The sequence below is a fragment of the Pseudoalteromonas ardens genome (assembly GCF_030125445.1).
In the GTDB taxonomy this organism is placed as follows: domain Bacteria; phylum Pseudomonadota; class Gammaproteobacteria; order Enterobacterales; family Alteromonadaceae; genus Pseudoalteromonas; species Pseudoalteromonas ardens.
On the sequence record NZ_JASJUV010000002.1, the window covers coordinates 645772 to 703442 of the forward strand.

A 57671-nucleotide genomic window follows, 5' to 3' on the forward strand; every position below is an offset into this window, starting at 1 on the left:
CCTTGCGCAAAGGCCGCGCTAAAGCACGACTTTGCACGATAAAGCGTTCGGCGAGCTGCGAAGCGTTGCTTCGGTCTCAAAAAAGTACGAGTGGACACATATCCCTATGGAGGGCTCCCGGCTTTTCATCCATGAAAAGCGTTCGGCGAGCTGCGAAGCGTTGCTTCGGTCTCGCCTCACCCAACCATTTCTTCGCCTTTGGGCGGGGAGTATGGGACCCTAATGGTCACTTCAATGCCCTCGCCCGGGCTTGAGTTCGCTGAGATTTCCCCTTTGAGCAGTTGTGTGACCAGGTTATAAACGATATGCATGCCCAAGCCACAACCACCCTGACTCCTTTTCGTCGTTACAAACGGATCAAACAGGGTTTTCAGGCCTGCTTTTGGCATGCCCACGCCATCATCGCGATAGATTAGTAACCAATGCTCTCCGGCCATGCTTGTTGATACCTCAACCTTGCCCTGCGGATGAGCTTCAAAGCCATGGATCATGGAGTTGTTGAATAAGTTCGTCATGATTTGGTAGATGGCGCCCGGGTAGGTATTCACTAGCATGTCCTCGTCGCCCGTAATGGTCAGGCCAATCTCTTTGCCTTTGCTCAGTGGTAACAAAGAGCTGAAGACATCGGCGATATAATCCTTCACATTGATGTCTCGTTCAACTTCACTGGACTGATCCACAGCAACCTGTTTAAAGTTGCTGATCAGCATTTGTGCCCTGTCCAGGTTACGTAAGATGAGCCGATACCCCTCTTCCTGTTCGGCATTAAAACGCTCTAAATCCGTCTGGCGTAGTTGCTTTTCCTGAAGCTTTTCGTTGATGTTGTGCAGACACTCCTGATTATAGGTCAGCGCCGTAATAGCCACGCCCAGTGGTGTATTAATCTCATGGGCGATGCCTGCGACCACATTACCCAGTGAGGCCATTTTCTCACTTTCTATGAGCTCTTGCTGGGTACGTTTAAGCTCCATCATAGCTTGTTCGAGTTTCTGGTTTTTCTTATATAGCTCATCCGTACGCATAGCAACTTTGATTTCAAGTTGCTCATTGAGCGTTTGTAAGGCATTCTGATGCGCCTTCAGCTCCGCAATGTCCTTTAATGCGCCAACAATACGCTGTGGTCTGCCATGATGGTCACGGCTCACCACCTTGCCACGCTCTAATACCCAGCTCCACTGGTCTTTTAACGTTTTGACACGCATGGCGATTTCATAAGTATCCAGCTCTCCTTCAAGGCATGATTCGATCTTTTCTTCCCAGGCAATGCAATCTTTTGGATGCACAAACTGATCAATGTCTTCAACTGTCATGGCCGTTTGGTTTTTACCATAGTCAATGCGCGGTTTTACGCAGTAGCGATAGACTTTTTTGTCTTCCAGATGCCAGTCCCACAGTTCATCGCCACTGGCCCACAAACTCAGCTCAAGGCGCTGCTGAAGCTCATTCATGACTCTGTTGTCATTCACGACCTGACGATAACGTGCCTGGCGTTGCCTGAACCACAAAGCAAAGCTGAGTGTTAAGGCCACGATATAAAAGGTTTTTGAGTACCAGTCCCACCACCAGGGTGCCTTTATCTGGATTGTAAAACGATGCACAGGTGACTTCTGATTGAAGCGATTCACCGTATAAGTCTGTACCTGATAATTACCAGGCTCCAATTTCAGCAAGTTAATTTGCCTGACACCATCTGCGAGTTTCAACCATTGGTCACTCAACCCAACAATACGATAAAAGAAATTCAGCCGCTCAGAGCCATAATCCAGACTGGAGTAATGTAAAGAGACGATATCCTGATCGTAATTAAGTAGCAGTTTTTCAGTCAGCTCAGGCGCCAGTGCCAGCTCGCTGCTGGCTTCAGGATGTAAAACTTCGCCAAGCAGCTCGATATTGGAGATCAGTAAAGGACGGATCCCAAACGCAATGCGGATCTGCTCAGGGTAAAACTGGTTGAACCCTTTGGCGCCGCCAATAAATACCCGACCATCAGGGGCTAACCAGGCTGCATTGTAGTTAAATTCATTATCCTGTACGCCGTCTACTACCAGAAAATTATCGATATTATGGTCGTGAATATTAATCCGGCTCAGACCACCGCTGGTTCCGAGCCAGATATGTTCCTGTTGATCAAATACCATGGCCCAGACCGCCTCATTCGCCAGCCCATCGGTCACTTTAAGTACTTTTTCCACCTCGAACTGCTTGTTGAGAATGCTTATACCGGATTCACTGGCCACCCAGACTGCACCGAGTGAATCGCGGGACAACATGAACACAATATCGGATGCCAGCCCATTGTTGGTCGTGAGAGATTTGATATTCTGGCCATCGTAATGAAATAAACCATCACCCACACTCCCAAAGTAGAAGCCATCGCCGTCTACCAGGAGTGAAGAAACATGATTAGGTGCCGACACGGATGGCGCAAAGAAGGGCTGCAACTTTTTCTGAGCTTCGTCGTAATAAAGCAACCCCAAAGTTCGCGAGCTAAGTAAAACCAACTGTTTAAATACGGTGATATCATTAAAACTCAGCTCAGGTCCGTTGCCAAAATCAGGCATAAAATAGGTGACTTCACCGCTTATCAGGTTTAACCGTGCGACTCCGGCACCACGTGATGTCAGCCAGGCATGCTCTCCGACAATCTGTATCTTAGTGATAAAAGTATTGGAAAAACGGGCTAGCTGAGGATAAACCTGCTCTACTTTCACAAACCTTTGCTGCTCAAAAATATAGCCACCACTGGAAGTTGCAACCCACAGCCTGTCCGATTCATCCAGCGCGAAGCTGCGAACATCTGAATTAGTTAACGGAGAGTGTGGATAATTGTACTCGCCCACATGGCCAAAGGTTTCACTGAGCTGACTGATAAAATGCAAACCCCGAGTCTCTGTCCCTATCCACAGGTCGCTGTTGCTATCGCGAAATACCGAGAGGATACTGCTATCCTGTAATCCCGATTTATTATTGCCACGTTTATACCAACGCTTTTTAATTTCCCCTTTCATATCGAGCAAATACACACCATGACTGGTTGCAACAAAAAGCTCGCCAGCAGAGGCAAACACAGAATGCAGCACCAACTTAGCGTCGGATGTGATTGCGCTTTGCCATAACGCGCGCTCAAACAGCGTGTCATAGGCGGTAAGCTGGTTATCTTTACTGATCAAAAAAGCGCGTTCACCACTGACCATCAGGGATTTATAATCGCCTGCCAACAATAGAGTTGTTATGCCCGTTTGACGATTGTTGACCATCAACCCCTCGTCAGAGAGGTAATAAACCAAGTTCTTATAAACAGTTACATAGCGTATGAAATCCCCTTCCAGTGCGACTTCCTGCGGCTCTAACGTAGTCTTATCAATTACATAATAAAAACCATCTTCTGTGGTCACGGACACTGCAGCGCCCTGACAACCTATTGATTGCACCCTATCTGATAGGATCAAAGGGCTAAAATCACTCAAAAAGCTCTGAAATCGCCCTGTTACAGTGTGATAAACACTCAATCCGGTACTGGTACCAATCCACAAGGATTCACCACTGTGGCACAGGGCAGTAATAAACGCCCCGGCCAGCGCAAAGGGATCTTGTTGACGACTAGAAAATTGCTTAAAAGAATGGCCATCAAAGCGATTCAGACCAGCCTGAGTGCCTATCCAGATGTAGCCAAGCTGATCTTCTTCAATAGCAGTAATACTGACCTGACTGAGGCCAGATTCATAATCATAATGACGCATCACCTGTGCAGTATCTGAAAACACAGGGACGGCAAACGCGATTGCAGAGTGTAGCCAGATCATGAGCGATATGAGGATACTGGCACCTAACTTTGTTTGTTTTATCTGCTGCTGATACAACCCTATCACCTTTTAAACAGGCTCTTTGTTGTAACTATAGCAAAACTTTACAATCCGGCTGAGATGTCGCTTACTGGGTTAACTGGGTGTATCGTCATGTTCAGACAATGAGAACTCGGTCATTTGACCATCCCCACGTAACAACCGATAGCGACTTAAACGTCCCTGCTCCAATTCAACCAGGCTAATGGCGGAAGCACTCACCAGATAACGCTTGCCGGGGCTATCACTGTGGTGTTTACGCACCGAGAGTTGCCAACGTTTAGTAAATAAATTAAACGGGCTCCATGGTGCGAACAACCAGGTATCCAGCTTTTCCAGAATATGCAGCAGGCGTTTCGGAAACTCATTTTTAATCCCCGAAGAAGTGAGCTGCCAAATACGATTGTCATGGCGGCCAAATCGCGCGGCAACCGAAAAACAAAATGAATAGTGAACATCGCCCGAAAGTATGATCGTCTCAGAGGGTGTATCTTCACGTTTAAAAATATCGATCAGTTTTTTCGCCGCGCCCTCATGGGCCATCCAGTTTTCAACATCAACCACCAAAGGTTGACCACATGCGTTAAATACCGCCTGGATGGTCTCAATGGCCTTAACCCCAAAAACCGGTGCCGGGCTGACCAGTAAGACACTCTCCTGCTCCAGCATTTGCTCCTGCAATTCCATCAGTGTTTCCCAATCCATGAGTCCACTGGGTTCGTTAAAATCCTGTTCGTTGCGCCAGCGGTGCGTGCGCGTATCTAACACCACCACTTTCGGTTGAGTTTCAAGGCAATAATGCCACTGGGTAAAGCGATGCAAAGCTTTATCAAAGCTGGTCAGTGCCCATGTGTTGTGCGCGGTAAGGCTTTGTGTGAAGCCATCAATCAGCTTACCCGAGGCCGACAGGGCATCATTCCCCAGTCCCTGAAACAACCAGTAGGCGATCAGGCCATTGGCAATGATCCGTCGGCTTGCCGGCGAATTGGCTATATTCTGCTCCCAGCGAGCGGTCAGATTCCAGTCATCAGTCACATCGTGATCGTCAAACATCATCAGGGTCGACACATTCGCAAACAGGCGCTGCGCAGCAGGCAACGTCTCAATAAAGCCCTCCAGCGCGCGCTTATCGGCTGCAAACTCCAGCGCTTGTGGATGGCTCAGTGACTGAGCATGTAACTGAGATAAGTCAACCAACTGCCAGGCCTGATAACTGAAATTAAGCAAATAACAGGCAATAAACTCCTCAAGTGTGATGAGATGGTTGCCCGCCTTAACACTGGAGAAATGGGCCTCATCTTTTTTCAACCAATGGCTAATTGACCACTTGCTACGTGCCTGCCAGGGGGTTTTAGGTAACCAGTGATGACGCTGATACAGTTGCTGCTCCAGTGACTCAGGTAAGCTCAGTGTCAGGTTATCCTCAGAATAAATTTCCAGCAGCGAAATCAGCTTGTGAACCGCCAGCAACATCGGGCCTGCCACATCGTCCGCGTAAATTTGGTCGCCAGACATCAGCAATAAGGCGGGTCGTTTGGCGCTATCATCCAGAGTTTGATTCAGGTAGTCGTCGGCACTTGCCAGGCTGTCGCGACTGTGATGATGTGGATTGCGACATGAACCATGCAACACACTACGCAATGTGTTTGGTATCAGTAACTGAGGCGCATCCGAATAACTCAGACTGCTCATATCGAGCCATTGCCCACCAGCTTTAACACGATAGCTTAGGTTGGTATCGCACTCGAAGCGACCCGTTTTAGGTGTCACCAGTACAAAGCACAGGTACAAATAAGTGCCCAGGCGTATTTCACTCAGCTGTGACGACACCTCGACGCCTTCTACAGCGACTTCAAACTCAGGCAAGTCCGTGGTAACAAACTGCAGGCAAATTTGTGTGGGCTCTGCCCGGCGCACCATAGGGCCGAGCAATACATAGGGAAGCGCAGAACGATTAGCTGGCATTACCACGCTGAGCCAGACCAAACAAACGGTAGAAATTCTCCGTTGTCGCGCTAGCTAACTCCTTGTAACTAATACCTTTTAAATTCGCAATAAAATAAGCCACGTCCTGTACATAGGCAGGTTGATTGGTTTTGCCTCGATGTGGCACTGGTGCCAGATATGGTGAATCCGTTTCGATCAGCAGCCGCTCAAGTGGCAGGCGCTTTACAACCTCTTGCAGCTCAACGGCATTCTTAAAAGTCACAATCCCTGAGATGGAAATATAAAACCCCATATCAATGGCTTGTTTGGCCATCTCCCAGTTCTCAGTAAAGCAATGTAAGACGCCACCACACTGCTCTGCCTGATGCGCGCGCATAATATCCAGCGTATCCTGTCTGGCATCGCGGGTATGGATGATCAAAGGCTTATTGAGCTCATTGGCAATATCGATATGCTGTGCAAAACTGTCTCTTTGTACCTGATGCGTGTCTTTTGAATAGTAGTAATCCAGCCCCGTTTCACCAACCGCGACCACTTTTGGGTGCTGCGCCAATTCTTTTAATAGTGCAGGATCCAGTGCGTCTTCCTGATTGAGCGGGTGCACGCCACACGATGCCGAAACATCATCAAAGGGCAGTATTTTTTCCAGCATGGCCGGGAACTGTGCCAGCGTCACGCTCACACACAAAAAGTGTTCAACCTGTTTAGCTCTGGCATCGCTCAGGATCTCGGGTAACGCTTTTCCAATTTTATCAAAATCCAGTCTGTCCAGGTGACAGTGAGAATCTACAATCATAACAACTCTTACATGGTGTAGGTGGGTTTGCCTGAATTCAGCTTAGTACCCAGAATTTTTACTATTTTATCATTCAGCAATTCGTCTTCGGCCTCAAAGCCTACCCCGACTCCTGGCGGGTTGGAGTTCTGTGCTCCCTGTGGCGTGATCCAGACCACCTTGCCCGTGACAACATCTTCTTCCAGCGCATCCGGTAAGGTAATACGCAGCGTCAGCGCCTGACCCATTTCATAGCGGCTATTGGTTTGTACAAATAAACCACCACTTTTTTGATAAGGCATGTAGCTACGATATAGCTCGTCAATGTCTTCAAAATCAACTAGTAACTCTTGCACCTTGACTCCTATCTTAAGGTTTGCTGCAACTGATAGCACAATCGTGACAGACTCAGGGACAAGTTTAAGCCTAACACAGTGTGTTGGTCTACTGAAAACCGCCTGAGCGTGACAATTGCGGCCTGCGCTTTGTCGAATGCCAGCTCACCACGCGCTATTTTAGTGTTGATTGCCGCCAGTGCAAAGCCACAAAATACCTTGACCAGGCTAGTGTCGGCTTGTAAAGCTTTAGCTAATGCTTCAGCGTCAGCGCCTTCACCAAGACGTTGAGCTTCCTGCCACAGGTTATCAATAGCACCCAACTGCTGCGCCTGCGCCCATTTAAGTAATAATAGCGGCTGGGAGATAAAGTGAGCGACCCAAGGGTATTGTCCGCTGTGGATCCCTTGCTGTGCCAGCCAGCCTTCAGCGCTATTAACATCAGCAACCCCCACATTCATCTTGTTACAGCGACTCAAAACGGTCGCCGCTACAAGCGCAGTATCGTTGCATAACAGCAATAAGTAGCGCCCTTTTGCGGGTTCTTCGAGGGTCTTCAATAACGCATTCGCAGCAGATTCGGTGAGCTTTTCTATGCCATCAATCACCACCACTTTATTGCCTCCCTGCTGTGCAGAGTGGAATATAAAATCATTTAAACTGCGGATCGCCTCTACACTGATACTGTGTGATTCAGCCGTGATCAACAGTTTGTCCGGATGATTATCCGCTTCGACCAATAGACAGCTTTTACACTGCCCACAAGCGCGTAATGAAGTACCTGCCTGCTTGCACAGCAATGCTGCGCTAAGCGACTGCGCCAGCTCAAGTTTGCCCACGCCTGTCATACCATGGAACATCTGCGCATGATGAAAGCGCTGTTGCTGAAAACTCATCTGCAACTGCGCAAAAACCGTTTCTAACCACGGGTACATATCAACAGACCTGTCAACGATTTGTGTTATCGCGGCGAGTGGCCGCAATCACAGAATCAACGACCCTCAGGCAGGCAGACAATACAGACTGTTTATCTTCCGACGCATCAATCACACTAAAACGCTCCGGGTCAGCCTTAGCCTGAGCAAGATAGCCCTCTCGTGCGCGATGCAAAAATTCCATTTTCTCATCCTCAAGCCTGTCGAGCCCTTCGCCTCGTTGATTGACGCGTTGCAGCCCCAGCTCAGGGTCTAAATCTAAGATGAGATTCATGTCGGGCTTGAATCCGCCGAGCGCCAGTTCATTAATGGTCTTTATGGTCTCAAGATCAATACCGCGCGCGTAATGTTGAAAACTAAAAGTTGCAGCGTCAAACCGGTCTGAAATAACGACTTTACCGGCTTCCAGAGCTGGGCGGATTTTTTCTTCTACGTGTTGTGCCCGGGCTGCGCCAAACAACATCAATTCGGTCATTGAGCTCATTTCTGGTGTGCTGGGGTCTAATATCACGCTACGGATCTTCTCACCAATCGGCGTGCCACCGGGCTCGCGGGTCAGTACTACTTCAAATCCCTGTTGCCCGAGATAGTCGGCAATGCCCTGAATCACGGTTGTCTTGCCAGCACCGTTACTGCCATCACAAACCAACATAAAACCTTTACTCATACACTCTCTCTGACATACCGCTCGGTACCCTGTACCGTTATCTAAAAAATAACTGACATTATAGCGGTTTCACGTCGCTATCAGTAGGATTAATTCTTTGAATAGTGTACCGTTTAATGCATCAATCGATTTTCGCAGGGATAAAGTAATGCAAATTGATCTCCATCACGCTATGACCTGGGTGGTTGCCAGAGACGCCGGTTTCTCGCCTGCTCAGGCCACCACCATAGCTCACGCGGCACAATATGTAGACGATGCCACCAACTATGGTCATATCAAGTTTCATAACGGTGCAGCTTACGAGCGTATTGCAACTGCCCATAAAATGCTTGAGTATCGTAATCTGGATAGCCTTAAAAACATGAAAGTGTGGGTGCCGTTTCATTTTTTGCCTGGCAATGGGGGGTTACCTGCTGGGGAAAACCCTGCGGGCAGCTTTATTCAGAAACTTGTGTGTCGGCCACATTCGTTTGTAGCAAAAGACATGGTTGCAGAAGTGTTAGCGGATAAAGACCGGCCTCATTCATTGCATCGCCTGGGGATCACCGCACACGTCTTTATCGATACTTGGGGACACCGCGGCTTTGCGGGGGTTGACCACCCAGTCAATCACGTTCGTGACATCAAAGATCATAATGGTCAGAGCCACGAAACACTCATCGCAAAAGTCACCGATTACTTTGCCAATATTCTGCAGGACAATATTCCCAGTCTGGGCCATGGTCAGGCGCTATCACACCCTGACCTGCCACATCAGCACTGGTCTTATCAAAATGGTCTTGGTGAAGCCGTTGAACGCAATAACCCGGTTGACTTTTTGCAAGCAGCAAACGCGCTGTGTAAAGTATTTCAGACTTACCTGGTCAGGCCCATCACTGGTTTGTCACCTGGCGTAGAGCGAGAGATTGCACAGTGCTTTAGTCAGTTTGTCAGTGATAACGGCGCGACACGCCACCAGCAATGGTTGGATGCCATCGCCGCCGATCGCTTTGGCCTGGGGGCACACCAACTGACTTACATCGCCAAAGGACCAGGCTCCTGGAAACATCAGGCGCTGGGTACCACGCTGGCAGATGGTGATGAAGATTGCTATCAGTATCACCCGGACTTTCTGCACAGTGACTGGAAGCACTTCCATGATGCGGCGAAAAAACATCGCCAAAGTATCATAGTCGATATCTTACCCAGATACGGGATCTGTGTCAGTTAAACCCGTTGGTATCGTACTCAGATTCTGATACGGTGCCAACGCGACTAGTCTTGTTTTAGTGTAACAGGCTGATCTTTAACGCCGGCATAGAATACCACTATCTGCGCGGCTTCTTTACCCACACTTTTCCCCCAGTGCCAGGTATCAACAACCTCGACCAGGGTATCACCCGCTTTGATGTGGATCATCTCCCCACTTTGTGTCTCAACCTCAAGCTCTCCCTTTAACAACAACCCGGCATTAATGTAGGGATGTTTGTGAACAGGTAAAGTCTGGCCGGAAGGAATGGTAAAGCGCATGATCTGCACCTCTGGCTGGCCTTTTGGGTAAGCTGGCAACACGGAACCATTCCAGCTATATTGCTGCTTTGTCAGCGTTTCTACCTTGATCTGTTCAGTACTGTGCGCTTGCGCTGTACTGATGCTCGTGATACTCACTAACCATAAAGCCGATAAGGAAAATACAGTGCTGTTCATAGGTGATAATCCATAAGAGTTTTGCGTATCCTAAAACGTCAATGTGTTCTAATTGTGGATCTCTGTCGACGCTGCAATATCGCGCTGTGGTGACAGTTGTAAATTGATATCACACTGAGCGGGTAAAGTTTCCAGCCCCCATTGCGTCAGTCGCTGAAAAAACTGGACGAAGTGCGTAACCTCTTGTTGCGACATGCGGCGAGACTGTGCGCCAGACAAGCTAAGCTTTTGCTCTTGCTCAAAGCGCCAGCGGGCAACATGAGAGAAACACCCTGCGTCGAGGAATATGAGCTTATCCACTTGTCTAAACAGGCTATGATAGTCCGCTTTGAGAAATTGATTGACGGCATGTCGATAACGTCCATCTGGGTCCTGGCTTTGTTCCAACTGATTGACCGGACAGCGCAATTGCTCAGCTGACTGTGCTTCTACCCCAAGACACCAGCCTTCCAGGATCAAGACATCCAAAGTGTGGGTATGCGTCCACAGTTCAGGTGCAAACGGCTCATCCATGGATTTGTCGAATCGGGGTAATATGAGTGGCTGTCGGGCCCGAAATCTTGCCAGAACCTCTTCGGCCAGTGCGGTATTATGTGTACCAGGTACGCCCCGGGTTTGAAACAAGGGATGAATATCAGCGGCACGCTGTGCGCGCTGTGACCGGCTCAGGTAGAAATCATCCAAAGACACGCTGTCAGTGCGCAATCCATGCTGCCTCAGTTCAGTCTTTAAATATTCTGCCAGTGTCGATTTTCCGCTGCCCTGAGACCCACTGATCCCCAGACACAAGGGTGTCTGCTGCGCTACCTGCTTTGCCAACCAGCGTGCCACAGGCACCAGCGACTGAATGTATTGTTCAGTCAGCCCGTGCTCTCTACAAAATTGGCGTTGCCGGGGCGCTATAACAAAAGCGTCATTCATTGAACTATGAATTGTCGGTCAACTCATATTTATAACCCGCGCCATAAATAGAGTGGATGAACTCGCTGTTCGGGGACAATTGGGACAACTTTTTGCGAATTTTTTTGATATGACTGTCTATCGTACGATCACTGACGATGCGGTCATCATCGTAAATATTGTCCATCAAGCGCGAACGGTTATAAATTCGTCCGGGATGTGCCACCAGAGTTTGCAACAACACAAACTCCACCTGAGTCAGTTCAACAGAATTATTTTGGTAGGTTACAAACAGGGTATTTTCATCAAGCAACAACTGCTCTGATTGTGGTGTACTGGCACCCACCCGGCGCAAGATGGCTTTGACCCGTGCCACAACCTCTCTTGGGCTGTAAGGTTTGCACACGTAATCATCAGCTCCCACTTCAAGGCCAAGTAAGCGATCTATCTCTTCCACTTTGGCGGTCGTCATGATAATGGGCACCATGGAGTTGCGCCGCACTTCCCGACAGATAACAATGCCATCGACATTAGGTAACATCAAATCGAGTAATATAATATCGGGATCAAAGCTCTCAACGGCAGCCAACGCCTGGGCGCCATCATGGACCATCTGTAATTCATAGCCCGCCTGAGTGACGTACTTGCCCAAAATAGCCGCAAGCTTTTTCTCGTCTTCTATGATCAGTACTTTTTGCATCTTAGGCGCTCACTTTCACCTTGGGTCTTCTCCTCCCCAAAATTAAGTGAAATCGCTTGAATTTACAACCCTTTTAAGCAAACCGCATCACCACTGCCAAACCGCCAAGGTCACTTTCGCGAGCCTCAATTGTGCCATTATGCGCCTGCACTATACTGGTACAGATTGCCAGCCCCAGGCCTGAGCCGCCTGAGGCGCGATCTCGGGACTGTTTTACTCGATATAATCGATCGAACAACTTGTCTAACAGCTCGGGTTCTACCCCGGGCGAGCTATCCTGCCAGACTATCTCAATTTGCTCCCCATGTTGTTCGATCGTGACCTGTATTCGGCCTGGATTGTCCTGATCAGAATCGGTATAACGCAAGGTGTTTTGCATCAGGTTACCGAATAGTTGTGCCATGCGTCTGTCATCACAGTCCATCAAACTCTGCATGTTTCCTTTCAGCTGATACTCAAAATGACGATTGGCGAGCTGTGCCTGATGATTGCCAAAGGTTTGCTCTACCAGCTCGCCCAGGCAGTGTGGTGCCATTTGATAGCTTAATGAGCCTCTGTCGGACATGGATAACTGGTGCAAATCATCTACTAACTGAGTCAGCCGACCAATCTCCTCGTGCAATGACTGCAACTGAGCAGGATCCGTTTCTATCACACCATCGATCATCCCTTCTAATTCGGCTTTGAATACAGCGATTGGCGTGCGCAGTTCATGGGAGATATCGGCGATCCACTGTTGTCTTGCTTGTTGGTTTTCTCGCAAGGTCTCGGACAGGGTGTTCAGATCCCGGGCGAGCATGCCCAACTCATCGTTACTGTCCGTGTTTAAATTGCTCTGATAATCACCGTTTGCCAGGTTTTGTGCTGCACGACGTAATGCCAGCACAGGGGCAACCAGATAATGACTAAACGGAATGGCCAATAGGCTCGAGGCAATCAGAGCGGTAATGGCGATGTACATAAACCAATTTTTTTGACGCTCGGCAAATAAACTATCGAACCGGTTACTAACCACCAGGCCGTCTTCAAGTCCTACATATCCTAGTAAAGGCGCATCGGTTTTGTCAGATTGATAAACAGGCACCCAAAGAGTGGTTCGGGTTGTTGTAAGCGAGCCAATCACCTGCTCCCCGGCCGCATTTTTATACACCAGACGACCACTGCCATTGTCCCCATGTCCTCTGGGCGGCCTGCGCCGTCTTTCCGGACGCGCACTGCCTTCGCCCTTTGCGGATCGCTCAGCACCGAACTCCGCCTCTTTGCCTGAACGTCGCTTATAGTGGGGCTTCTTGCTATCCTCACCGCGCATTCCTCGTCCTTCACGTCCAGGCCCCCGCCCCTCATGATCAGACGGCCGACGCGGCCGATGCATAGCAGGACTGTCGTAGCTATCATACGATGACGCAGATCTGGCGTTGGTGGCGCTGGTTACATTCCCTCTCAGCTCTTCAACCAGCTGATGCCAGGCCGGGTGGCGATGAAACACCCACTCCTCACCGTAGCGTACGTAATTATCTCGAATAGAAGGCATTAAGGCGACCAACCGGGCACGGCTATTTTGCTGAATATAGTCTTGAAAGCTCTTTTCAAAAGCAGTCTGATTGGCAAAGTAGATCGCCATGATCAATACGGTGTTGACCAACAGCAAAATAGCCAGCAGCTTGTGCCGTATTGTCAGTTTCATGATGTTGCTACCCCTGTGAACGGAACTCAAAACATGGAATACCAATTGTACTTACTACCTGATCAATTTGAAGGAGCAAATATGACGCTAACGGAGTTAAAAATTTCTCATTTAGAACAACCAAATAGAAAATTTTTGCCTGGTTATCGACCCTCATTTCTCGTCTCAAAATAGAATACTTTATTAAGTCAATTGGTGTAAGACCAGATGCTAGTCAGTATGTAAGGTTAATGTGCAAATAGTGTGGAAGTAGTGACAAAATTTACCAAAGCAGGAACACGCTCATGCAACGGCTCAGTGTGAGTGGCCCGCCAAAAGTCAGGCGAGCCGGGCTTCTAACTCAAGTGGGCTGACTAATTAAACTGCACGATTTCCAGGCCAAGCATATAGCCTTCACCTTCGCTGTTGTTACCACACCGAATGACTTTAACATGTGCGTTGAGCGGAGGAACTGATCCACCATGGCTATCAATAAACACATCCAGCATTTCGTTGATCTCGAGGGGTTCCTCAACAATGATTGATAATCCCGTGGCACTTAAGTCGTGACAAGTACCGTGCAGTTTGTGCCCCGAGGACAACACGGTTAACTGTGCCTGTGTATTGACCATCATGCGCATAAAGCGCCTTTTATCCTCATGTATCATGGCGTGCTCCACTCTTTGTTATCATTGCTTGCCTGCAAAAAATTACCTTGGAATTATTTGCACCATATTTTTTATTTTCTCAGATAAGGATTGCATGGAAAAGGGCTTAACCACATAGGCATCACAGCCGGCATCAAAGCCCGCCTGTTTCTCCTGCTCCGACTCCAGGCCAGATACCATGAGTACGGGAATATCACGAGTTTCAGGCGTATTCTTCAACATCCGACAGGTATCATACCCATCCAGCCCAGGCATACATACATCGAGCAGGATCACATCTGGCGGATCGGCAATCGCATTCGACAGGCAGCTCTTACCCGATTCAGCATAGCTAAATTTAAATGCGTCTGACAAAGCCATTGAAAGCATCTCAAAATTGAAATACTCGTCGTCAACCACTAGCACATGCGGCGTTTTCATCCTGCTCCCCTGTGTGGACATAGTCAATGCCGCTTCCTTTTCACAATCCAAAAATAGTTTCCTCTTAATAAGGTAATTGCCCTAATGCAAATTGCAAGTCAAAACACACTATTCGATCTCATTTAACGCATTGGTGATCCGTTTTGCCGAAATCGGATAAGGTGTTCCTAGTGTTTGAGCAAACAATGACACCCGAAGTTCCTGTTGCATCCAGAAAATCTCATCAAGTGTTGTTGGCATCGGAATCCCTTTTGGCTGTTTGTTACACTTATCGGTATAGGCCGACGCCACTTTTTCAAGCTCCAGAACACATAAACGGTCCCGATTAGGGTCAACAGGCAGCTTCTCCAGACGCTTTTCGATGGCTTTCATATAACGCAGCAAATCCGGCAGCTTATGTGCCCCATGCTGACTAACGAACCCTTTAAAAATCAGGCTTTCCAGCTGAGATTTAATATCACCATGGGCCGTGATCATGGTCAAATCAACACGTCCTTTCATACGCTTATTGATACCATGAGCAATGCTCAGCACCTGCTCAACCGCAGAGGCAATTTCCACTACTTTATCGCCAAGTTCAGCCCGGACATGCTCTTTGGCTTGTTCAAAGTCCTGTTCAGAACGAATCGCACTATAGTCACCCAGCAAGGCATCAATCCCCGCTGCGGTACAATCATCAATTAAATCGTTAATTTTACCGAACGGATTGAAGTAAAGTCCCAGTTTGGCTTTATTAGGTAAATGCTGCTGTAGATACTTCACCGGCGAGGGCACATTCAGCATCACCAGTCGGCGTAAACCAAGACGATGTGCCTGATGCGCCTTCAAAGGGTGATCAAACAAACTGATTGATGTACTTTGCTTATTATCTACCAGAGCAGGGAAAGCTTTGATCTCGTACCCCCCCTGCTTCTTGGTGTATTCACTGGGCAAGTCACCAAACGACCACTCTGTAAGCCCTTCCTGCTCTATGCCCTTTTCAGCCACCTTAGACAGCGTTTGTGTTACTTTGCCTTGTAACTTGGCTTTGAGTACATCCAGATCATAGCCATGAGCAATGACCTTGTTATGTTCATCAAGTACCTGGAACTGCATTTTTAAATGAGATTCCAGCGCCCCTAAATCAAATGCTTCAACATCAACTTTAACCCCTGTCATACGCAAAAGACGATTGGCCAGCGCTTCCAGAAAGCCCCCTTGCATCGGCTCAATGGCAGCCAGCACTGCATCAGCATAGTTAGGTGCAGGGACAAAATTACGCCGCAGACTTTTTGGCAGGCTCTTAATCAATGAACAGATCAAGTCATGACGCAGTGCCGGGATATGCCAGTCAAAACCCTCAGAGGCGACCTGGTTGAGCAACGGTAGGGGTATATTTACTGTTACACCATCCACCGGCTGACCCGGCTCAAAGTGGTAGCTCAAGGGCAGCATCAGGTTACCCTGCTGCCACACATCGGGATAATCTAACGCCGTAATATGCGACGCTTCGTGCTGCATCAAGGCATCCCGATCCATGTGTAAGAATCGTTTATCGGCTTTTTTCTTATCTTTCCACCAGTGATTAAAAGCAGCGCGATTATTAACATCAGCCGGGATCCGCGTTTCATAAAAGGCCTGCATCATATGCTCATCAACCAGAATATCACGACGACGGGCTTTGTTTTCCAGATCCTGAATGTCTTCAATCAAGGCCTGATTGTGCTGTAAAAAGGCTTCGTTTTGCCCTAATTGCTGAGCAACCAGTGCTTCTTTGATGAATAATTCACGACACAGAGCGGGTTCAATCTGGCTGTATACTGTGCGCTTTTTACCCACTATGATTAATCCATACAGGGTTTGCTGTTCAAATGCGATGACACAGCCCTGTTTCTTCTCCCAGTGTGGTTCACTGTAGCTGCGCTTAACCAGATGCTCCGCCAGTGGTGCTACCCAGTTCACGTCAATCTTGGCGTTAATACGGGCGTACAGCTTACTGGTTTCCACCAATTCGGCTGCCATCACCCATTTGGGGCTCTTTTTAAACAGGCCTGACCCTGGGAAAATATGAAATTGGCTGTTACGAGCGCCCTTGTAGAATTTCTTCTCGTCTTTTTGACCAATGTGACTCAGCATCCCGCTCAATAACGCTTGGTGAATGGCCTCGAAGCTCGCCTCATTACCAGACGCCTTTAATCCCATCTCAGTGCAGACTGTGGTTAGTTGGTAAACAATGTCCTGCCACTCTCTCACCCGCATATAGGCCAAAAAGTCCTTCTGACACTGCTTTCTGAACTGGCTACGACTCAGCGCCTCTTGCTGCTCTTCCAGATACTGCCACAAGTTAAGAAACGCCATGAAATCCGAATCAGCATCTTCGAACCGACCATGTTTTTCATCCGCTGCGCCGCGTTTTTCCTGCGGTCGCTCTCTGGGGTCCTGGATAGACAAAGCAGCTGCAATGATGATCACTTCACGCAGCGCCCCTAAAGGCGCGGCAGCCAGTACCATGCGCGCGAGGCGAGGATCGATAGGCAAACGGCTCAGTTTACGGCCGGTCTGAGTCAATGAGGTTTGTTCACGTCTGGCTGCAGGCTTGACCGCCCCCAGCTCTTCGAGCAAACTGACACCATCTGTGATGTTGCGGTTGTCTGGTGCCTGAACAAATGGAAAGCGCTTAATGTCACCCAGACCCAGCGCCAGCATTTGCAAAATAACTGATGCCAGGTTAGTACGCAGAATCTCAGGATCTGTGAATTCAGGGCGACCCAGGAAATCTTCCTCGGAATACAGACGGATACACACCCCCGCAGCAACCCGGCCGCATCGACCCATACGCTGATTTGCACTGGCCTGAGAGACGGCCTCGATAGGCAGCCTCTGTACTTTAGTTCGGTAACTATAGCGACTGATCCGCGCGGTACCCGGATCGATAACGTAGCGGATCCCGGGTACCGTCAGAGACGTTTCTGCAACGTTGGTTGAAAGTACAATACGGCGGTGACTATGCGCAGCAAAAATACGATTCTGCTCCGCATTCGACAAGCGAGCATACAAAGGTAATATCTCAACCCCTTTAAGGTTGCGCTTGCTCAATGCGTCCGCGGTATCGCGGATTTCCCGCTCACCATTCATAAAAATAAGAATATCACCGGGACCCTCAGCGCACAGCTCATCAACAGCATCAAAAATGCCCTGTAATTGATCGTTTTCAGCTTCGCTTTCATCCCCACTGGCATCTATCACCGGTCGGTAGCGCACTTCTACCGGATAAGTACGTCCCGAGACTTCTATGATGGGTGCATTATTAAAGTGTTTTGAAAAACGCTCCGGATCTATGGTTGCTGAGGTGATGATCACTTTCAGATCGGGCCGTTTAGGGAGCAGGTTTTTCAGGTAGCCGAGAATAAAGTCAATGTTCAGACTGCGCTCGTGGGCTTCATCGATAATAATTGTATCGTACTGATTCAGGTATCTGTCTTGCTGGATCTCAGCCAGCAAAATACCATCGGTCATCAGCTTGATATAACTTTTGTCAGAAACCTGATCACTAAAACGGATCTTAAAACCCACTTCCTGACCAAGCTCACAATTAAGCTCTTCGGCAATACGGTTGGACACGCTTCGTGCAGCCAGACGACGGGGCTGAGTGTGACCAATATAGCCATCAACGCCACGACCCAGCTCCAGACAAATTTTAGGTAACTGAGTGGTTTTACCTGAGCCAGTCTCACCCGCAACTATAACGACCTGGTTCTCCGCAATGGCTTTTTTAATATCGTCTTTTTTCTGACTGACAGGCAGTGATTCGGGGTATTGCACACTCGGCAGGCCAGCCAGACGCTTTACTCTGAGCGTTTGGCTGTGCGCTATATCACGCGTTATCTGAGTGATTACCTTTTGCTGTTTCGCTTCATCTTTTATTTTTTTAACGCCCTGAAGGCGCTTTTTAAAGAGAAACTGATCCTTTTTGAGGCAATCCGCTATGTTCGAATACAACGACTGCAAATCCACTACACGACACCTTGTTACTGAGAAAATCGTCGCGTAGTCTAGCAAAAAGCATGAGTACAGCCCAGTCCCTTTGACAGGGGCTGCGCACTAAATACCGACAGGCGGGCTTAATCTGGCAAACTGTGTGTGACGCGCTTGCCGGTATACTGAGGCCTAATCAGCGATTAAACAAAGCGGTTGCCTGACTCATAGGTATCATGAAGGTGCTTGTCAATCGCGTACAATACGTTTGTTCGGCTGATCACCCCTACCAAACGGCAGTCATCATCGCATACAGGATATAATTTGGGTTTGTCGGCAGTCATTCTGTCAGCCAGCTTCAAAATGCTGTCGTCCGGGCTCACACACAAAGGTTCGGTATTCATCACATCAGCCACGATACTGTGTGATTCGTTCTGATAAGTAGCTTCGAGCATAGTGCGAATACAGTCCTGTTCAGACAAAAATCCCACGACGTGTTGCATATCATCAATCACGGGGCCTCCAGCCTGACCACTTTGTAGTAACTTTTCCACTGCCGATTCGATGCGCATGTCCGCTTTAAAGGTAACCGGACGATGATTAAGATAGTCTGCTACTTTGACAGATTGCATATTTCATTCCCCTAAAAAAACACCAGCTTCATATTAAATAGTAGCTGGCGTTACAAAAATTGCCCAAGTTTACAGGCCTTAAGCATATTAATTAGGGTTACTTTTTGTCGTCAAAAATACCGACATAGGTAGGCTGCGTGTTAGATTTGCTGGCGCGATACATCCCTTTAGTATTAAAAGGCATGCTGATATTGCCCTCGGCATCTAAAATGATCACTCCGCCGGTACCACCGGCTTCAAGCATTGGGCCAAAAATAACATCCTGTCCCGCTTGCGCCACTGTTTTTCCCTGATACTGTACCCGCGCACAGATATCCGCCGCGATGTTATAGCGAATAAAATACTCACCATGTCCGGTCGCAGAGACAGCACACGAGTCATTATCCGCGAATGTACCTGCGCCAATGATCGGTGAATCACCGATACGACCGAATCGTTTTGCCGTCATCCCGCCAGTTGAGGTGCCTGCCGCGAGGTTGCCTTGTTTGTCCAGTGCCACTGCCCCAACAGTGCCCATTTTGTATTGCTGTGGTAGCTGTTGATGTAAAGCCTGATAATCCTTAATCCCCTGCTCTGCCTGCTCCAGTTTCTTTCGTGCTTTTTGCCAGGCCTCATAGCGGTGAGGCGTATCAAAATAGTCCTTGTTGACGAACGCAACTCCTTCACGTTTTGCAAACTCTTGAGCACCTTCACCACTGAGCATCACGTGCACCGACTTCTCCATAACCGCTCTGGCTAACTCAATGGGGTTTTTAATCAATGTCACTCCGGAAATTGCACCAGCTTGACGATCCCGGCCATCCATAATCGACGCATCCAGCTCATGCGTACCGTCATAGGTATATACTGCACCTTTTCCGGCGTTAAAAAATGGGGAATTTTCCAGTACCTTAATTGCTGTTGTAATGGCATCCAGGCTTTCACCGCCTTTTTCCAAAACGGCATACCCTTGCTCAACAGCTGATTGCAAAGTTTGTCGGTAAGCCAGCTCCTGCTCTGGCGTAAATTTGGCGCGCTCAATTGTGCCTGCACCACCATGGATTGCGATAGCAATGGGTGATTGAGCTGGGGCTGAAAAAACGGGATATGCTGTGCTTAATGCCACAAGCAAAGATGAAGTAAGTAATAAACGGCGCATGTCGAATTCCTGTTGTTCTTTTATTGTCGAACTAAGCTGCCGGATATAAATTCTGGTTGCAAAAAAAAGCGATAAAAAAAGCGCCCTTAAGGCGCTTTCTTGCAATTCATAGTCACTCGTAACTTAGCTTGCCTGACGCTTTGCTTTCAGGCGTGCCAGACGGCCAACCTGATGTGTAGAAGTCAGGAAAGAGAAGATAGGTGCCAGGTAGCCTCGCTTACGCAGCTCAAGGTAAGCTTCGTCGCTCAGTTCGTTCAGCTTACGCTCGTCTACCAGGTAGATACCGTTGATGTCTTTCTTTTCGCCAGCGATTTCAACAGTCAGAGTCTGTTGTACCAGCAGATCTTTCTCTGCCAGATATTGTGTGAACGCTTCAGTAACGCGAGAAAACTCGATGAAGTTAACCAGCGCTTCTTTACGACGCTCAAGGTACTCAGTTTCTTTGCCGTCTTCGAACAAAGCATTGCCTTCTTCTTCACCTACCAGCGGGCTCGCTTCATCAATCACGATGCCGTACTGATCTTGCTCTGGGTGCTTAACCAGACCAAACGGGTAACGAGATGCAGCAAGAGGTGCGATACCCGCAGTCCACTCGCCATCTTGTACAAACAGGTTTTCACCTGGCTCAAGACCAAATAAAGCAACTGCCTGATATTGACCGCTCTCTGTATTCTTAACAAATGCCATCGGGAATTCAGTTGCTACACGTGCAAACTCGTGTGCAACGACCGGGATCAAGTGCTGAGATTTTAAAAATTCTACATTGATGCCATTTTTTACTTTAGTGTTGGCATGTTTCTCGTTGTGTAAAGGCTGCACTTGTTGCTCCGCCATAATACTGCTCCGTTTTATCATAAAGTTGTTATTTATATGCGTCCAAGGCTATAGCTTTTCAAGGTAAAAGAAAAGAAATATTGTGGTTAAATTCTTTGAAAGCCATATCTTGCTGCTTTTGCAACCAAGTTGCTGTGTGTCTCTAACATTGCTCCAGCTTTTTGTTGCTGCTGGGCCACCAGCTTCAGCATAGCTTCCTGTTGTGACAGTTTTTGTGGCGACGGGTAATTGCATTGACTGGGATAATTCATGCCATACAACACATACAGATGATTCTCCAATCTGAACACATCCAGACTACTGACAAAATCATACTCATTAGGAATGTCATTACGCCATAATGCCAGTTTATGTTGCAGCGATTCCGGGATCGTTTCTGGTAAACGGTTCATACGCCAAAACTCACTGTCGTCACGATTAGAGATGCAGTAATGAAGTTTGATAAAGTCAACGATTGACTGCCAGACATGCGTCATGTGCTGATTAAATTGCTGCGCAATGGCGGGGATTTCCTGACGTTCACCAGGGAGGCGCTTTGACAACATTCTCGCTGCTAAATCAAACACTAGTAGCCCTGTCGCTTCCAGCGGTTCAACAAAGCCCTGGGACAGCCCAATACCAATACAGTTTTTCACCCAGGCTTGTGCTCGATAACCCACTTGCATTTTAATCAGTCGGGATTCGACGGTGTCTTCTGGTTTTCCGAGGTAAGCACATAGGTCACGATGCGCCTGTTCATGGCTCGTAAACTGATCGCTATACACATGACCAACCCCCTTGCGGGTTTGCAGACCAATGTCCCAAATCCAACCAGCCTGCTGAGCGGTTGAAACAGTATAAGGCGGCACCTCATGCTCGCTTTCATAAGGGACTTGCGTCACCACAGCATGATTGGCAAAGAGGACATCACTCTTATCAATAAACGGGGTATCTAGCGCTTTGCCAAGCAATAAAGACTGGAAGCCACTGCAATCAACAAACAAGTCGCCTTCAAGCAGGCCCCCTTGTTTCAGCTGTAATCCCGATATGGATCCATCCAGTGCGAGATTGACCGATTCTACCTCGTCCAGCACATGGTTAACTTGGCGGTTTTTAATCGCATGCTCTGACAGCAATGCCGAAAATTTGCCAGCATCCAGGTGAAAAGCATAATTAATCATACGCTCATATTCGGCATTCGTGATCAGCTTAGGCGCCTTGTTTTCGAGTGCGATATGGGCCTGAATGGAAACACTTTGGTCAAAACGAGCCCTGGCCTCTGGCAGCTGATGCAACCAGTAAGGCAGCAGATTAACCCCGTTCACATTTGGATCGTCAAATGGATGAAAATAGCAATGGGGCTGCCCGTTAACAGGCTTATTCCAGCCAACAAAATGAATGCCATTTTTAAACGTAGCGTCGCACAGGCGGAACATATCCGACTCACGGATGCCAAACTTCTTCAGGCTATCGACAATCACAGGGACAGTCCCCTCTCCGACACCAATCGTTGGAATGTCAGGAGACTCTACTAATGTGATACTCACATCCTCGGACGCATCTGCGGCCAAATGGTTGGCTGCCAGCCAACCCGCTGTGCCACCACCGACAATAACGATACGTTTAATTTTGGTTTCTGCATTTTGCACAATTCACCTCACAACCACTGAACAGACCACCACGGACAGACATGCCGCTTTAACTACAAACAAAGTCCGCCTGTCTCGATCTTGCCATAAAACAGGCATAAAAAAGCCCCACTATTTAAGCAGGGCTTTTCCAAACAACAAAATTAGAAACGTAAGTTTGCACCCAGTGCAATCTTGCGCTCACCCACATAGCTCCATGCAGGGAAGTTGTGTTTCGTTTCTTCTTTCAACAGACCGTCAGAGCCAGAGATACCAATCTGGTAGCTGTCTTCTTCAAGAATGTTTACAACTTCAAGCGTCAGGCTGATATTGTCATTCACCTGGTAGTTACCAGTGAAGTCCAAAGTACCGAAGTCCATGTGCTCACGTGAAGAGTAGAAACCCGTTTCACGGATCATGAACTCTGAACGCCAGTTATAAGCAAGACGAGCACCGAAGTCATCATTCTCATAGTAACCAACCAGGTTAACTGTGTGGTCAGAACTGTCTGAGAAACGGCCGATACGGTCATCGAAGTTTGTTTCTTCAGATGAGCTGTCTGCATACGTGTAGTTAACAATCGCACCGAAGCCATTGTCAAACGCGTGTTGCAGCTGAAGCTCAAGACCGATTACGTCACCACCGTCACCATTAACACGATTAACGATGTTCCACACGTCACAGTTACATGCCGGGTCATTAATACCGATAGACTGATTTGGCGTGGTTGATGACGTTACGAATGTCTCAATGTCTTTGTAGAAGAACGTCGCACTTGCGAAGTTGCTGTCACCGTAATAGTACTCGTAAGACACGTCCAACTGAGTTGCTTTGAACGGCTCAAGACCTGGGTTACCAGTTACTTCTTGCTGGTCATTCGGGTTTTCATTGTCGTAACCACTCAAACTAGAACGTGCAAACACATCCTGGTAGTTAGGGCGACTGATAACCTGTGCGATTGAACCTCTCAGGATAGTGTCTTCATCCAGATCGTACGCGATATTGAAGCTTGGCAGGATATCTGAGTAATCCGCTTCTTTGTTAGACAACGTCTTAGATTTCAGCGCATTACCGCCGTAGAAGTTGCCTGATTCTGTGATACCTGTCACAGTGATGTCTGAACCATAGTAGTCACTGTTTACATCTGTAGAGATGTAACGCAGGCCGAAGTTACCACGGTAGTTTTCACCGCTGAAATCAGCCATTACGTAAAACGCAAAGTTCTCTTCTTCAAGCGCTGCATAACCACTGCGGTCACGAACATATTCGCTGAAGTTCTGCGCAGTATGGTTGAACATCGCATCCAGGTGTGGACCCGGGATAGTGATGTATTCAAAACCTGCTTCGTTTACACCGTTACCATATAGTTGAGCTGGTGCGATATCAGCAATGTCCGCAATTACGCTAGTTGGGTTATTTGGATCACTTAGCACCGGCGTACCATCTGCATTACGCTGAATGTTTGCCAGGCCTTTGAAGTTATCTTCTTCAACCTTGTGGTTAGTGAAGCGTGCACCAACGTGAACGGCAGTGATGATGTCATGATCAAGCATGAACTTAGTATCAAGTTGTGCGTACGTCTCTTCATCCGTATTCGGCTGATTACGTACTGCCCATGCTGCTACGCCTGGGTTACCCTCATTCCAGTGACCAACGCGATAATCATTTTCTTTCAGCTGGATCTTGATACGCTTGCCTGTCATGTCGATCATGCCGTAGCGATCTTCATGAGAACCAATCAAACCACCATAGTTTGTTTGCGCTTCTGTACCACCCGTTGCTTCTGAACGACCGATACGGCCAGAAATTTCGAACGTGTCACGCTTGAATTCAAAGCCAAAATCAACCGTTTCAGATTCCATCTTTGCACGACGTGCAAAGGCTTGTAGCCAAGACGGGTTATCTGTTGGCGTTGCCGCTGTTGCTTCAGACAACATACATACGCCATCCGGGTTCTCGCCCAGACAGTTAGCACCAGCCTGGAAGATCCAGAAGCTGCTGTTGTTGTTGTTGGCTTCTAACTCAAGGTTCATGTAAGTCAGATCGAATGACAGTTCATCATTTGGCGCGTACTGGAACGCTACGTTAGTTGCTGTTCTTTCACGCTCTTGCAGGAAGTAGTTAGCAGAAACTGCACCATTCCAGCCAGCAAGTGATTCGTTACCACGACGAACATAGTCAGTTTCCTGCACTGCTAACGCAGCAAGTACACCAAATGTTTCATCATCGTTTTTATAGCTTGCAAGGCCACTGTAAGCAGGGTCCCACTGCTCAGACTGGCTTGAATATACGCTCTTAACAGAAGCGAAAACGGTTCCGGAATCCAGGTCTAATGGTTTACGGGTTTTTACGTTAACCGTACCACCAACACCACCTTCAACAATGTTTGCTTGTGAAGACTTATATACGTCGATACCTGAAATAAGTTCAGGCGGCAACAACGTATAGTTAAAGCTTCGGTCAATCGCTTGCTCGGTGTACCAACCTGTTGAAGCAACGTTCTGACCGTTCAGAGTTGTCAGCGTTAGCTGGCTAGATGCACCACGGATAGATACTTGCTGGCCCTGACCAAACTGACGGCTAACCGCTACGCCCGGGATACGACCCAGTGCTTCACCTACGTCACTGTCTGGAAACTTACCGATATCTTCTGCTGATACCGCGTCTACAACGCTGGTTGCAAATCGTTTAGTATTAACTGCTTCAGCCAATGAACGGCGGATACCGCGCACCTCAATGACTTCAACGTTTTCTTGAACGCCAGTCTGGTTATCTTCAGCAAACGCTACGCCTGTCACACCCGTACTTAGGATGAGGCCAACCTTAGCTGCCAGTAAGCTTTTTTTAAAATTATTAGCTAACACAGGATTCCCCTTGAATCATTTTGTTGGTTTTTAAATCACTTCTGCCCAGTGATGATGACAACGCTGTCATCTAATAACAAACCATACACCCAAAATTACAGATTCGCTACATCTTTTTTTGTGGCTTACATAAGATTTTTTCAACAAAATCCTAACCCACTGAAATAGATAGAATAAATAATTTTGTGGTTATAGTTTGTTACAAACGAGGAGAATATATCACAAGCTATGCACTTTTTAACAGCTGTTGCGATGAGTTATGTAGAAGAATTGGACCTAATTAATAAACTAATCTAATTTAGGTGAGTTGTGCTATCTGATTATTCCATACACGTTCGGGCAGAAGCGGATTCAAGGTGATAATAGATCTCAATGACAACGCTGTCATTTTATCTTTTTCATCATTGCTTTGTCCAGTGTATTTGCATGACAAATTTGCTAAGAAGCCTTTAAACACGCAGCTGTACGGCATTTGTTCGCAGCAAAACAAGTACTTAAACCGAGTTAAGAGAGTGAAAATTTGTCACTACTCTATCTTTTTAATTCAGATATGCATCAAGACTTATTAAATAAAGTACCCCATTGGTAGCTTTTGCAGCTAAATGTGGCTTTGTGGTATGGGCTCTGACGGGATGAAAAAGATAAACAGTACACCTCACTATCCGATTAGCTTTCTGCAATGTACCTTTAACAACAACAAAAAGCCCGGTCGAGTTACTCGCCGGGCTTTCTGACACACAATAAAAACTGCGATGATTTATTTACTCAGATCAAGCATCAGCTTGTTCAGACGAGCAACAAACCCTGCCGGGTCTTTCAGGCTACCACGTTCTGCAAGCAATGCCTGATCCAGCAGTACCTCTGACCATTGTGCAAACTTATCTTCGTCTTGCTCAACATTCAGGTGCTTAACCAGTTGATGCTCTGGGTTAAGCTCAAAGATTGGCTTAGACTCAGGTGCAGACTGACCAATTGATTCCATCAGCTTTTGCATCTGTGAGCTCATGTCGTGGTCATCAACAACCACACAAGCCGGAGAATCTGTCAGACGATGCGTAAAGCGGACTTCTTTTACTTTATCGCCCAGCGCTTCTTTAATGCGCTCAACCAGACCTTCTACCTGCTTTTCGCTTTCTTCCTGCGCCTTTTTACTTTCTTCGTCTTCCATATCACCCAGGTCTAAATCACCACGAGTAATTGACTGGAATTGTTTCTCAGCAAACTCTGTCAGGTGACTCATCATCCATTCGTCTACGCGATCTGAAAGCAATAGTACCTCGATGCCCTTCTTACGGAAGATTTCAAGGTGCGGTGAGCTCTTCGCAGCTTCAAAGCTATCTGCCACGACGTAGTAAATTTTGTCCTGGCCTTCTGTCATACGCTCGATATACTGCTCCAGTGACACATTTTGTACACTCTCGTCAGTATGAGTCGAACTGAAACGCAGTAGTTTAGCAATCGCTTCTTTATTGGCTGCGTCTTCAGCCGGGCCTTCTTTGATAACCTGGCCGAATTCATTCCAGAAAGTCTGGTAGTCTTCTGCCTTGTTCTTACCCATACGGTCAAGCATCTTAAGGATACGTGACGTACAGCCTTTGCGGATTGCCTGAGTAACTTTGTTATCTTGCAGGATTTCACGTGATACGTTCAGTGGTAGATCGTTGGAATCCAACAGACCTTTTACGAAACGCAGATAGCTTGGCATAAACTGTTCAGCGTCATCCATAATGAATACACGTTGTACGTACAACTTCAGGCCTGTCTGACGATCACGGTTCCACATGTCGAAAGGTGCTTTTTTAGGAATGTACAGCAAGCTGGTGTATTCCGTTTTACCTTCTACTTTGTTATGTGCCCAGGTCAGTGGCTCTTCCCAGTCATGGCCAACATGCTTATAAAATTCTTTGTATTCTTCTTCGCTGATCTCTGACTTATCACGCGTCCACAAAGCCGTAGCACGGTTGATCCCTTCCCACTCGCCAGGCTGTGCTTCAATTTTTTCACCGTCCGGGCCTTCAGATTCTGGTACAGGGGCTTTAAACATTTCCACTGGGATAGAGATGTGATCAGAATACTTAGTCACGATTGAACGCAAGCGGAAGTCATCTGCAAACTCCAGCTCTTCTTCACGCAAGTGAAGAATGATCTCTGTACCGCGCTCTGCTTTTTCAATATCAGCCAGGGTGTATTCACCCTCACCTTTTGACTGCCATTCAACAGCCTGCGCCTCACCCGCTTTACGTGTGCGTACAGTCACTTCGTCAGCAACGATGAACGCTGAGTAGAAACCCACACCAAACTGGCCAATCAGCTGAGAGTCTTTTGCCTCATCACCTGTCAGATTCTTAAAGAATTCAGCAGTACCAGACTTTGCAATGGTACCCAAAGAGCTGATCACTTCGTCACGAGTCATACCAATACCATTGTCAGAAATGGTCACTGTTTTCGCGTCTTTGTCGGCACTGATACGTACACGCAGGTCGGCATCACCTTCATACAGGTTACCGTTTTGCAGCGCTAAGAAACGCAGCTTGTCAGCAGCATCCGACGCATTGGATACAAGCTCACGTAAAAAGATCTCTTTGTTTGAGTACAAGCTGTGGATCATCAGCTGAAGTAATTGCTTAGTGTTGGCACTAAATGAATGATTTTCTTTAGTATTTTCGGTAGTCATTTGGTACACCCTAACTTATTTGGTACACAATAATAGTACATAGTTAATCAGTTAACTTGCGTTATGCTGAGGTATATTGTGCTGGGGAGATTTTTTTCAAGAGTGAGCAGGGAAAAAAATTACGGATTGCATATATTCAGAGCAAGGAGAAAGCCCTTTCGGGCGTTCATTATATCGCTTTTCTGCCGCTAAACGCATGCATCAGAGTCATACCATCAACCAATTCCAGCTCACCCCCTACTGGCATACCGTGTGCGATTCGCGAGGCAGTCACATTATGTTGATGACACATCTCACCGATAAAATGTGCAGTGGCCTCCCCTTCAACCGTCGGGTTGGTTGCCAGAATCACTTCATTGATGTTGCCATTACTAAGCGTTTTTTCCAGCACATCCATGCCAATTTCGTTTGGACCAATCCCATCCAGCGGAGACAAATGGCCCATCAAGACAAAATACAGCCCCTGGTACTGGCCTGTTTGTTCGATTGCCAGCACATCGCTTGGAGATTCAACCACACATAACAACCCGGTATCCTGACGTTTAATGTTGCTGCAGATATCGCATACCGGGGTTTCTGAAAACGTTCGACAAGATTCACAGTGACCAATTTTATCCATCGCCTGTAACAGGCTCTGGCCTAACTGTGTGCCACCACTACGGTCTCTTTCAAGCAGGTGAAAGGCGATCCTTTGTGCCGATTTAGGTCCAATGCCGGGTAAACAGCGCAGCGCTTCAACCAAAGCTGAAAGAGAGGGAGATAATTGCATAATAAAGCGTTCTTAATTTGCTGACAGCGTTGCACGATAGCATGCAGACACCTGATGGCCTAACACCAACACGACGGCTATCTATGACACTGTTCGTATTCGTTCAATGGTTGCCATCTTACTATGTCTAATGCAGTAGCGACAAGCCAAAGATAAGTCACAAGCCAGGTATCACAGCACGTTAGGTAAAAAGAAAAAGGCGGGCAATCGGAGAAGATTGGATCTCATGGGTAAGAGTGAATACCCGCCTGAAGGACGCAAATCGTGTCTTTAATTCGTTCCGATTAACTCTTTGCCACCAGTTCTTTACTTACCTGATCGATACCAACTTCGCTGATCCGTGAGGTAATTTCTTTTTGCTTTGCGCTGAGCAATGAGATGCTCTCAGCAACCAGGTCATACACCTGCCACTCTCCAGCTTTGTTCTTACGAAACTTGAATACAATATCAATGGTTGGGGCATTCGGCTCAACTATCTCAGACTTCACAGAGGCAAACTTACTGTCAGCGCTTACAACTGGCTCAATAAAGTTGACCTGCTGACCTTTATAGCTCATTAGCGCATTTGCATAAGTGTTTGCCAGATATTGCTCGACGGCATCAATGAAGGTCACCGCCTGTTCGCGCTTAATCTCACGGACATGTTTACCCAACAACTTAAAAGACACATATTTAATGTCTATATGTGGCATCAGTTGTTCACGTACCAACTTTTTCAGCTCAACCTTCTTGTGCGCTTCTTCCAGGGTATTGAGCTTGCCGATATCCACAAATAATTGGTCACCAACCGATTTTATCAAACCGTAAGGGTTACTTTGTGTATCCGTGGCAGCAATGCTTTGTAAGCTGCTAAACGCCAGCAGTGCCACCAGCATAAGTTGCATTAGTTTTTTCATGATCCGCTCCGTTATATGTTAATGAAGCCAGTTTAGCGCTAACTTTGCAGATGAAAAACACACAAATCAGCATCATATTAGTGCCACTTTGGCATCAATAAGATTTTCTTTAAAAATCAGACATCTAGTTTTTTATTGCCGAAACGGCATCAATTAGTTGCTGTTTAATACCTTTTTAATGGCACTCAACACCCAGACAATGGAGATATTCAATTCTACTGAGTTTGATTTCATAATGATCAGAGTAATCGTATTCCTGCTGTCACTACTTATTGTTGTTACTGCACCTGCACACGCGAAGCAACATGGCTATGCCATCCATTACATTCATGGTGAAGGTAGTGTCGATGGGATTAAATTAGCGTACCAATATCATCCAGAGCTGGACTTACCGCCAGCCTGGCGTCACTTTGATGTGCACTTCGAAAGCAGTATCAACTTCTGGCGCTATGGTGAAGAGAACCATCACGACGGTAACTTTGTCCTGGCAGTCTCTCCTGTGATCCGCTACCCATTTACCACCGTTAATGGGCATCCAGTGGCCTTAGAGTTTGGCATTGGCGTCGCCTTACTGGATGATACTCAGTTTGCAGGTAAAGACGTCAGTACCCATTACCAGTTTGAAGACAGATTAGGACTGGTGTATCAGATGGACGATGCCAATGTTGCGATCCGCTATATGCATTACTCCAATGCCGGCTTTAAAAGCCCCAACCCCGGATTGGATTTCCTTTCCCTGTCCTATTCAGCGTATTTTTAGCAATTTATGCCCGGTCAGTCGCAGTACTCACCGGGCCTTAGGTCAAATAAAGAATATGGCGTGGTTCAATCATCTGACCGCATCCAATCAAAGTCGCAATTACCTAATTTTGTAAAACCAGGTTAGTTCCCACTAACCCTGTGAATCTTCCAGATTACCCCTTACAGAGTCAGCCAACCTTGACAAACAGGCAGTTTATTCTAACCTCCAAAGATTAGAGTAAGTTAGTCACTGACCATGTCATATCTGCGTTTTGATAGAGTAACACGTCATTGGCGCACTACAATGAGTAGGGCCAGGGACAACTTATGACCAGGAAATTACCCAGCCGAACGCCAACGGCGCTCTTGTTATCTTCCGCCTTAATCATCAGTTCACACAGCGCAGCGCAGGATGATGAACTTGATACATTAATGGAGCTAAGCTTAGAAGACTTACTCGATGTCACCGTGTCATCCGCTTCCGGTATTGAAGAAACTCTGCGTGATGCCCCTGCTGCGATTGTGATCATTACCGCAGCAGATATCAGGCAACGCGGTTACACCAGCATTGATGAAGTGATCCTCGATCTTCCCGGGTTTGATAGCACAGTCACCAATGGTAATGGTGGCGTTATCACCTATCAGCGCGGCTACCGTACACCACTCACCCAGCGCACGCTCATGCTGGTCAATGGCATAGTCGATAATCACTTGTGGTATCACGAAGCCACCTTGTCAAAAAATTACCCATTGTCGAATATAGCGCGGATAGAAGTGCTGTATGGACCGGTAGGTGCGGTATATGGCCCCAATGCATTTTTGGGGATCATCAATCTGGTCACGTCCGATGCTCGAGATACGTATCAGGATAATGATTTTTTTAAAGTACAAATTCAGTCTGGCAGCTATGACACACATAGCGTTGATATCGCCGCGGGCGGCAACCACAACAACCTGACCTATAATCTGTCTGCTAAATACTACTCAAGTGACGAAGCCGACATCAATGATCTGGCGCCCTGGGGTTATGTCAGTAACGAACTATTGAGCAACCGCGATATCTGGGGGCCAGTCATCTATGACACTGCCCTGTCCGCCAATTGCGAGGCGGATGGCTGTCCCCACAGCTCTAAATACAATGAGTTTGGTGCCTATCATGACCCACAACGGGAATGGGGTATTCTTGCCGATGTCGGGTTCAAAAACCTGACTTTGGGGATCATAGAATGGGATATGCGCCATGGCTGGGGTCCACAATACCCGCATGATAGAGCGCAGCCTGCGGCTCAGTGGTATCGTAACTCTGAACAATATTATCTGCGACACGCAGGCACAATTAAAAATAACTTACAGGTAAATACGCTGCTGCTGAGCAGAAAAAGTGGCAATGGTGGCTACTGGGTCGAATCTTTTCCCGGTTCCACCGCTTTGACGGGCCCGGATGTAGTTTCAACACTGACCATTTCGCATTGGCGAACAAGCAATAAGAGCTGGCTGTTTAAGCAAGACTATGAATTTGATTACTCTGAGCAATTAAAGCTCAGTGGCGGCATTAAATTTGAAGACAAAGAACTCACCAAAGCATACGATGCCTGCGGCTATTTTCCCGAAACCTTTTGCTCATCAGATACGCCGGAGACCGCAGGGGACGGAGTTGCGGTCAATACAGACAGCACTATCAACATTCAGCCAGATACGCTCAGCCGGATGCCAGACGAAAACCTCGCCAGCCTAACTGACAGAGGCGCATACATTCAGGCCATCTGGAATATCAATGACTGGCGGGTCAATGCCGGTATCAGATATGATAAGAATAGCCTGTACGGCAGTACCACTAACCCCAGAGCCTCCGCCATTTATTTTCTCTCGGATAAATCAACCGTTAAGATGCTCTATGGCACAGCTTTTCAGGAACCGGCCCCGATCCAACTATGGGGCGGCTGGAGCGGCCGCTCTGCCAACCCAAACCTAAAACCCGAAAAAGCTGAGAATTTCGAGCTCATCTATATGTATCAGCAGGACAACTGGCTTCATGACCTGTCCTTATTTACCGCCAGGTACGACGACGTTGTAAAAGAAGAAGCAGAAAACGCCGGAAAGCGCAGCACCTATGGTCTGGAGTATCGTGGCAAATTTGAATTCAGTAACTTTTTTTCAGGCGCTGCCAATATCTCCGGTTACCTGTATTACACCCATACAAAGACCAAAAGCAGCGTCAGCTACGATCACACACTGGATCTGTGGGTTGGTCAAGGGATAGAGAATTGCCAGGACATCGCCCAGAACCATACGTTATCTTACAACCCCTGCCAGGATATGGATGTTGAGCTTGGCGATATCGCACCGCACAAAATCAGTGCTGGCCTCAATGTACCAGTCAATGAGGCACTCAATGTCAACGTCAGGGCCAACTGGGTTTCAGGCAAACCGCTGTACTTGAGAAACACACTGCGCGCGAAAAACAGAGAAAATGATGCCTACTTAACGGTCGATGCCAACATCATTTACCGGTACGAATCAATTGAAGTCGCGTTTAAAGTAAAAAATCTCTTTGATGAGCTCTATTACCACTCCGGCGCAGAAGCCGCTGCGAGTGGCGATGATTTTGAGCAGCGCTCACAGGGTTGGGCCAACTCCCTAATCCCTCAACCCAAGCGCAGTTTTATGCTATCGGTGAGTATGCAGTTTTAGGTAGCTCCTGACATCACGAAACTGTCTGACCAACAGGTCAGTTACATCACGCGAACTGCTGCACGACAACCCCCTTATCTTTACTGAGTAAATACAGCGAAGAATGTGCTATACGTATACACTATTTAAGGAGCATTAAGTACTGAGGCTTAGGTGCGCCCGTGTAGGTAGGGATATTAGCGCAGGTCATAGTTCCGCCCTGGTCGTCATACATTAAGGTGACTTGCAAATCGTCTGTTAAAGAAGTGGTTGCCAATGAAACCCACAATGAACAGGTTACAATACTGATATCTGATGTGTCTTCGGTATTACATATTCTTGTATAATGATTTCTCCAGGTGCCATTAATGATGACGTTATTGCTTGCATCAATATATATTAGTGATCTTGCCATTACACCAGATATTCTTTGCCATCACATTCGCTGAAGCAAATGCAACCAACAACCATGCCTCTCATAACGTCCCCTTAACTCAAGGTCGCACCAATCGGTGTGCCTTATATTGCAAATACACAAACACACCCAGTGTCTGTCTCCTTTTTCAAATATAGTGCTTTTTACAAGTGTAGTGGTCAAGTTAAATTGACTGCACTTCTATCGTTTTGCCAGTACCTTTATTCTGACTGGTTTGGCGGCAAGCCAGTATGTAGGCAGGAGCAATATAGTAATGCAAGGCGATTGACTCCTGCGCTTCTTATTAGCGCTCGTCAGGAAAGTGTATCCCTGTAATTATGCACACAGCGCAGGCGCTATTACACAAAAAAGCGCTCACTGAGCGCCGATTTCGAATGGGTGCCTTTGCACCTTTTTCCGCCAAATTGGCTTGTTGTCTTTAATTTGTAGTGATGTAAGCATGTCTTAAATCTTCTGAGGCAGTTGCAAGAGAACAACTACCGGTGCCGCCCAGTGTTATTTGTTGTTTACTTATTTGAGCTGCTAACAGGATTGATAATATGTTTTGACCTTCAGAGGAAGTAGCGTCAAAGCTGAACTTCCATGATTGTGTACCACATGTTTGATTACTAACGTTCCCGTTTACCTGAACCTGGCATAATGGAGAAATGGATTTTGTGTGGCAAACCACTTGCTTAATGGTGCCCGTAAAACTTGCGCCAGCCTGCGAGTGAAAAGGCAGTAAAGTAAAAAGTAAAAGCAATGGCAATATTTTCATGTGTGCTCCTAAATCATAACAATGTACTAGCGTGTATTCCGATTAACCCTGGCCCAGGGTCATTCAAGATATATTTAAGTGAGGCTACTTTTAAGAGTATCAGAAAATTTTTCAACAACATAGATGGACACTCCAACGGTGTCTTTCGGGATTCAAACTCAAATTACTTTATTGGATAAACTATTGGCCAGAGTTCGGGGAAGGCGCCAGCAACCCGGCAAGCGCTCCTACAGATGCAGAGCCAATAGCGATCAATACATCAGGTATAGGTTCCGGTTGTGCGGTTAGGTAACCGGTAATAGCGCCAATTACAGTAGCGATTAGCGCAAACCCTAAAACGCCAACAACAATACGATATATCCACTTGTCATTTTCTAGAGGGGTACAAGGCTGTGACACTGCACTTAGCAATTTGGCTTTTTCTTCTGCCGACAATTTACTACTATCTACGATGTGCTTTATTGATTCTTCAATTTCATTAATACTCGGCATAATGCATTCCTATGATTTCCTTACTTTAATTGAAGGTCTATATGCTCTATTTTCACCTATCATTGAAACAGCCTTATTTCTTCCATCTTTCACTAAAACTTCATATTTCCCATTTCTCAAAGTAGCTTTATAACTAAACGTTCTAAAAGTAAAATAACCTTTCTCCTTGAACATTTTCCTTAATGACCTTCTATTAAGTAACCATTTTTCTTGAGAGATACCGACCTCAATGTTGTCCGTGGTTGTTATTCCAGATCTCCAGATAGTTTTGACAGACAGATACCCAAACTGCTCCAATATATTTAACGCCTCTTGACCTCCTTGAAATTCAAACCAAAAATATAGCTCTTTATTGGGCTTAACAAATACGCTACCGCTAACCAAGTCTACTGCTTCTCTATTTTCAACAGATAATGCATAACTCGCTCGAGATATGGAAATAACCCCTTTTGAAAAAGCAACATGAACAGGAAAGATCATCAGCAATAAGCTTAAACAGAATCTATAGATGTAGTTTTTGGCACTCATATTGCCACCTTCCGTGTATTCCTGTTACTTATTAATCTAACGCCCAGTCCAGATATGAGCACGCCAAACAAAAGCCGCCGCATACCGCATCAGTCACTCAAACCAAAGCATAGTAAATATGCCACGCATTGCGAATCCCTCTTTGGTGGGTGCCCGGCAAACAGGCCTGGATATGCACTAGTACTTAGTGTCTGATAAGTTGACCGGTCCCCACCTCCTTTCCACAGGCATAATTTATCACCCTTAATCCATTGAGCATTCTCTATAGGCAGGTGGATGCCATCCAAGATCATAACCTTGAATGCCGATTAACCCCAAAGACCAAGGCGACATTTGAGCGCTCTAGCAACATCAGGCTTAGGCTGAATAGGCACAAAAAAATCCAGATAACATATAGTTATCTGGATTTGAGAAAACAAACCGGATAAAATTAGCACCTCTTAAAGGTACTATCATCTGACCACTATGCGTCACTTTCAGTGTTGTCGAATAATCATTGTCGGGCGCTTTTTAACTCACTTAAAAAATAATAAGGGATATAAATTTTGAGACGCAGAGATTTTATAACTAGCGTAGCAGCAATAGCTGGTACAGGGGGAGTACTAGGCTTAAAAGCCCATGCTACTGAGTTACAGACTGGAGCATCTGATAACTCTCAGATTGTAAATGTCATTGACTTTGGCGCAACCGGTAATGGAAAAATCGATGATACAGATGCAATGAGAGCGGCACATGCAACCGGAAGGATTGTCTACTATCCCGCGGGTGAATATAAATTTTCATCTCTTGAAATGCGAACGGGTGGGATCATAGGCGAAGGCAAGAATACGATCCTAACCTGTACTGATACTGGAGAGCAACACGCAATTACCCACACTCTTGAGGATCCTGATGGCGTGCTCATTAACGAAAGAGGCGCGCTGTTTAGAGATTTTTTACTTCGTTATTCAAATGAACAAAAAAATGGTATCGGTATTAATCTCGTCCCATCAAAATTACCTGATGGTAACCCAGTTGAAAATTATACTTCTTATATCTCAAATGTAACTATACGAAATTTTTCAACCTGTATCAAAACGTCGCTTGTTTCTTATATGAATATTGAAAATTGCTATTTCGTCAACTTTCGAGATTTCGGTGTTCACTCTGACATGAACAATGAAATATTTGCAGACAACGGTGATAACGGGTTTATAAACAATTACTTTTTTACATCACCGAAATATTCGAATGCAATTTGCGTAAGATACAGGGCTGGCGGACTTCGCTTTATTGGTAACAAAGTAAACGGTGGGTTAATTGGTGTCGATATCACTCCTAACCAAAGCTCTTCTGTCGTTTTAATCAATGGTAACAGTATAGAAAACCAAACAAATACAGGCATACGCTTTTTTGTTTATCCTGAAGATATAGCTGCACGAGAGTTTGGTCGAATCGTTATCGCCAACAATCAGCTTAATCTCGCCGCTACTGATGGCTCAGCGATATCAATCAATTCACAGGTAAGCGATTTCAAATTAAACGACGTCAACATCACTGGAAATACTATCTATGCGGCCAGAACATCCGCAAATCTCATCGACTTACGAGGGGTTGATCGCTTTAATGTGGTTGCTAACCAATGTTATGCGCACGCAGCGGCCTCTAGCGGAGTTTATGTCCATGCAAATTGCAGTAATGGTAATGTTGAAGCCAACTCAATTATGGGCACGGCTTTGGGAGAGGTAATAAACTACAGCGACACGGTGACGGTTAACGGTATTAAGGCAAAGGTTACGGAGCGTATTCTGCTACCAACGCTTCTGGCGGGTGAGATATATGAAGGACAAGTCAATATACAGCAAGCCGGCTTCAGCGATGAGTGTATTGTGTTATGGAATATTGATGGTCAGGGACTTGACCTAAAAGCTTGGGTTACCAGCCCCGGACAAGTTAAATACCGAATTGCAAACTCAACAAAGAATGACTTTACCTCAACTGAAGTCGCTCAAACTCTGATAATCAGGCAAGTTTAACCTCCGGAGAACGTCACCCAAAATCGCTTTGGGTGACTTTAATTCCTGTCAGCTTTAGGTGCATGTCGCTTGTTTTTACGGTGGCCCAAACACAAAATCCAATCTTGAGTTTAAAATACCCAACTATGGGGATCGCACTTAAATGCCTTGTTAACTATTGTTAGCTAAAACCGCGTTTAGTTGAGGCCCATATGCTTCCAAAAACCCCTTTGTTAACTCAGAGACCCTAATCAATTCAGGTGTCAGCGAGCGAGCCATCTTTGTAGGATCGGACATCATATATAGTACAGTAAAAAACCGCTCTTTTTTTTCAGTTTCTAGCGCTTCTAAGCTTTTTATAATAGATATTAAATTATTGTCAGGTTTGCGATTTCCCATTTTAAACTGTGAGAGCACTTGAAATGCGTATGCCAGCCCTTCAGCACCCTGGGACATTAAAGCGTTGATGTTCTTATTTAGGTTTTCTAGCGTATTTTTAGATAGCTCATTTGTGACATCTACTGATGCTAAATACTCTCTCCCGAAATGCTGCACTAACGTAATAGTTATTCCCGGAGTAGATAAACATTCATCCTCGTACATGGTAAAAATATTGGATACATGCATAGAGTTATTGGATGAAGATAAGCTATCTAGTATTTTTTCTAGCAAAGATATAAAAGCAGGTTCCGAACTTAGTTGCTGGTTATTCTGAGCCAACTTAAGCAATGTAATTACTGTATCTCTATCCGTATGTGTAAAACTGTCAGATAAGTCAAGCTTTGTTGCTAACGCAAGGAGTTGAGAAAATATCTTCGCTGATTCAAGCTCTTGCCTTGCTTCACTTAGCTTACTATCTACCGCTTTAGTTGCATAAAAGTCCACAAGCTGCGTGATAACACCTATACCAATAAATGAAACGAAGCCGACAACTAAATACATATTTCTAAATCGTTTAGACTCTCTCTCAGATATTTTCGACTCGATTATTTCAGAAGCCTTCTTGACTTCTTCATTAATATGATTAGCAAAACCTTCTTCCATTTTATATCTCCTTGATGTGACGAATCTGTTAGGGCTAATGACTCGCTTAACCGGCACAACATCGCAGCCTAAAAACTAGCGAGGAACGAACAAAAGTCTGCTGTTTTTTGTCCGTTTAAGCAACTTACTAAGCAGATTTTTTTCACAGACATCCAGGCAGAATCAAAATAGGAACTCAGAACAATTAAGTCCTAAGCTCCTATTAGCTCTAAGCCGAGAAAGCCCTACGTTTAATCACAAATTCCCTGGAAAGTAGTCAAGTTCAGGCTATACAAGAACAAACCTTGCCTGAGCTAAGATAAATCGAAAGGACACTGAAAGACATTGCTAACCCAGTAACTACTCACACTGAATGAGATTGGCGTGTCGCTTTTTGTAAAGATGCTCACTGTAACCCGTCACTACTTGCTTTCGCCCCACAGCACCATGAAATACTTTTTTCAAAGACATACATGGACGCTCCAGCAATGTCATCAGGGTGTTTCCAAACACTCTAGTCCATTGTCTTCAGCCCACTGAGCCGGCACTATACGTAGACACCCTTGCAAAAGTACGGCATTTTCAGGTGAGCATCGCTTGTTTTTATCTGTTTCTTACTTTGACTATTTGTCAGATACAGCATAAATCAGCTTACATACACCACTATCTGTAGTTCTTACCCAAATTGGGTGTTCTGTTGTGTGAGCGGTTAATATAAGTGAATACACTGAGTCGTAGTTTTTAGAACTCGGATCCAGTTTAATGTATCCGTTACTACCAGCATCACATGATAGTTTTGACTCATCTCCAGAAGTACTTATTACCGTACCGCCATCAGACTCAACAACGATTCTTGTAATTTTAACCCCAGTACAACTCACACCACCACACGTAGCTAAAGCATTACCTGAAAAAATTAAAGGTAAAAGTAAAAAAACACTATATTTCATACTAACTCCAAAGTTATAACAGATAATTAGACTCCCTCCTTCGTGCAATGCCTATTACTGGCTAGCTTTTATGATTGGAGCCATACAGTTATGAACAATACTACAGTGATCAATGTTGATTTAACAAAAGATGTTTTGCAGGTTTGCGTGTACGTAAACCTTTAGGTGCGTTCGAGTGCAGAAATGACACCGCGAGCATTTACATTCTGGGTTGTTACTCGGTCTCCTTCAATCATCATATTCGAGACATATGCGACCTCCCATTATTGGAAGAGGCTCACTAGTAGTTACAAACACCCTGTGTTTTTACGGCTTAATACACTGAAAACAGCCACCAACATAGGGCACAAATGAAGCACTGCCATTTCAAATAATTTCTGACAGATAGGCATACCAATTGTTGAGGCCTATTAAAGCCCCCAAAATAAGCAACTTAAAAGGAGTAAAGAGTTCCTTCACATCTTCATTATTAGACAAGACACATAATGCTCAGTTAGCCAACTCAGAATATCAGGCTAAATTAGCAACAACGAAACGCAAGCCTTCTGTTTTTCACCCGTGAGAGGCAGCGCTTATGCTACTTTACTTTTTTAGGCCCTGTCATGTACCAATTACTCGGAGGTTTCAAACTCAAAACCACCTACTTTTTTGGCAACCAAGTTATAAACCCAACAAAACAGGCGCTGCATGAAGTAAAACATAACCCCATAGAATAAGGGAGCAAAAGCGAAAAATAAAAATGGAAAGCCGGGGATTTGTTCTCCATTGTTGGTCTTCATTTCTGGAGTCATAAAGTAGAAAAATATGGATACAAAACTGAGCGGTAACATTAAGATTACTAGCGTAATTGCAAACACTTTACTTGTCTGATGACCAGAGATATTTGTGATTTGAATTTTCATAGTAGCCAATTTCCCCTTTACATATGACGCCCACACTTGAGGAGTCCACAGACACCTATATTTCGAACCAATATGCTGGACACCAACAACATTGGTTGCGCTAACTTACATCCTACACAATATCCTCAGAAAAATCTGTAACTCCACCCAATTCAGGAGCTTTCGCTCTGCTTGTGGGCATTTGGAAATCTCGAATCAATAAAAATGTCGAGTCGATGACATCCATTCCAATATGAAGCTCAAAAATTAAAAAGCCGACAAATTGAACGTGCAGGTGACGTGCTATCCACAACACGCCTGCCACTAAGTATTGGCTTTTTGTCGCTTTGTGTATTTAGATTAGGTTGCTCAGTATAGATGTCTTAGAATAGCCTTCTCATACAAAGGAGGCATGCATGACAATAATCAGATACTGTTGCGACGATATCTACATACTCGATCTAAATAGAGGCGATGAACTCAAAATCGCTGATAACATAGAAGACGCGATAAGTATTGGGCTAGCTTTCAACGGAAAACTAGAAATTGGACACTACAAGGAAAAGATTGAGAATGCCTCACAGTTACTGAGCTATCTCGATAAAATAAAACGTAATGTTGCCAGCACTGGAAGAGTTCCTCTCATAGTGCTCACGGGTCACGCCAACAAAGATCATCTCCAGCTGCCAAACCGTGAGCATATCCACTGGAAGGATGTTTTTGCTTTACTCTCTGAGATCAATGAACTAACTAGAAATAACCTGGCTGTTTTATCTAGCTCTTGTTGGTCCGCTTTTGCCCTTAAGCATTCAGTCAAACTTGGTAGCAGAGCGCCTGTGTATAGCCTCATTGCACCTGAGGTTGCCATTGAAGCAGGTAGTGTGGCTGATGGTTTTGGTAATTTCATTCGTGAATTACTGCGCTCGGAAGATTTGCAAAAAGCGATTCAGGCATTTGATGACACTGAGGCGGTTAATCCTAAGCACTACGCACTACATTTCTGTGGTATGTTGTTTAGAAAGGCGATCTATCAAACTATTAAAGGAATAATTAACACTGATTATGAGAACTTATATCAAGCAGCGATAATACAAGAGCCTGCTTTGGCAAACTTTTCGAAACAGACAATGATAGATGGCCTAATTGAACTCAATCAACACAAGTTTTATCCGGTGTATGACAGGTACTACCGACATTACATGATGCTTGATCTATTCTCTGAAAACGAAGAACGCGATGCTTTCGATGTCAAGGCTTTCGAAGAAGAGGTGAGAGCTGGAAAAATTGTCATTGAGTAAAACAATCATCATACAGCCATAGGTTGAAAAGAAACTCTACCTCAGGTTTTGGTAGCCACTTTCAATGATGAAAAAGCCCTACCATCAGGCCGGGCTTTGTTAACTCATAAATATCGTTGCGGTTTAATCACGCGTAATGCGGATCACCGGGCGCTGCTGGCAGGTTTTTCCAAGAAGGCAACTTAATGCGTCACGCACGGTGTCGACGCTAAAGTCGAGCAATTTAACCTCGGGTGCCTTGATACGACCATTGCTGACATCATCGAGTAGCTGGCGGCCCATAAAACACAAATGTTGCTGGGCACACAAGCTGTTGGCCATCCACGCTCCGGCAACTGAGACCACGCCAATGTTGGGCGCTTTCTCAAAGAGCAGCTCTTCGGGGATGGTGCCAAAGCCATTCAGACAAGCGATCCGGCCACAGAACCTCAGATGACGCAGGTCATTCAAGAAGGAGTCGCCGCCTTGTGTATTCAAAATACAGTCAAAACCACCCGGCCCCATTTCTCGCTTGATCTGTTCGCACACCGACTCAGATTCGCAATCGAACACCCAGTCTGCACCAAGTTTACTCAGTCTCTTGTGGTGTTCTTTCTGTGCAAAAGCAAACACCTGAGCACCGCGCTGTTTGGCATATTGCACTGCAAAGTGAGCCACGGCACCCTGTGCGCTGTTGATAGCTAAGGAGTCGCCATCCTGCACCTGCATTTTATCCAGTGCCAGTAGTGCTGCCATCCCCGCATTGGGTAAAGACACTGCCACTTCGCCGCTCATGCCATCGGGTACTTCCGACACCGCATGGCTGGGAACAACCGCGTACTCTTTCAGCATCCCCTGCTCTGCCAGGCTGGCATTAAACAATACCCGACTGCCTTTGGGCGGAAATACCCCTTTTGCTGCTGAGACCACAGTCCCAACGGCATCCAATCCCAAAATGTGAGGGTATTGCCACTGGCAAAATCCGTCTTTCGCCATCCGTGCGTCCAGGTGATTCAGTGCCACATAATCAATGGCAACCAGCAACTCGTTGTCTCCAGGTACTGGCATGGCGTGCTCTGCCATCGCTAAGTCAAACTCGGCGCCACATTGACGCAGTTCCAGCGCTCGCATGGTGGATTTTTCGACTGACATGAGTGGTTTTCTCCGCTTTTCGGCCATTTTGAGGCCTGGTTGCCCATAATTTTAACTTTCCGATTATGGGCAAAACTTCGCAATTGTTGCTATTAAACCATCTTGGTCTCTGTCAAACAACTCAATGTTGTGACAGGTGTTTAAATCCTGTTAACTACTCTTTCTCGATAACTGGCTCGTTCACACTGTCCTTTGAACTTTCTTTTAAGGTAACCAGACGATAGAACACGGGCGTAAATAGTAAGCCAAATACCGTTACCCCAATCATACCAAAGAACACCGCATTACCCATTGCCTGACGCATCTCTGCACCTGCCCCTGAGGCCAGTACCAGAGGGACTACACCAGCTGTGAACGCAATTGAGGTCATCAGGATAGGACGCAGTCGTAAACGACACGCTTCCATGATGGCTTCCAGATGGGTAGCGCCGGTTTTATGTTTATCGCGGGCAAACTCAACCATCAGAATCGCGTTCTTCGAGGCCAGTGCCACCAGTACAATCAGCGCAATCTGGGTGAAGATATTATTGTCACCACCGAGCATGTATACTCCCGCCAGTGCAGAGAATATCGTCATTGGCACTATCAAGATGATGGCAAGCGGTAAACGCAAACTCTCATACTGTGCAGCCAGTACCATGAAGACCAACACCACAACCAGCGGGAACACATATACCATGGTATTGCCCGCCAGGATCTGCTGGTAGGTTACCTCAGTCCACTCATAACTGATCCCTTCCGGTAAGCTCTCGGCCAGTACAGATTCAATCGCTTCTTTGGCCTGATCTGAGCTGTAACCCGGCGCCGGGCTGCCGTTCAGTTCAGCCGTCATATAACCGTTATAGTGCATTACCCGATCCGGACCTGTGGTGGGTGTCACCGTAACTACCGAGCCGAGCGGTACCATATTGCCAGCGGCATTGCGTACCTTCAGGTTGTTGATCTGTGACTGTTTGGCACGAAACTCAGCGTCGGCCTGTGCTTTTACCTGGTAAGTGCGACCAAACAGGTTAAAGTCATTCACATACACAGAGCCAAGATAAACCTGTAGCGCACTGAACACTTCATCCAGCGGAATACCTTGTAGTAGTGCCTGCTCACGGTCAACGTTAATGTCCATCTGTGGTACCTGGATACGGAAGCTGGAGTAAAGACCCGTCAGTGCCGGATGTTGCTGAGCCTGACCAATGGTACCCTGCAGCGCCGCAAACAAGGCTTCGAACCCTTTGTTACCTCTGTCCTGAAGCTGCAATTTAAAGCCACCTGTGGTACCCAGACCAAGAATTGGCGGCGGCGGGAAGACCGCTACAAAAGCCTCATCAATTTCAGCAAAACGCATATTCAGTTGCATCGCAATTGCATGGGCCGAGAGGCTGGGATCCTGACGCTCCGAAAAATCAGCCAGTGGCGTAAACACGATGCCGCTGTTAGTGCTGTTAGTAAAACCATTTACTGACAGACCCGGGAATGCCACAGTATGGGCAACACCTGGTACTTCCAGCGCAATTGCCTGCATTTGTCTGACAACGGCTTCAGTTCTGTCCAGGCTAGCCGCATCCGGCAGTTGTGCCACCGCAACCAGATACTGCTTATCCTGCTGAGGAATAAAGCCACCTGGCACTGAGTTAAACAGGCCAACGGTTGACCCAACCAGGCCTAAGTAAACTACACCCACGACAACGCTCATGCGGATCAGCTTCTGTACCAGCTTCTCGTAACCTTGTGCACCTCTGTCGAACATGCGATTGAACGGTTTAAACAACCAGGCACCAAACAGTTTGTCCAGCACACGAGTCAGACCATCTTTAGGCGCATCATGCGACTTCAACAACAAGGCAGAAAGCGCAGGTGACAAGGTCAGAGAGTTAAACGCAGAGATCAAGGTTGAAATCGTGATTGTCAGGGCAAACTGCTTGTAGAACTGGCCCGAAAGTCCGGTAATGAACGCCGTCGGAATAAATACCGCACACAGTACAAAGGCAATCGCGATAATTGGACCAGTTACTTCAGTCATGGCAATTTTAGTTGCCTCGAACGGACTGTATCCGTCAGCAATATTACGTTCTACGTTTTCAACCACCACAATGGCGTCGTCCACAACAATACCGATGGCCAGTACCAGACCAAACAAAGACAGCGTATTAATAGACACGCCCAGCATCTGCATCACCGCAAAAGTACCAATCAGTGACACTGGCACAGCAATTAATGGGATGATTGACGCTCGCCAGGTTTGCAAAAATACCACTACAACCACAACAACCAGCAGGATGGCTTCAAGCAAGGTCTGAATAACCGCATCAATTGAGCCGCGCACGAATACAGTCGGGTCATAGGCAATTTCATAGGTCATGCCTGTCGGGAAGTCTTTAGACAGACGTGCCATTGTCGCACGTACGTTATCTGACAAGGCAATGGCATTAGAGCCCGGGCGCTGGAAGACAGGCATGGCAAGCGCAGGCTGGTTGTCCAGCATGGCACGCAGCGCATAGTTTTCCTGGCCCAGTTCAACGCGGGCAATATCCTTTAAGCGTGTGATCTGGCCCTGCTCACCCACTTTAATGATCACTTCTTCGAATTCATCAATCTGAGTTAAACGACCTTTTACGTTTAACAATACCTGAAACTGGTTTTCATCCGGTGAAGGTTGAGCCCCCAGAGAGCCTGCTGCTACCTGTTGGTTTTGCGCACGTAATGCGCTGATCACATCACCTGCAGTCAAGTTGCGGGCAGCCAGCGCATCGGGGTTTAACCACACACGCATTGAGTATTTAGCACCACCAAATAGTTGCAGATCGCCCACTTCAGGCAAACGCTTCAGCTCATCTTTAATATAGATGTCCGCATAGTTGGCCATGTAAGACGTATCCTGCAGACCATCCGGAGAAACCAGATGAACCACCAGTGCCAAGTTAGGTGACGACTTTTGCGCTGTCACACCCAGTCGCTGCACTTCCTGTGGCAGGCGCGGCAAGGCGTTATTCACGCGGTTTTGCACCTGAACTTGTGCCTGGTCCAGATCGGTACCCAGGGCAAACGTCACAGTCAAAGTCAAACGACCATCGCTGGTTGCCTGAGATGAATGGTACAACATGTTTTCAAGGCCGTTCAGTTCCTGCTCAAGCGGCGTTGCAACAGTCTGACCTATAACTTTGGGGTTCGCGCCCGGGTAGCTGGCATTCACCACAACAGTAGGTGGCACGACTTCCGGATACTCACTGACCGGCAACTGAAACAGTGAAATGGCGCCGGTGATCACAAACACCAGCGAGAGCATGGCCGCAAAAATCGGCCTGCTGATAAAAAAGTGAGAAAAGTTCATAATGGCCTCTTAGTTTGCAGCGCTGAGCTGAGTGTCGCGCTGTGCAATCACAAGACGGGTATCATCCAGGTTCAGCGTGACCATGTTTGGCGTGATTGGCATACCCGGTCCGACACGCGCAGGACCATTGGCCGCCACTTTATCCCCATCTTCTAGACCCGATTTAATCGCGCGGAATGCGCCGTAGCGTTCGCCCAGCTCCACCAGGCGATATTGCAAGGTGTTGTTAGCATCAACGGTTAACACAAAGCGGTTTTTCAGATCGGTGCCAATGGCACGCTCAGGCACTAACGGCATCGTGGTCGCGTCTGCGGCGCCTAAAGAAACTCGGGCAAACGCACCTGGCTTAAGGCCATGCTGCTGGGCATCAAATACTGCGCGAACACCTAACGTACCGGTATTCGGGTTAATTTCATTGTCGATAAAGTCGACCACGCCAGGTACAGATGCACCACCGTTGATACGCTGCAACTGCACCGTGACCGCATCGGTAGCATCAACACCGGCAAATTTGTCGCTCCAGGTGCGCTCATCCACATCAAAGTAAGCGTAGATCTGCTGATCTGACACTATGGTTGCCAGTGTGGTTTCGCCCGCACTTACATAATTGCCTTTGGTCACGATGGCACGAGATACGACCCCACTGATCGGCGCTTCAACCTGACTGAACTCCAGATCCAGACGCGCTTTTTTCAACTGTGCCGCAATAGCATCACGATTGGCCTGTGCCTGACGTAATGTCGCCGCGCGCTGCTCAGCAAGCTCGGTTGACATGGCTTTCTCAGCCACCAGCTGCTTAGCACGACGCGCTTCACTTTTTGCCTGCATCAGAGCTGCATCGGCGCTCACCAATTGCGCGTTCAGAGTTTCAACCTGCACCTCAAATGGGCGCGGATCGAGTCTGAACAGGATCTGGCCTTTTTCAATCCGCTCACCTTCTTTGAATGTCATCTGCTCTACCTGGCCAGACACACGCGGCTTAAGCACAACCCGCTCTGGTGCCTGCAAACGCGTAGTAAAGGTATGCCAGGACTGGACCGGCGCCATTTTGACCTGTGCCACATCAATGGTCAGTGGCGGTGGCTGCTGTCCTTCTTGTGCACTTGGCTGGCTACAACCGCTGAGCACCAAAGCAAGTGCAACCGCACTGAGTGTATAGCTAATTTTATTCATGACATTCTCCGACAGTATGAGTTGCTATGATGGTACGAAGAATTACCGTGAAGAAAAATGGTAGTTTTTTAAAAACATTAGTGCCAGAATGGCACCAATAAACTTTTCTTTGTGTTGAAAGGACAGATTATGGATACCACCAGCCGCTTGATTATGTTGCTCGAAGTTGTTGAGCAGGGGTCATTTTCTAAGGCCGCTGAACTGAGAAATATAGACCGTTCAGTGATCTCCAAACAAATAGGCAAGCTCGAAGAAGAACTGGGTGTTCGACTACTGAATCGCACTACCCGATCCTTTTCCCTGACTGCGGCCGGTGCTGAAATGGTAAAAAAGGCAGCAGATCTGCGCTTGTTATTGCAAGATACCGTGCAACTGGCGGAAAACTATCACCAGGAACCCAGAGGCTTGTTGCGCATTACCGCATCGAGTTATATTGGCCAGCATTACCTGATGCCAGTCATCAACGATTTCCAGAAGCGCTTCCCTCAGGTCAGTGTTGAGATACGTATGGATGATCGGGTGGTTGATATGATCTCTGAAGGATATGATCTGGCTTTTCGGGTTGGTGAGCCACGTGACTCGTCTCTGGTTGCCCGCAAGATAGCCCGAAACAAAATGCTGATCCTGGCAACACAGCGCTTTATCGACACCTATGGCGAGCCCAAAACCATGGCCGATCTGGCCGACTTACCTGCGGCTTCCTACAGCAGCTCCCATTTGCGCTTTGAGTCCATCAGTTATATCGACGAAAATGGTAAGCCTCAGGAACAGCCCATTACACCAGTGTTCCGCTCTAATGATGCCGAAGCTCTGATGTCCAAAGTGTTATCACATACCGCATTTTTTACCGCACCGGCCTTCTTTTTTGCCGATGGTGTCGATACCGACCAGCTGGTCCCGATGCTGACGCATGTCAACCTGCCCGACTACAGCGCGGTGTATGCTGTTTATCCACACCGAGATCTCCCCGTCAGAACCCGGTTATTTTTGGACGCGGCACGGCACTATATCGGCGAGCATAAACCGCGCTGGGAGCTAAATATTCCCGGCATTGACCAGCTTTATCAGGCAATCAATAAATAATTGCACTGTATGGGTATATTTATACCCATACAAAATATTCAATAATGACAACGGCAAAATAACAGTAGTAATGACATGTTGTGCGCTGTAGAGCGCAAAAACTCGAGGGAAAGAGGTTTTTTCAGATTTAATTCAACTTCGAATACATCAATAATGTTATTTCACAAAGAGTCATACATACACATCATCAAAATCACTAAAGCCGTTATTTTTCATGGTAGTGCAATTCAAATTGAGGTGTTTACCGGGATGTTAATGCACAAATTAAAGTCATGTATTAGCCATATATATGGCACACAGATGCCATGAATTCTTAGCCTCTTTGTCTTTTTTGGTTTCTATAGTACTGCCCCTGAAACAATTACAGAGTCAGGATTATGAAATTAAAATTACTAACACTTGCAATGCTTTGCGGCAGTGCCGCTTTACTCACTGGTTGTTCGGATAGCGACAACGAGTTGCAATTCAAAGAGCCGCCGAAAGAGCAGCAAACGGACGATGATAAGCAGCCTGTAACTGACAAGCAACCGACTGACAAAGGTGACAATAAGCAGCCTGAAGAGCCCAAAATTGCCGAAGGTACACTGCTTGAGTTGCGCGTCATGGAAACCACGGACCTGCATGCTAACCTGATGAACTTCAACTACTTCTCGAACAAAGCAGATGACAAAGTCGGTCTGGTCAAAACTGCAACTCTGATCCGTCAGGCACGTGAGGCAGTTGCAAACTCCGTACTAGTTGACAATGGTGACCTGATCCAGGGCAGCCCGCTTGGCGACTATATGGCAAAAGTCAAAGGCCTTGAAGAAGGTGATGTACACCCAATTTATGAGGCGATGAACACGCTGGATTACGATGTGGCAAATATCGGTAACCACGAGTTTAACTTTGGTCTGGAGTTTTTAGACGAAGCCATTGACGACGCCAAGTTCCCATATATCTCGGCCAACGTATTTAAGGATGACGGTGACGATGACCCAAGCAATGATGTGCCACTTTTCACGCCGTATCTGATCAAAGAGAAACAAGTCGTTGATAAAAATGGTGACACACAAACGCTGAAAATCGGTTACATCGGTTTTGTTCCACCTCAGATCATGCAGTGGGACAAAGCAAACCTGGAAGGTCAGGTTATTGCCAAAGACATCGTCGATATGGCCAAACACTATGTGCCCAAGATGAAAGAAGAAGGCGCGGATATCATCATTGCTATTCCTCACTCTGGACTGGAAACGGCTGAGAAGAAACCTCTGGCTGAGAATGCCAGCTACTACCTGTCAAAAGTCGACGGCATTGACGCCATCATGTTTGGTCATGCCCACGCTAACTTCCCTGGTTCGCGCTATGCAGGCCTTGAAGAACATGGTGTCGACAATGAGAAAGGCACCATCAATGGCGTTGCAGCCGTGATGCCTGGTTTTTGGGGTAATAACCTGGGTATCATCGACATGACGTTAGAATACGGTGCAGACGGATGGCAGGTAAAAGACACTCAGTCGACATTACAACCAATTTCTGTCACCAATGAAGATCGCACCGTCACGTCTTTAGCTGACAATGATGCCCAGGTCGAAAACGCGGCAATGACCGCCCATGAAGAAACCAAAACCTGGGTTAATGAGCCGTTTGCTAAGATTGCTGACGAGGTCAACAGCTATTTCGCACTCGTCAACGACGACCCGTCAATTCAAATCGTTACCGATGCTCAGCTTTGGTATACGCAAACAATTGTTAAAGGGACTGAACTAGACGGTCTACCTGTGTTATCTGCAGGCGCGCCATTTAGAGCAGGACGTGGTGGCCCGGATGACTTTACCGCGGTCGATAAAGGTGACATTGCTTATCGTAACGTAGCCGACCTGTATATTTACCCGAATGTACTGAAAGTCCTTAAACTCAATGGTGCTGAAGTTAAGCAATGGCTGGAAATGTCAGCGGGACAGTTTAACCAAATCACGCCAAACAGTGAAGATGTTCAGGTTCTGGTTAATACCGACTTCCCTTCTTATAACTTTGATGTGCTGGACGGCGTGAGCTATCAAATTGATGTGACCGAGCCTGCGCGATACGACACCAAAGGCAATAAAGTCTCTGAAGGTAACCGCATTAAAGCCCTCACCTACCAGGGCGAACTGGTAACGGATGAGCAGGTGTTCCTGGTTGCAACGAATAACTATCGTGCTTCAGGTGGCGGTAACTTCCCAGGTATCTCAGGTGAGAAAATTGTGGTTGATTCTCCCAATGAAAACCGCCAGGTCGTCGCCGACTTCATTGCACTACAGTCAAATAAAAACCCCGAAACCGGTATGGATCCGAGCGCCGATGGTAACTGGTCATTCGCACCGGTAGAAGGCGCAAACGTGGTGTTTTACAGCTCTCCATCGGATAAAGCTGCCGCATTCAGTGCGCGCTTTGCCCATATCACACCTTTAAACAAAACCACTGATGATGGTTTTGCAATCTATCAAATCGACCTGACTCAGTCTGCTAACTGAATTTCAGAGCGATAAATAAATTAAAAGCCACGCACTTGCGTGGCTTTTATATCGCGCCGTAATCACAGGCAGTATGCGGCAATTTCATATCAACCTGCTGAACTGAACGCGCAATTTTGAGGCCAAAGGATTGTGTGCTTGCCAGGGAAACTTGGCTATTCAGCGAGCTTAACTTAGTTCGCAATCAGTTTACTCACTGAGTTAATGCGCTCATTTAGCAAAGGTAGTCAGGCAGGTTGATATTCACAACGGGAATTGATGATGAAACTATCTAAACTCACAGTCTTAGGCCTTGGTGTAACGCTTGCGCTTAGCGCAACCGCTTTGCAAGCAGCTACACCGTATAACTGGAATAACACCGCACCGGTCAAAGTACCAAGTGCACAACAAAGTAATGGCAAAACCGTTCTGTTCGACGTCTCGCACGGCGGCGTTGAAGGTAATGCCGACTGGGTAATCGACGGCGCATTTTCTGACTTCGCCGACGCCCTGGTCGCTGAAGGTTACCGCGTTGAGGAGTATCGCGGTGTCGATTTAAACAATGACGGTAAAATTCGCTTTTTTGATGACCGCAGTTTCTCAACTCAGGCAAACGAGGCCATCATTACTTATGATGCCATCAAACATGCTGACGTGTTTGTCCTGGCTGAAACCAACCGTCCATTTACCCTGGCAGAGCAACAGGCGCTAGAAACCTTCGTCGCCGCAGGTAAAGGCATCTTCTTTATCGCCGACCACTATGATGCGGATCGCAACCTCAATACCTGGGATGCGACTGAAGTCTTCAACGGCTATAACCGCTCTGATCTGAGCAAGTATAATATGGGTGGCGCTTATGGCGACTGGCGTAACCCAAAAAGCGCACAACAAGGCTGGTTAGTAGAAAACTTCGGTATTCGTTTTCGCTTTAACGGCGTTGACTACAAGCAAGGCGTCAGCGGTGTTGAGCCGGCTTATCAGACCGAAGGTCTGACACAAGGTGTCGCGCCTATCTTGATGGCGGCTGGTGCAACCCTGGCGATTGTCGACGGTCAAAAAGCCAAAGGACTGGTTTACTTTGCTGAAACCGACAATCCGACTAAGTGGCGACATGCCAAAGACTCAGGTTTGTATTTTGGCGGAGAAGCTGAAGGCCCTTATGTAGCAATCGCTAAATCAGGTGCTGGTAAAGCAGCTTTCATTGGCGACTCTTCACCGATTGAAGATGCAACGCCTAAGTATCGTCGCCAGGACAGTGGCAACACTAAGAAGACTTACCCAGGCTGGACAGATCCGGGCCACGCATCCGTGCTGTCAATTAACATCGTCAACTGGCTGGCTACGCCAGAGAGCTATACCCACTTTGATGGTGCCAATGGCCGCACACCTGGTCGCGTCACACCAGTGCCGATGACCTCAGAGGAAATGTTCGATCCTAACAATGGCCAGCCCTGGAGCAACCCAAGCAATGGCTTCAACCCTTGGGATACGGATACCTATAAAGACAACTCTTTCAATGCGCCGTATGGCCAGGGCCAGGTAGACCCAGATCCTGATCCGGATCCAGATCCGACACCAGGTACTGCGGTTTCCGTTGCTGACGCTTTGGCAGCGACAACCGGTACTGAGTTGGTCGTTCAGGGTAAAGTGACTGATGCCGTCAATGGTATCTATGGCTTGCTACTGACTGACTTAAATAACCCGAATGTCAGCATCAATGTTAAATTAGAGTCTAATCAACGCGCCGACTTCAACCCGCAGTTGAACCCTGAAATTCTGGGTAAAACTCTATTAGTAACCGGTAAGCGTAACAGCTACATGGGTGAACCAGGTATCCGTTATGTCACGGATTTAGTTATCGCTCCAAGCGCACTCTCCGTTTCTCAGGCGCTGGCCACCGCGCAGGGTGAAACTATTACTTTAACCGGTAAGGTCAAAGCACCGCTGAACAGCATCTACGCTTTGGTCCTGTCAGACTTATCTGACGACAGCACCACCATCAACATCAAGCTTGAGTCAAGCCAGCGCGCTGAGTTCAGCCCTCAGCTGAACCCAAGCATTCTGGATGAAACTTTGGTGATCACAGGTAAGCGCGACTCGTACATGAGTCAACCAGGGATCCGCAACGTCTCTGAAATTGCCAAAGCGTCGTCAACTTCACCAGACCCGGATCCAAACCTGGATATGACGGTTAGCGAAGTACTGGCAAAAAGCAATGGCACACCTGTTGTTGTAGCTGGCACCATTACTTCTGCCATCAACAACATTTACGCCCTGGAGCTGAGCGATCCAAACGCGCCAGGTAACAAGCTGTACATCAAGCTGGAATCATCACAGCGTGCAACATACAGCCCTCAGCTGAACCCTGCTTTATTGGGTAAAAAACTGCGCGTAACCGGCGTTAAAAATGACTACATGAGCCAGCCTGGCGTACGTAATGTCACGGCCCTGACTCTGTTAGACTAAACCAAACTAACGGGTTTCAAATCAGGCGACGCATTTCGCGTCGCCTCTTTCCATTACTCATTCTCTGCAAGTGACTGAATGTCCTCAATCAACTCTTCCAGCTCAGATACCAGACGTTTTTTCTGTTTAGCACTGAGGCTTTGGTATACATCCAGCAAATATTGATGGTTGACTTTGCTATTTTGCTCATTAGCCAGGTTCAGCTGCTCAGAACGATAGACTTCTGGAGCCATCAGCAACTCAGACAGCCTGGCTTTGAACGCATCACCGCGCTCGGGCTGAGCGAACAAAGCTCTGAGCTCTCCCTGATAACGCGCGCGATAGTCTGACCATAACGCAGCAGTGCTGACTTGCTGCTCATACAACTGCTCAATGCGCCCTTCCTGTTCAGCAGACAATCTACCAATCCAGCGCTTAAGGTTGTTCTTACGCTCTTTTAGCCAGCGTTTGTGTTTTTTCTGCTCCGAACGCTTTGCTCTTTTCTCTGTCCGCTCAGCTTCTCCTTCGGCAATTTCATCAAATAGTTCACTGACCTGTGTGTCACTGAGCATCGGGGCCATTTCGACCAGATCAGGCACCACTTTGTTACGCAAGCGATGCCAATGTTCAAGCATTTGTTCACGATGGTAGCCAATCCGCTCCAGCGTAATTTTGTCATTTTCTATATCTGATTTCAGCATGGTAAGCTGCTGGGCGTACTGTGTCAGCTCCTGCGACTTATGCCAGTCCAGCCAGGCAAGCAAACGCTCATCAAACTGCGCTTCCTGTTCATCGGTAAGCGAAACATAGTCATCAAGATACCAATAGCTCAGCCAGTCGGCGTTTTTATAAATAAATTTAGTTGAACAGCCGGTCATCGTCAGTAATGCCAGCACCAGTAAGAACTTTCTCATCGTCGTATCCATAGTCCGTGTTATTAGTCTCTTTAGTTAATACGGAATTCGACAAAATGTGGACTAAAAAAGTGTCTGTAAATATTTCGTTCGTTACAAACTCAGCCTAATCCCGAGATCTAACAATAAGCCGATTATCGCAAAATCTGAGCCCTCCCCCTCACGGCAACTAGCCTGCATACTGATGCCCAGACAAACATACACGAGGAATACCTATGAGCCACTGGAATGATGAAGATGCCATCAGCTATGACAATAAATGGGGAGAACTGGATTTCCACCAGCAGATCCCTCAACTTGCTGGCGTACAACCAAGTTTCAATATAGTTGAGTTAGGCTGCGGTGGCGGGTATCTGAGCTTATGCCTGGCACAGGCTGCTGAAAATGTACGTGTAACAGCATTGGATCCGACCCCTAAAATGATCGCGCTGGCAAAAGCGCGACAACATAAAGCTGGCCTCTCACAAGCGCAGTTGCAGTTCTTTGAAGCCGGTGCTGAAGCACTGGATGTCAGTCCAGACACTCAGGATTTAGTGATCGCTGCATTTTCCGTCCATCATTGGCAAAGTCCGGCACAGTCCATGGTATTGGTTTACACTGCACTCAAGCCCGGCGGTAAGATCTGGATATGTGAGGATCTGGATGCACCTACCGAAGGACATACCGAAGTGCACGCTGAATTGAAGACACTTAACGGCGTTAAAGGACTGCTGCAGCAAACTGGTTTTATCCAGCTATCACATAAAGTGCATCGCAGTCATGAAGGTGAATTTCTAATAATTGAGGCACTTAAGCCGTCATAAAACAGCTAAACAAAGCGCCCGGCTATAGGTCCGGGCAACCATCATTACATCAATACCAGAGAAAATACACTCAGCCAGATCAATTGAGTCCAGTAAGACAAGCGTTGATACAGACCTGCGCCGCGCTTAATTTGAAACGCATTTACCAGTTTGGCCGTGAAAAACATCGAGATTAGAACTATCAGGATAGAAAAAACACGAAACCAGGGAGTAACCAGTTCAGAGTCCGGACTAATAGCCACAAACACGGGTGCCAGTAATAAGGTTAACATTACGACAGAGCCAGCGGTGGAGTGGATCAAACAATGACGACTCGGTGTGGGTGTATAGGGGTCTTTATCCATCGGAAAATAACCCGCAAACCAGGTGCCAATACCATGAAACACAATCAACACTCCGGTGATGTAAAACGCGATACTGGCCTCAGGTAACTGCGTCACATGCCAGCCAAATATCACAAACATCACACTCAATGGATAGTTATTTAACCAGGGTGATAACTTTTGAGTTGGGCTCCCTGCAGCCCCCAATTCACTGCAAAACTGGTTAAAGTGATCGTAATTCGGATAAAATCGGCCTGCAATGTAGACCCCACATGTGATCCACACGGTCGCTACTAGGCCCATTAACGCTGTATAATATTCAAACATCCTCTTCCTCCTTGGTCCAGGAACAGCTATAGATGACGGTTAAACGCTTTTCTTATTGTTCTGCACTATGTCAAAAACCACTTGTATACTAAGTGCTAATACAATGTACCCATTAACGACTCAAATTGCAAAAATTGAGCTGTATGAGTCTCCTACCGATATCTCCTTCTAGATATAAAAAAGTACAATAGACAACTAAAAAACAAGACTGATTAACACGATACAATCAAAACCCTGATATGGAGAGTTTCTTACACAACGAAAAGTTGGACAAAATCCAGCCTGATCACATATTATTAAATTTATTCACATTTAATGACATTAGGCCATTAACTAAATCGTTATTTGTGGAAGGATCATAATAAAATATGAAGGAAACTAACATGAAAAAGCTTATTGCACTTACGACCCTGGCTGCCTGTCTGTTCTCGCTTAGCACCACAACGCAGGCAAGGGGCAGCAATCCCGGAGATTTCCGTTATTATCACTTCCAATGCCTGGACAGTAATCAGGTTCAACTTTGGTTCAGGATTTCACAGACCTATAATCCAACATTTGCCACCAGCTGTGAAAACGATGGTGGCAGACTCAAAGTCACCAAAGTGTTCTGGTAGACACCAAATAGGCTCCATTAAGCCATGATGGCCATACTTACTTCATTGGCCATTTTCAGCATAGTGCATATCCCAGCGGCGGAGAAATGATCTCACTTTTGCTTGCAATCACAAAAAAGTATCAATAGACTGTGCCCGTTCGAAAGACAAACGAACATTAATCACCCAATTTATATCAATCAACCGCAGAGGAGAAAAATATGACTAATACATCACGTTCCTTTGCAGGTCTTGTCCGCTAATTAGCTGAAAGCGACTAACTTCCTTTAGCTTTCTGACAAAACTATTACCCGGTCTCGCCATTATGAACAGGCGAGTAAATAGATCTGCCAATTCGTTTTACATTAAAAATTATAGTGCTCTTTTAAGAGCAAGGAATTGGTATTATGGGCAGATCCGTCCAACAAATTACACCCAACGTCAGCCTGATCGCGTCTGAAGAGACCTGGATTGAGGGTTTGGCAATTCAACAACTTAAAAAAACATCAGAGTTAGCTGGTATGCAGCAGGTTGCCGGTATGCCGGACCTACACCCGGGCAGAGGCTACCCGATTGGCGCGGCATTTTTTACCACAGATCGGATTTACCCTGCTCTGGTCGGCAACGATATCGGTTGTGGTATGTCGCTCTGGCAAACAGCAATGAAAACATCAAAAGTACACCTGGACAAGCTGGTCAAAAAGTTTGCCCATGTTGAGTCCCCACTTGATGAAAGCTGGCACGACTATGTTGCAGAGCGAAAACAAGCAAAGCAAATAGAAAACAATCAGTTTGATCATGCTTTGGGCACGATTGGCGGAGGTAATCACTTCGCTGAGTTTCAGTCCATTGACCAGATCTACGACCTGACAACCATTAATGAGTTAGGGCTGGATAAACGCAGCTTGCAACTACTGGTGCATTCAGGCTCTCGGGGGCTTGGACAATCAATTTTGGTCGAGCATGTGTCCAGGTTCAATCACGCAGGGCTAGCTCACTCAGATAGCGCATTTGGAGCGTATCTGACCAGACATGATGAAGCACTGCGCTGGGCAGAGCTGAACCGTGAACTGATCGCACTGCGGTTTCTCGAGGCAATCCGTACCAAGGGCACGTGCGTACTGGATATAAACCACAATCTGATGTCACCCAAAACACTGGCTGGTGTTGAAGGCTGGTTACATCGTAAAGGGGCAACCCCAAGTGATAAAGGGTGCGTAATGATCCCAGGTTCGCGCGGTGATTACAGTTACCTGGTAAAACCCAAAAACACCACTGAGCCACACCTCAGCTTATATTCACTGGCACATGGCGCCGGCAGAAAGTGGAAACGGGGCGAGTGTCAGGGGCGCCTGAGTCATAAATATAAGCGCGATGACTTATATCGCACTGAGCTCGGTAGCCGAG

Annotated in this window: 43 protein-coding genes (1 of these 43 running past the window's edge); 11 read left to right on the plus strand and 32 right to left on the minus strand. The window is 46.8% G+C overall.

The window, feature by feature from the left end:
• Positions 1 to 176: 176 nt before the first annotated feature.
• From QNM19_RS07805 to tmk, 6 genes are all read right to left on the minus strand, one after another.
• Positions 177 to 3860, minus strand: a complete 3684-nt coding sequence (locus QNM19_RS07805) for a two-component regulator propeller domain-containing protein (protein WP_284026564.1) — start codon at positions 3858 to 3860, stop codon at positions 177 to 179.
• Positions 3861 to 3938: 78 nt separating this feature from the next.
• Entirely contained in the window at positions 3939 to 5807 is a 1869-nt protein-coding gene (locus QNM19_RS07810; RefSeq protein ID WP_049865291.1) for an alkaline phosphatase D family protein, read from the minus strand.
• Positions 5797 to 6585 carry a TatD family hydrolase gene (locus QNM19_RS07815; RefSeq protein WP_049865292.1) on the minus strand — a complete coding sequence of 263 codons (789 nt, stop codon included), beginning with the start codon at positions 6583 to 6585 and terminating at the stop codon, positions 5797 to 5799. Before QNM19_RS07815 ends, QNM19_RS07810 begins: the two co-directional genes overlap by 11 nt.
• An 8-nt stretch (positions 6586 to 6593) precedes the next feature.
• On the minus strand, positions 6594 to 6920 hold the full coding sequence (locus QNM19_RS07820) for a PilZ domain-containing protein (RefSeq protein ID WP_049865293.1): 327 nt from the start codon (positions 6918 to 6920) through the stop codon (positions 6594 to 6596).
• Positions 6921 to 6928: 8 nt separating this feature from the next.
• The gene (locus tag QNM19_RS07825) at positions 6929 to 7834 is read right to left on the minus strand and encodes a DNA polymerase III subunit (protein WP_049865294.1); all 906 of its coding nucleotides are present in this window, start codon (positions 7832 to 7834) and stop codon (positions 6929 to 6931) included.
• A gap of 13 nt (positions 7835 to 7847) precedes the next feature.
• The gene (tmk, locus tag QNM19_RS07830) at positions 7848 to 8501 is read right to left on the minus strand and encodes a dTMP kinase (RefSeq protein WP_049865295.1); all 654 of its coding nucleotides are present in this window, start codon (positions 8499 to 8501) and stop codon (positions 7848 to 7850) included.
• 148 nt (positions 8502 to 8649) lie between these two features.
• On the opposite strand from tmk, the gene QNM19_RS07835 reads away from it, so the two are divergent.
• On the plus strand, positions 8650 to 9711 hold the full coding sequence (locus QNM19_RS07835) for a DUF6765 family protein (RefSeq protein ID WP_049865296.1): 1062 nt from the start codon (positions 8650 to 8652) through the stop codon (positions 9709 to 9711).
• Positions 9712 to 9755: 44 nt separating this feature from the next.
• Here the strand turns inward: QNM19_RS07835 and QNM19_RS07840 are convergent, their stop codons facing one another.
• The 15 genes from QNM19_RS07840 to QNM19_RS07910 form a co-directional block, all read right to left on the minus strand.
• The gene (locus QNM19_RS07840) at positions 9756 to 10187 is read right to left on the minus strand and encodes a cupin domain-containing protein (RefSeq protein ID WP_049865297.1); all 432 of its coding nucleotides are present in this window, start codon (positions 10185 to 10187) and stop codon (positions 9756 to 9758) included.
• 48 nt (positions 10188 to 10235) lie between these two features.
• Entirely contained in the window at positions 10236 to 11018 is a 783-nt protein-coding gene (locus tag QNM19_RS07845) for a kinase (RefSeq protein ID WP_156202355.1), read from the minus strand.
• 94 nt (positions 11019 to 11112) lie between these two features.
• Positions 11113 to 11787 carry a response regulator gene (locus QNM19_RS07850; protein WP_049865299.1) on the minus strand — a complete coding sequence of 225 codons (675 nt, stop codon included), beginning with the start codon at positions 11785 to 11787 and terminating at the stop codon, positions 11113 to 11115.
• Between the two features lie 73 nt (positions 11788 to 11860).
• A complete protein-coding gene (locus tag QNM19_RS07855) occupies positions 11861 to 13471 on the minus strand; it encodes an ATP-binding protein (RefSeq protein WP_284026565.1) in 1611 nt (536 codons plus the stop codon).
• Between the two features lie 353 nt (positions 13472 to 13824).
• Entirely contained in the window at positions 13825 to 14118 is a 294-nt protein-coding gene (locus QNM19_RS07860) for a PilZ domain-containing protein (RefSeq protein ID WP_010381684.1), read from the minus strand.
• A gap of 42 nt (positions 14119 to 14160) precedes the next feature.
• Complete coding sequence (locus QNM19_RS07865) at positions 14161 to 14559, minus strand: response regulator (protein WP_010381687.1); 399 nt, start codon at positions 14557 to 14559, stop codon at positions 14161 to 14163.
• An 87-nt stretch (positions 14560 to 14646) separates the two neighbouring features.
• A complete protein-coding gene (gene hrpA / locus QNM19_RS07870) occupies positions 14647 to 18531 on the minus strand; it encodes an ATP-dependent RNA helicase HrpA (protein WP_284026566.1) in 3885 nt (1294 codons plus the stop codon).
• 164 nt (positions 18532 to 18695) lie between these two features.
• Entirely contained in the window at positions 18696 to 19124 is a 429-nt protein-coding gene (locus QNM19_RS07875; RefSeq protein ID WP_010381692.1) for a CBS domain-containing protein, read from the minus strand.
• A 97-nt stretch (positions 19125 to 19221) separates the two neighbouring features.
• Positions 19222 to 20262 carry an isoaspartyl peptidase/L-asparaginase family protein gene (locus QNM19_RS07880; protein ID WP_284026567.1) on the minus strand — a complete coding sequence of 347 codons (1041 nt, stop codon included), beginning with the start codon at positions 20260 to 20262 and terminating at the stop codon, positions 19222 to 19224.
• A gap of 123 nt (positions 20263 to 20385) precedes the next feature.
• Positions 20386 to 21096 (minus strand): SapC family protein, encoded by a 711-nt coding sequence (locus QNM19_RS07885; RefSeq protein ID WP_049866574.1) that lies wholly within the window; start codon positions 21094 to 21096, stop codon positions 20386 to 20388.
• A gap of 86 nt (positions 21097 to 21182) precedes the next feature.
• Complete coding sequence (locus tag QNM19_RS07890; RefSeq protein ID WP_284026568.1) at positions 21183 to 22724, minus strand: tryptophan halogenase family protein; 1542 nt, start codon at positions 22722 to 22724, stop codon at positions 21183 to 21185.
• Between the two features lie 143 nt (positions 22725 to 22867).
• On the minus strand, positions 22868 to 25567 hold the full coding sequence (locus QNM19_RS07895; RefSeq protein ID WP_049864136.1) for a TonB-dependent receptor: 2700 nt from the start codon (positions 25565 to 25567) through the stop codon (positions 22868 to 22870).
• Between the two features lie 757 nt (positions 25568 to 26324).
• Positions 26325 to 28241 carry a molecular chaperone HtpG gene (gene htpG, locus QNM19_RS07900; RefSeq protein ID WP_010381703.1) on the minus strand — a complete coding sequence of 639 codons (1917 nt, stop codon included), beginning with the start codon at positions 28239 to 28241 and terminating at the stop codon, positions 26325 to 26327.
• Positions 28242 to 28410: 169 nt separating this feature from the next.
• Positions 28411 to 29010 carry a recombination mediator RecR gene (gene recR / locus QNM19_RS07905; protein ID WP_010381705.1) on the minus strand — a complete coding sequence of 200 codons (600 nt, stop codon included), beginning with the start codon at positions 29008 to 29010 and terminating at the stop codon, positions 28411 to 28413.
• A gap of 284 nt (positions 29011 to 29294) precedes the next feature.
• Positions 29295 to 29906 carry an MlaC/ttg2D family ABC transporter substrate-binding protein gene (locus tag QNM19_RS07910; protein ID WP_049864135.1) on the minus strand — a complete coding sequence of 204 codons (612 nt, stop codon included), beginning with the start codon at positions 29904 to 29906 and terminating at the stop codon, positions 29295 to 29297.
• Between the two features lie 235 nt (positions 29907 to 30141).
• On the opposite strand from QNM19_RS07910, the gene QNM19_RS07915 reads away from it, so the two are divergent.
• Both QNM19_RS07915 and QNM19_RS07920 read left to right on the plus strand, forming a co-directional pair.
• Positions 30142 to 30666 (plus strand): acyloxyacyl hydrolase, encoded by a 525-nt coding sequence (locus QNM19_RS07915; protein ID WP_049864138.1) that lies wholly within the window; start codon positions 30142 to 30144, stop codon positions 30664 to 30666.
• 308 nt (positions 30667 to 30974) lie between these two features.
• Positions 30975 to 33338, plus strand: a complete 2364-nt coding sequence (locus QNM19_RS07920) for a TonB-dependent receptor plug domain-containing protein (RefSeq protein ID WP_284026569.1) — start codon at positions 30975 to 30977, stop codon at positions 33336 to 33338.
• An 833-nt stretch (positions 33339 to 34171) separates the two neighbouring features.
• Here the strand turns inward: QNM19_RS07920 and QNM19_RS07925 are convergent.
• The 3 genes from QNM19_RS07925 to QNM19_RS07935 all read right to left on the minus strand — a co-directional run bounded on the left by QNM19_RS07925 (position 34172) and on the right by QNM19_RS07935 (position 35530).
• Positions 34172 to 34510, minus strand: coding sequence for a hypothetical protein (locus tag QNM19_RS07925; protein ID WP_049864134.1), 339 nt, complete (start codon positions 34508 to 34510; stop codon positions 34172 to 34174).
• Positions 34511 to 34690: 180 nt separating this feature from the next.
• Positions 34691 to 35002 carry a hypothetical protein gene (locus QNM19_RS07930; RefSeq protein WP_049864133.1) on the minus strand — a complete coding sequence of 104 codons (312 nt, stop codon included), beginning with the start codon at positions 35000 to 35002 and terminating at the stop codon, positions 34691 to 34693.
• A gap of 9 nt (positions 35003 to 35011) precedes the next feature.
• Positions 35012 to 35530, minus strand: a complete 519-nt coding sequence (locus QNM19_RS07935) for a hypothetical protein (protein WP_049864132.1) — start codon at positions 35528 to 35530, stop codon at positions 35012 to 35014.
• 545 nt (positions 35531 to 36075) lie between these two features.
• On the opposite strand from QNM19_RS07935, the gene QNM19_RS07940 reads away from it, so the two are divergent.
• On the plus strand, positions 36076 to 37545 hold the full coding sequence (locus tag QNM19_RS07940; RefSeq protein ID WP_049864131.1) for a glycosyl hydrolase family 28-related protein: 1470 nt from the start codon (positions 36076 to 36078) through the stop codon (positions 37543 to 37545).
• Positions 37546 to 37695: 150 nt separating this feature from the next.
• On the opposite strand, the gene QNM19_RS07945 is transcribed toward QNM19_RS07940, so the two are convergent.
• The 3 genes from QNM19_RS07945 to QNM19_RS07960 all read right to left on the minus strand — a co-directional run bounded on the left by QNM19_RS07945 (position 37696) and on the right by QNM19_RS07960 (position 40399).
• Positions 37696 to 38568, minus strand: coding sequence for a hypothetical protein (locus QNM19_RS07945; RefSeq protein ID WP_049864130.1), 873 nt, complete (start codon positions 38566 to 38568; stop codon positions 37696 to 37698).
• A 602-nt stretch (positions 38569 to 39170) separates the two neighbouring features.
• Positions 39171 to 39497, minus strand: a complete 327-nt coding sequence (locus QNM19_RS07955; RefSeq protein ID WP_156202239.1) for a hypothetical protein — start codon at positions 39495 to 39497, stop codon at positions 39171 to 39173.
• A 611-nt stretch (positions 39498 to 40108) separates the two neighbouring features.
• A complete protein-coding gene (locus QNM19_RS07960; protein WP_049864129.1) occupies positions 40109 to 40399 on the minus strand; it encodes a hypothetical protein in 291 nt (96 codons plus the stop codon).
• A gap of 395 nt (positions 40400 to 40794) precedes the next feature.
• On the opposite strand from QNM19_RS07960, the gene QNM19_RS07965 reads away from it, so the two are divergent.
• Positions 40795 to 41676, plus strand: a complete 882-nt coding sequence (locus QNM19_RS07965; protein WP_049864127.1) for a hypothetical protein — start codon at positions 40795 to 40797, stop codon at positions 41674 to 41676.
• Positions 41677 to 41799: 123 nt separating this feature from the next.
• Here the strand turns inward: QNM19_RS07965 and QNM19_RS07970 are convergent, their stop codons facing one another.
• From QNM19_RS07970 to QNM19_RS07980, 3 genes are all read right to left on the minus strand, one after another.
• On the minus strand, positions 41800 to 42807 hold the full coding sequence (locus QNM19_RS07970) for a zinc-binding dehydrogenase (RefSeq protein ID WP_049864137.1): 1008 nt from the start codon (positions 42805 to 42807) through the stop codon (positions 41800 to 41802).
• Positions 42808 to 42961: 154 nt separating this feature from the next.
• Positions 42962 to 46129, minus strand: a complete 3168-nt coding sequence (locus tag QNM19_RS07975; RefSeq protein WP_049864126.1) for an efflux RND transporter permease subunit — start codon at positions 46127 to 46129, stop codon at positions 42962 to 42964.
• Between the two features lie 9 nt (positions 46130 to 46138).
• Positions 46139 to 47302 (minus strand): efflux RND transporter periplasmic adaptor subunit, encoded by a 1164-nt coding sequence (locus tag QNM19_RS07980; protein WP_049864125.1) that lies wholly within the window; start codon positions 47300 to 47302, stop codon positions 46139 to 46141.
• A gap of 129 nt (positions 47303 to 47431) precedes the next feature.
• Here QNM19_RS07980 and QNM19_RS07985 point away from each other — a divergent pair, with 129 nt between their 5' ends.
• The 3 genes from QNM19_RS07985 to QNM19_RS07995 all read left to right on the plus strand — a co-directional run bounded on the left by QNM19_RS07985 (position 47432) and on the right by QNM19_RS07995 (position 53325).
• Positions 47432 to 48385 (plus strand): LysR family transcriptional regulator, encoded by a 954-nt coding sequence (locus QNM19_RS07985; protein WP_049864124.1) that lies wholly within the window; start codon positions 47432 to 47434, stop codon positions 48383 to 48385.
• A gap of 377 nt (positions 48386 to 48762) precedes the next feature.
• A complete protein-coding gene (locus QNM19_RS07990) occupies positions 48763 to 50880 on the plus strand; it encodes a bifunctional 2',3'-cyclic-nucleotide 2'-phosphodiesterase/3'-nucleotidase (RefSeq protein WP_284026570.1) in 2118 nt (705 codons plus the stop codon).
• A gap of 261 nt (positions 50881 to 51141) precedes the next feature.
• Positions 51142 to 53325: a DUF6359 domain-containing protein gene (locus tag QNM19_RS07995; RefSeq protein ID WP_049864954.1), complete on the plus strand. Its 2184-nt coding sequence runs from the start codon at positions 51142 to 51144 to the stop codon at positions 53323 to 53325.
• Between the two features lie 53 nt (positions 53326 to 53378).
• On the opposite strand, the gene QNM19_RS08000 is transcribed toward QNM19_RS07995, so the two are convergent.
• A complete protein-coding gene (locus QNM19_RS08000; RefSeq protein ID WP_049864938.1) occupies positions 53379 to 54218 on the minus strand; it encodes a DUF6279 family lipoprotein in 840 nt (279 codons plus the stop codon).
• A gap of 215 nt (positions 54219 to 54433) precedes the next feature.
• Here QNM19_RS08000 and QNM19_RS08005 point away from each other — a divergent pair, with 215 nt between their 5' ends.
• Positions 54434 to 55021: a class I SAM-dependent methyltransferase gene (locus tag QNM19_RS08005; protein ID WP_049864939.1), complete on the plus strand. Its 588-nt coding sequence runs from the start codon at positions 54434 to 54436 to the stop codon at positions 55019 to 55021.
• A gap of 44 nt (positions 55022 to 55065) precedes the next feature.
• Here QNM19_RS08005 and QNM19_RS08010 read toward each other — a convergent pair whose 3' ends face one another.
• Positions 55066 to 55671 carry a DUF998 domain-containing protein gene (locus QNM19_RS08010; RefSeq protein ID WP_049864940.1) on the minus strand — a complete coding sequence of 202 codons (606 nt, stop codon included), beginning with the start codon at positions 55669 to 55671 and terminating at the stop codon, positions 55066 to 55068.
• A 383-nt stretch (positions 55672 to 56054) separates the two neighbouring features.
• Here QNM19_RS08010 and QNM19_RS08015 point away from each other — a divergent pair, with 383 nt between their 5' ends.
• Both QNM19_RS08015 and QNM19_RS08020 read left to right on the plus strand, forming a co-directional pair.
• Entirely contained in the window at positions 56055 to 56285 is a 231-nt protein-coding gene (locus QNM19_RS08015) for a hypothetical protein (RefSeq protein ID WP_049864941.1), read from the plus strand.
• Positions 56286 to 56671: 386 nt separating this feature from the next.
• Positions 56672 to 57671 carry the 5' portion of an RNA ligase RtcB family protein gene (locus tag QNM19_RS08020; RefSeq protein ID WP_284026571.1) on the plus strand. It continues 161 nt past the right edge of the window, so only the first 1000 of its 1161 coding nucleotides appear in the window; the start codon lies at positions 56672 to 56674; its stop codon lies beyond the right edge, outside the window.

Bases quoted from the DNA above. Each gene is read 5' to 3' on its own strand.
- QNM19_RS07925 (WP_049864134.1), bottom strand. From the start codon at position 34,510: ATGAAAATATTGCCATTGCTTTTACTTTTTACTTTACTGCCTTTTCAC.
- QNM19_RS07910 (WP_049864135.1), bottom strand. From the start codon at position 29,906: ATGAAAAAACTAATGCAACTTATGCTGGTGGCACTGCTGGCGTTTAGC.
- QNM19_RS07875 (WP_010381692.1), bottom strand. From the start codon at position 19,124: ATGCAATCTGTCAAAGTAGCAGACTATCTTAATCATCGTCCGGTTACC.
- QNM19_RS07965 (WP_049864127.1), top strand. From the start codon at position 40,795: ATGACAATAATCAGATACTGTTGCGACGATATCTACATACTCGATCTA.
- QNM19_RS07810 (WP_049865291.1), bottom strand. From the start codon at position 5,807: ATGCCAGCTAATCGTTCTGCGCTTCCCTATGTATTGCTCGGCCCTATG.
- QNM19_RS07990 (WP_284026570.1), top strand. From the start codon at position 48,763: ATGAAATTAAAATTACTAACACTTGCAATGCTTTGCGGCAGTGCCGCT.
- QNM19_RS08005 (WP_049864939.1), top strand. From the start codon at position 54,434: ATGAGCCACTGGAATGATGAAGATGCCATCAGCTATGACAATAAATGG.
- QNM19_RS07855 (WP_284026565.1), bottom strand. From the start codon at position 13,471: ATGAAACTGACAATACGGCACAAGCTGCTGGCTATTTTGCTGTTGGTC.
- QNM19_RS07840 (WP_049865297.1), bottom strand. From the start codon at position 10,187: ATGAACAGCACTGTATTTTCCTTATCGGCTTTATGGTTAGTGAGTATC.
- QNM19_RS07945 (WP_049864130.1), bottom strand. From the start codon at position 38,568: ATGGAAGAAGGTTTTGCTAATCATATTAATGAAGAAGTCAAGAAGGCT.
- QNM19_RS07955 (WP_156202239.1), bottom strand. From the start codon at position 39,497: ATGAAATATAGTGTTTTTTTACTTTTACCTTTAATTTTTTCAGGTAAT.
- QNM19_RS07835 (WP_049865296.1), top strand. From the start codon at position 8,650: ATGCAAATTGATCTCCATCACGCTATGACCTGGGTGGTTGCCAGAGAC.
- QNM19_RS07970 (WP_049864137.1), bottom strand. From the start codon at position 42,807: ATGTCAGTCGAAAAATCCACCATGCGAGCGCTGGAACTGCGTCAATGT.
- QNM19_RS07980 (WP_049864125.1), bottom strand. From the start codon at position 47,302: ATGAATAAAATTAGCTATACACTCAGTGCGGTTGCACTTGCTTTGGTG.
- QNM19_RS07930 (WP_049864133.1), bottom strand. From the start codon at position 35,002: ATGCCGAGTATTAATGAAATTGAAGAATCAATAAAGCACATCGTAGAT.
- QNM19_RS07995 (WP_049864954.1), top strand. From the start codon at position 51,142: ATGAAACTATCTAAACTCACAGTCTTAGGCCTTGGTGTAACGCTTGCG.
- QNM19_RS07985 (WP_049864124.1), top strand. From the start codon at position 47,432: ATGGATACCACCAGCCGCTTGATTATGTTGCTCGAAGTTGTTGAGCAG.
- QNM19_RS07915 (WP_049864138.1), top strand. From the start codon at position 30,142: ATGATCAGAGTAATCGTATTCCTGCTGTCACTACTTATTGTTGTTACT.
- recR (WP_010381705.1), bottom strand. From the start codon at position 29,010: ATGCAATTATCTCCCTCTCTTTCAGCTTTGGTTGAAGCGCTGCGCTGT.
- QNM19_RS08000 (WP_049864938.1), bottom strand. From the start codon at position 54,218: ATGAGAAAGTTCTTACTGGTGCTGGCATTACTGACGATGACCGGCTGT.
- QNM19_RS08015 (WP_049864941.1), top strand. From the start codon at position 56,055: ATGAAAAAGCTTATTGCACTTACGACCCTGGCTGCCTGTCTGTTCTCG.
- QNM19_RS07815 (WP_049865292.1), bottom strand. From the start codon at position 6,585: ATGATTGTAGATTCTCACTGTCACCTGGACAGACTGGATTTTGATAAA.
- QNM19_RS07825 (WP_049865294.1), bottom strand. From the start codon at position 7,834: ATGTACCCGTGGTTAGAAACGGTTTTTGCGCAGTTGCAGATGAGTTTT.
- QNM19_RS07850 (WP_049865299.1), bottom strand. From the start codon at position 11,787: ATGCAAAAAGTACTGATCATAGAAGACGAGAAAAAGCTTGCGGCTATT.
- QNM19_RS07960 (WP_049864129.1), bottom strand. From the start codon at position 40,399: ATGAAAATTCAAATCACAAATATCTCTGGTCATCAGACAAGTAAAGTG.
- QNM19_RS07880 (WP_284026567.1), bottom strand. From the start codon at position 20,262: ATGCGCCGTTTATTACTTACTTCATCTTTGCTTGTGGCATTAAGCACA.
- htpG (WP_010381703.1), bottom strand. From the start codon at position 28,241: ATGACTACCGAAAATACTAAAGAAAATCATTCATTTAGTGCCAACACT.
- QNM19_RS08010 (WP_049864940.1), bottom strand. From the start codon at position 55,671: ATGTTTGAATATTATACAGCGTTAATGGGCCTAGTAGCGACCGTGTGG.
- QNM19_RS07935 (WP_049864132.1), bottom strand. From the start codon at position 35,530: ATGAGTGCCAAAAACTACATCTATAGATTCTGTTTAAGCTTATTGCTG.
- QNM19_RS07865 (WP_010381687.1), bottom strand. From the start codon at position 14,559: ATGTCCACACAGGGGAGCAGGATGAAAACGCCGCATGTGCTAGTGGTT.
- QNM19_RS07885 (WP_049866574.1), bottom strand. From the start codon at position 21,096: ATGGCGGAGCAACAAGTGCAGCCTTTACACAACGAGAAACATGCCAAC.
- QNM19_RS07860 (WP_010381684.1), bottom strand. From the start codon at position 14,118: ATGATACATGAGGATAAAAGGCGCTTTATGCGCATGATGGTCAATACA.
- tmk (WP_049865295.1), bottom strand. From the start codon at position 8,501: ATGAGTAAAGGTTTTATGTTGGTTTGTGATGGCAGTAACGGTGCTGGC.
- QNM19_RS07975 (WP_049864126.1), bottom strand. From the start codon at position 46,129: ATGAACTTTTCTCACTTTTTTATCAGCAGGCCGATTTTTGCGGCCATG.
- QNM19_RS07920 (WP_284026569.1), top strand. From the start codon at position 30,975: ATGACCAGGAAATTACCCAGCCGAACGCCAACGGCGCTCTTGTTATCT.